We start from the raw sequence: 57,671 nt of genomic DNA, 5'->3' as shown, positions 1-57,671 counted from the left end.
CAACCAAAGCAGCGAACAGTTCGCCATCATCGGTATCGATGATGAGCATAGCGCCGCTGTCTTTAATGAGGCAGAGCTTACAAAAGCAAAACGCATTGCCATTTCAGCAACTGGTCCGGTTGATGACGGTATTTTCAGCGATGAAGATGTCTTAATTGATGAAGCTTTTTGTGAAGATGGGGAACAGGTCATGGACCTTTCTTCTGTTCGCACCCTGCAAGGGCGTCATAACCAGCAAAATGCCGCAACTGCTTATGCAGCCTGCGTTGGCGTTGGGGCTGCCCCTGAATGGATCGTGCGCGGTATTGCCAGTTTCCCCGGTCTTGAACATCGCCAAGAAATCGTCACAACTGTGAACGGTGTCTTGTTCATCAATGACAGCAAAGCCACCAATGCGGACGCTACATCCAAAGCCTTGGGCGCATATGAAGATATTTACTGGATTGCAGGCGGTCAGGCCAAAGAAGGCGGGATTGAGCAGCTTTTAAGTGAGCTTGGCGGTATTAAAAAAGCCTATCTCATTGGTGAAGCAGAAAAAGATTTTGCCAAAACCTTAGAAGGCCAGCTTAAGTATCAAACATGCCAGACATTGGACGTGGCAACAAAAGCGGCTTTCGCAGATGCCAAAGAAAACGGTGGTGTGATTTTACTCTCACCAGCCTGTGCCTCTTGGGACCAGTTTAAAAGTTTTGAAGCGCGCGGCGATGCCTTTAAAGAAATCGTTGCCCAAATTCAAGAAGGGGAGGCTGCGTAAATGGTCATCTTCTCTCGTGTAGATACAAGTATTATGAGCCGCTGGTGGTGGACGGTCGATCGCTGGTTGCTGACTTCTATTTTATTGATTGTAGCCTGTGGTGCGATTTTAACATTGGCCGCCAGCCCGCCTGTGGCTGCACGCCTTGATCTGGGCACCTATCACTTTGCCATTCGTCAGTTTGCTTACTTGCCTTTGGCCTTGCTCACCATGATTGTGGTTTCCCTTATGGAACCCGTCATGATCAGGCGTTTAGCAACATTAGCCTTTATCTGCTTTATCGCCTTAACCATCAGCACTCATTTCCTCGGGGCTGAGATCAAAGGGGCCTCGCGTTGGATATCTTTTGCAGGCTTTACCATTCAGCCTTCTGAATTTTTAAAACCGACTTTTGCAGTTGTGGCTGCATGGATGTTTTCTGAATGGCGAAAAGACAATAACTTCCCCGGTCATTATATCTGCGTTGCCCTGTTTGTGATGGTTGCCGCCCTACTTGTTACCCAACCCGATTTCGGCATGACAGCAGTGATCTCAGCGGTTTGGGGCATGCAATTCTTCTTGGCAGGCTTACCTGTCTTCTTTGTCGTGCTGGTTGCCTTTGTCTTCATGTCGGGCTCCATGATCGCATATCTGACAGTCGATCACGTTAAAAGCCGGGTTGATCGTTTTCTTGATCCTGCCAGTGGTGATAATTATCAAATCACCCGCTCCCTTGAAGCTTTTCAAAATGGCGGGCTGTTTGGTACAGGCCCGGGTGAAGGCGATATCAAACATGTGCTTCCCGATGCCCATACGGATTTCATCTTTGCCGTGGCTGGTGAAGAGTTCGGCCTGATCGCTTGCCTGTTTATCATTGGCCTGTTTGCAACTGTTGTCTTGCGCGGTTTTTCACGCATGTTTCGCGAAGACAACCTGTTTGTCCTGCTTGCTGTTGGCGGGCTGGTTACCCAGTTTGGCTTGCAAGCGGTGATTAATATGGCCTCGACCACACATTTGATGCCCACCAAGGGCATGACATTGCCGTTTATCTCTTATGGCGGCTCGTCCCTTTTATCCTTGGCCCTTGGCATGGGCATGCTGCTTTCTTTAACACGACGTCGCGCCGGAGGTGACTTATGAGCGATACCAAGCCACTTGTAATTTTAGCCGCAGGCGGTACAGGCGGGCATGTTTTCCCGGCTGAAAGTCTGGCAAGCGAGCTGCAAAAACGCGGCTATCGTCTGGCTTTATTTACAGATAAGCGCGGTGGTAACTACAGCGGCGTTCTTGGCGGGCTGGAAACAAAACACATTTCCGCAGGGGGTGTGGCTGGTCGTGGTTTCTTTGGCAAGGTTCGCTCTGCCCTGTCACTGGCTTATGGTACGTTTCAAGCCAAACGCTTGCTCGGTAAAATGGGGCCAAGTGTGGTTGTTGGCTTTGGCGGCTATGCCTCTGTTCCGACCATGATTGCCGCTTCCATTGGTGGTTTTGCCTCCATGATCCATGAACAAAATGCGGTACTTGGTCGTGCCAATCGATTGCTCGCACCAAAGGTGAAACGTATTTGCACCTCATTTGAACATGTCGATCATATTGGTGAAGTTGGTGCTGATAAGGTCACGTTCACAGGTATGCCTGTTCGTGAGAACATCCTTGCGCTACGTTCCACGGCCTATACAAGCCTTGATGAAAGCTCCCCCATTGAAGTGCTCATTCTTGGTGGATCCCAAGGCGCGCAGGTCTTTAGTGATGTGTTGCCAGAAAGTTTTGCCAAACTGCCGCCAAATATGCGCGAGCGTTTGCACATTACCCAGCAATGTCGCCCAGAACTTTTAGATGATACCCGCAAAGCTTATAAGCGCAATGGCATGAAAGCCACGCTTGAAAGCTTCTTTGATGATGTGCCTGAACGTTTGGCAAAAACCCATTTGCTGATTGCGCGCTCAGGTGCCTCCACCTGCGCTGAAGTCACAGCGGTGGGTCGCCCGTCTATTTTGGTGCCCTACCCTTATGCGATTGATGATCATCAGTCACGCAATGCTCATGCCATTGATGAAGCAGGCGCAGGCTGGCTCATGCCCCAAGAAGCCTTTGATGCAGACATTCTGGCTGATCGCTTGGAAGCCCTATTTAGCGAACCCCAAACACTTAACAACACCGCAGCAGCAAGCCTGAACGCCGGTCGCCCAGATGCGGCATCACGTTTGGCAGATGCTGTTGAAGAATTAATCGAGGTTTAAAGAGAAAACTTATGAAATCACTCCCTCTTTCCATTGGCACCCTACATTTTGTCGGTATCGGCGGTATCGGTATGAGCGGCATTGCCGAAATTCTCCATAACCTCGGCTATAGCGTTCAAGGTAGTGACCTTAATGATAACGCCAATGTCCAGCGCTTGCGCGAACTTGGCATCAAGGTCTTTGTCGGTCATGCTGAAGAAAATGCCAAAGACGCCCAAGTCGTTGTTATCTCATCAGCGGTTAAGGCAGATAACCCAGAAGTGGTTCATGCCCGTCATAACCTCATCCCAGTTGTGCGCCGTGCTGAAATGCTGGCTGAACTCATGCGTCTTAAAGCCTCCATCGCGGTGGGCGGCACCCATGGTAAAACCACTACAACCACCATTATCGCCACCTTGCTTGATGCCGCAGAAATGGACCCGACGGTCATTAATGGCGGGATCATCAATGCCTATGGCACCAACGCACGTTTGGGTGAAGGTGATTGGTTGGTAGCTGAAGCCGATGAGTCTGATGGTACCTTTATTAAACTGCCTGCAGCATGTGCCGTTGTCACCAACATCGATCCTGAGCATCTTGATCACTATGGTGATTTTGATACCTTGCGCGCAGCGTTTGATACCTTTGTTCAAAATATCCCGTTTTACGGTTTTGCCGCCCTATGTATTGATCATGCTGAAGTTCAAGCCATGATCCCACGGGTGTCTGATCGCAAAATCATCACCTATGGCTTTTCTCCCCAAGCAGATGTGCGCGCAACCAACGTGGATATGGGCGCAGATGGCGTGCGTTTTGATGTGACCATCACCCCACGTGGTGAGGGTGAAGCCCGCACCATTGAGGGGCTGCACTTCCCAATGCTGGGGGAACATAACGTTCAAAACAGTTTGGCTGCTGTTTGTGTCGGGCTTGAGCTGGGCATGAGTGATGCGACCATTCGCAAAGGCCTTTCAGATTTTAGCGGTGTAAAACGTCGTTTCACAAAGACTGGTGAAATTGATGGCATCACGGTAATTGATGATTATGCCCATCACCCTGTTGAAATTTCCTCTGTCTTAAAAGCGGCGCGCGGCGCAGGGCGTGGCAAGGTGCATGCTGTTGTGCAGCCTCACCGCTACACACGTCTGCGTGATCTTTTTGAAGAATTTTCCACCTGCTTTAACGATGCCGACACTGTGATTGTGGCTGATGTGTTCCCCGCAGGTGAACAACCCCTTGAAGGTATTGATAAAAACAGCCTGTCTGAAAGCCTGATTTCCCATGGTCATCGCCATGTAATTGCCCTTGAAAGCCAAGACGCCCTTGCAGGTGTGATCAACGACATCGCAGGCCCGGGTGATTATGTGGTTTGCTGTGGTGCAGGCAATATTTCAGCATGGGCTTATGCGCTTCCTGATCAACTTACAAAAGTAAAAGAGGGTTAATTTCGTGACTTCTGTCGTTTCATTCAAAGAAGGTTTATTGGATAGGCTCCCGCCCGTGCGTGGTCGCCTTAGTGCCAATGCGCCTTTGAATAAGGTGACATGGTTTCGCGTGGGCGGGCCAGCAGAAGTTATGTTTAGACCCCAAGATGCCCAAGACCTTGCTGATTTCATCAAGAACAAACCCCTTGATGTGGATGTAACCTTTATCGGGGTAGGTTCCAACCTTCTCATTCGTGATGGTGGCATTCCCGGTGTTGTGGTGCGTTTGGGGCGCAATTTTGCCAATATCAGTGTTGATGGTGACTGTATAAGTGCAGGTGCAGGCGCCCTTGATGGCAATGTGGCAAAAGTCGCACTTGAAAATTCTTTAGGTGGTTTAGAATTTCTTAGTGGTATTCCCGGCACAATAGGTGGTGCCTTGCGAATGAACGCGGGAGCCTATGGTCGGGAGATGAAAGACGTGCTGGTTGAAGCCCAAGCAATTTCACCACAAGGTGAGCTTAAAACATTAAACCTCAATGAGATGGGCTATTCCTATCGCCATTGTGATCTTGGTGATGCAGGCTGGACCTTTGTTTCCACCCGCATGAAAGCCACCCCGTCCCCAAAAGAAACCATCGCAGCAGAAATGCAACGCATTCAAGATGCACGCGGTGAAAGCCAGCCGATCCGTTCCAGAACGGGTGGGTCGACCTTTGCCAACCCAGAAGGCCATAAAGCATGGCAGTTGGTTGATGAAGCAGGCTGTCGCGGCCTAAAGCGAGGTGGTGCGCAAGTATCACAACAACATTGTAATTTCTTGATTAACACTGGTGAAGCCACAGCGGCTGATCTTGAAGGTCTTGGCGAAGAAGTCCGCACGCGCGTTAAAGAAACCAGCGGCGTTGAGCTTCGTTGGGAAATTAAACGTATCGGCATTGAAAAGGGAGAAGACGCATGAGCACACATGTTGCAGTCCTCATGGGCGGATGGTCCTCTGAACGTGAAGTATCCTTGGTAAGCGGGGCAGCTTGTGCCAAAGGCTTACAAGAAGCGGGCTATAGTGTCACAACAGTTGATATCCAGCGCGATATGGGCTCTCTACTAACCCGTCTTTATCCCAAACCTGATGTGATTTTCAATGCGCTGCACGGCCCTTATGGTGAAGACGGCTGCATTCAGGGCTTTCTTAACATTATTAATGTGCCTTACACCCATTCCGGTGTGCTGGCTTCCAGCATCGCCATGGATAAGCCCATGGCAAAACGCCTGTTTGAAGAAGCGGGTATTCCTTGTGCCAAACATGTCATTGCCAAACGCGATGAGGTTTTGGCAGGTGATGTGATGGAACGCCCCTATGTGATCAAGCCTGCCAATGAAGGCTCAAGCGTCGGGGTCAAGGTCGTCTTTGAAGGCGATGAACCTCCCTTTAGCCATGATGACTGGCCTTATGGCGAAACGGTTATGGTTGAACAATTCATTGCTGGTCGCGAACTCACTGTTGCGGTGATGGGTGATCAAGGCGCTCTAGGCGTGACCGAGATTGGCACAGATCATAAATTTTATGACTATGATGCGAAATACGCCGATGGCGGGTCTTGGCATGAAGTACCTGCGAAAATTCCAGCCGATATTGAAGAGCGTGTCAAAAAACTCTCTGAGATTGCCCACAATACATTGGGCTGTCGCGGGGTATCGCGCGCTGATTTTCGCTATGACGAAGAAAAAGGTGAGCTTTACATCCTTGAAATTAACACCCAGCCCGGCATGACACCCACCTCACTGGTGCCAGAACAAGCCGCTGCTGCTGATATTTCTTTTCCAAAATTGGTGGCCTGGATGGTTGAGGAGGCACAATGCGACAGCTAAACACAAATGCAAAGCCTAATGTGAACCGCAAACGCGCCACAGCTTTGTGGAAAAAACCAGCCTTTCGCCCGCTTGCTTTTGCCTCACTCATGGGGGTGGTCGCAGCCTTGATGACCTATGCAGTAAAAACAGGACTGGCTGATCTTGCCACCTTGCGCGTGGAAACAGCAGCGATTGATGCCACGGCTGGTTCGGGTTTTATCTTAAAGGATGTTTTGGTCGAAGGTCGTGAAAACACACCGGCTAAAGACTTGCGCGCAGTGGTAAACCTTTCCCTTGATCAACCGATTTTAAATATTGATCCAAACAAACTGCGCACGCGTATTGAAGCTCTGCCTTGGGTGGCAACGGCTTCAGTTGAGCGTCAATTGCCTGATATCATCCATATCAAGCTCAATGAACATCGCCCAACCGCCATGTGGCAGCATGATGGAACTTTCTCTCTTATTAATAAAGAGGGTGAAGTCATCTTAACAGGCGGGGACGATATCAAGGTATTTTCTCACCTTCCCCTCGTTGTAGGTAAAGGCGCGCCCGCCCATGCTGATAAGGTTTTGGCGATTTTACGTTCTGAACCAGACTTAGGTAAAAAAGTAAAAGCTGCCGTGCGTGTCTCTGAGCGTCGTTGGGATATCGCGATGGAAAACGGCATGTTTATTCGCCTGCCTGAAGACCATCCGGAAAAAGCATGGTCGCGTCTGGCGATCTACAACAAAGAACATGAACTCTTTAAAAAGAAGCTGGAAAGTGTAGATATGCGTCTTCCAGACAGAATTTTAGTAAAAACTGAAGGTTTGGAAACGATTCGTAAACCACTTGTGGGGCAAGATACATAAAGCGAGCCTTTAAAAGCTCAATTTATTTTGAAAAATGGAATGCAAAACGTGACGAAGAAAACCAGAAATGGCCTTATTGCCGCCCTGGATATTGGCACTACAAAAGTGTCCTGCTTCGTTGCGCGCGCCACCAAGGATCAGGATTTGGAAATCATCGGCCTTTCCCATCAAATTGCGAACGGCCTGCGCCGTGGTGTAATTGTGGATATGGAAGCCGCTGAAAAATCGATCCGTAGCGCCGTCCATGTGGCTGAAGAAATGGCTGATGATACGATTGAGCGCGTGATCGTCTCTTTGTCAGGCGGCCATCCTGCAGCCAACCTGCATAATGTTGAAACCAACGTTCACACCGCCAAGATCGAAGACCCGGACGTGATGCGTCTGTTTAATCAGGCCCGCGCCCAAGGTCAGTTACCAGAAGACCATATTCTACTTCACACCCTTCCAACTGAATTTGTCATCAATGGCGAAAGCGGTGTGCGCGACCCACGCGGTATGGCAGGCGATCGCCTTGGTGTACGTATGAATTTGGTCTCAGCCAATTCCAGCACCGTGCAAAACCTCAAGACTTGTCTTGAGCGTTGCCATCTTGATGTTGAAGAAGAAGTCGTTGGCGCTTATGCCAGTGGCCTTGGTTGCTTGGTTGAAGATGAAATGAACTTGGGCTGCTGCGTTGTGGATATGGGCGGTGGCACAACGGATCTTGCTGTCTTTATTGATGGCTCATTAGTGCATGTGGATAGCATTCCGGTTGGTGGCTCCCAAGTCACAAACGATATTTCGCGCGGGCTTAACACCCCTGTTGCCCATGCAGAGCGCATGAAAACAAAATTTGGCAGCTGCTTACCAGCACCAAGCGATGATCATGAAATTTTGCGCGTACCTGTTTTGGGTGAAGAAGATGATGCAGAAGGGACCACTGAGTCCCGCTCCACATTAGTCAGCATCATTCAGCCGCGCCTTGAAGAAACATTTGAACTGGTGCGCGAGCGCCTTGAACATTCCGGCTTTGATAAAGCCATCGGTCGCCAAGTGGTGTTAACTGGTGGTGCCTCTCAGCTGCGCGGTGTACAAGAGCTGGCCGCGCGCATCCTTTCTAAAAGAATTCGTCTCGCCCGCCCCCAGCATTTGCAAGGGTTGGCAGACGCAACAAGCGGACCGGAGTTTTCTACATGCATCGGTCTCTTGAAATATGCACACGAAAAACAAGGCGTGTGGCCCACAGGCCCCGCCCAAACAGGGCCAGACCCAAATAGCCTTTTTGGTAAATTAGGTGTCTGGTTTAAACAAAATTTTTAGATTTAACGAGTAAACTACAAAAATAAGGCCATAACCGACATAAAAAAAGTTGGGATGGTTAGAGCGATAACAAGGCAAGTCACAAGTTGTTTAGTCGAAAGGGCAGATAAAATGGCTATTAATTTTCAAGCACCGGAACATCAGCCGGTACCTGTGCAAACAGGGCCACGCATCAGCGTAATTGGTGTTGGTGGTGCAGGCGGTAACGCCGTTAACAACATGATCCAATCTTCACTTGAAGGTGTGGAATTCGTTGTTGCAAACACAGATGCGCAAGCATTGACACAATCCAAATCAGACCACCGTATTCAACTGGGCGCACAGTTGACATCCGGTTTGGGTGCGGGTTCTAAACCAGATGTGGGTCGTGATGCGGCATTAGAATCAATTGACGACATCATGCAACAGATCACAGGATCAAACATGGTCTTTATCACTGCCGGTATGGGCGGTGGTACAGGCACAGGTGCAGCCCCTGTTATTGCACATGCTGCACGTGAAGCTGGTATCCTGACTGTGGGTGTTGTAACCAAACCGTTCCAGTTTGAAGGTGTGCACCGTATGCGCCTTGCTGAAGCGGGCATTGAAGAAATGCAAAAATACGTGGACACATTGATTGTGATCCCAAACCAGAATTTATTCCGCATCGCTACTGAAAACACAACATTTGCAGAAGCCTTCCAAATGGCTGATGAAGTGCTGCATTCTGGCGTGCGCGGTGTGACCGACTTGATGGTCCGCCCGGGTATGATCAACCTTGATTTCTCTGACATTAAGACTGTCATGATGGAAATGGGTAAAGCCATGATGGGTACAGGCGAGGCCGAAGGCGAACGCCGTGCAACAGAGGCCGCAGAAGCAGCGATCTCTAACCCACTACTTGATGACAGCACAATGAAGGGTGCCAAAGGCGTTCTTATCAACATCACAGGCGGTATGGATATCTCCCTCTTTGAAGTTGATGAAGCTGCAAACCGTATCCGTGAAGAAGTTGACGCAGATGCCAACATCATCTTCGGTACGACACTGGATGAAACTCTTGAAGGTAAAATGCGCGTTTCTGTTGTTTCAACAGGTATTGACGCCATGGAAGCCAAACAGCCAACACCACGTGTTCTTGATGCCGCACCAGAAATTACAAAACCGCAAATGGCACCACAGCCAACACCTGCACCTGCGGCTGAACAAGCCCCAACAATGGCGCAAAATGTTGCTTCGCGCGTTTTGTCCATGCAGTCTGTTGCACAACCTCAACAACCTGTTGCCCAAGCTGAGCCAGTAGCACAAGCTGCCCAAGCCGTTCAGGAAAACCCGGCAACAAGTGCTGAACAAGTTGCAAAACGTATTCAGAACTCCCTGCGTGAACCTCAAGAAGTACAGGCGGTGCAACAAGAACGTGCCCCTTTTATCCCACCGGCGGCCACACAGGTCAGCCAGCCTGAGGAACCCGTAACAGCACCAAACCCTTTTGCCCAAAAGCTTGAGGAAGTTGTGGAAGAAACAGTAGTTGAAGAAGAACCAGCTGCAACCCCTTCCCTGTTTGGTCGCATCACGGGCCGCGTAGCCCGCGCAGCCAAAGCCAAAGAAACAGCAGAGATCCATGAAATGTCACAGCCAAGCCTTGATATTTCACCGGCCGATCGTCCGGTAACGTCTCAACATGCTGGTGAAGACGACTTGCTTGACATTCCCGCATTCCTGCGCCGTCAAGCAAACTAAGGTCTGATTCTTGCCTTATCAGACCAAGTAGCTGCCCTGCTACTTAAACAACGTGACTTGAAAGCCGGTCTCATTGGTTGCAACACACAATGCAACCCGTGAGATCGGCTTTTATTTCAAGCGCTTACACATATGCTGCATTGTAACAAAACGTAACAAAGGTTGATTTGAATTCTGTGCAACAAGAGCGTAATAATTCAACCTAGGAAATATGAACTAGGGGATCACCCCTAAGTAAAATGGGTAATAGAGGCGTTATGACAAATATTAAAAACCAGAAAGCAACAAAAGCTCTTCGTCAAAAAACCTTGAAGACGACAATCAACTGCTCCGGCATTGCGCTGCATTCTGGCGAAAAAGTCTCCATCACCCTCAAGCCAGCCCAAGCCGATACAGGCATCATTTTCAAACGTGTGGATATTGCAGGTAAAGGCGCTGAGATCAAAGCGACTTATGACAATGTTGTTGAAACCACACTTTGTACAAAAATTGGCAATAAAGACGGTGTAACCGTTGCCACAATCGAACATATCATGGCCGCCATTGCAGGCAGCGCAATTGACAACCTGTTGGTTGAAATCAACGGACCGGAAATGCCGGTTATGGATGGCAGCTCTGCCCCGTTTGTTTTCCTTATTGAATGTGCAGGCATTGTTGAACAAGACGCACCGCGCAAAGCCATCCGCATTGAAAAGCCTGTCAGTGTTGAAGATACAGAGCGTTTTGCAGGTTTCCAACCTTGCGAAGGCAGCATTTACGATTTCACCATTGATTTTGACAACCCTGCAGTTGCCCGCCAAGAACACACTGTTCACATGGGTCGTGGTGTCTTTAAAGACGAGCTGTCGCGCGCACGTACCTTCGGCTTCCTCCATGAAGTTGAATATATGCGCGCCAATGGTTTAGCTCGTGGTGGCTCCCTTGATAACGCCGTTGTGGTCAGTGCTGATGGCGTGATGAACGAAGAAGGCCTTCGTTTCCAAAATGAATTTGTGCGCCATAAAATCCTTGATGCGGTTGGTGACATTTCTTTAGCAGGCCTGCCAATCATCGGTCGCTACACAGGTATTTGTTCTGGTCACTACCTGAACAACCAGCTTTTACACGCACTAATGGCTAATCAGGATGCATGGTCAATTGTCCCTATGACAGCTGATGACCTTGATGCAGCTTATACAGAACAGCGCAAAGCCGCTAAATCTGCTTAAGCACTCTTATCTAATCCATAAAAGTCAAATCCAAGACTTTGCGAACCCCGTATTTTAGGAATGCGGGGTTTTCTTTTTTAGGCACATCAGACCATAATTTTACGCCAACCTTTTCTCAATGAGATCAATCCAGAGTTATGAACAGGCTCTTCGAAAAAAAATCTGAGAATTGCATAGAGACAAAAGCCCCATTCTTGGTATAGTCTGCGCTATACGCGTTCATATTGAGACTGACAGAACTTCTATGAAACAGATTAAGAAAAAAACCATCCTTCGCCTTGCTGCACCCCTCATGATGTTTGCAGCGCTTAGTGCCTGTTCAGGTACAGATCAGGCTGAAGATTATCAGGAAAGTCCTGTTGAGCAGCTCTATAATGATGCTCATAACAACATGCTTGCCGGTGAATATGAAGAAGCGGCGAAAAAATTCGATGAAGTTGAACGCCAGCATCCCTATTCCATCTGGGCAACAAAATCTCAATTAATGGCCGCTTATGCCAATTACGAGAATGAAGAATATGACGAGGCCGTCATCGCCCTTGATCGTTTCATCCAGCTTCACCCTTCCAATAAAGATGTGCCTTATGCGACTTACCTAAAAGGTCTGTCCTATTATGAGCAAATCTCTGATGTGGGCCGTGACCAGATGATGACTGATCTGGCGCAAAAGACATTTCGTGAGCTGATCAAACGCTACCCGACCAGTAAATATTCCCGCGATGCCCGCCTTAAACTTGACCTGACCTTTGACCATTTGGCAGGTAAAGAAATGGAAATTGGGCGTTATTATACGTCTCGTAACCAATGTATTGCCGCCCTATCACGTTTTAAAACCGTTGTGCAAAAATATGATACAACGACCCACGTACCAGAAGCGCTGCACCGTATGATCGAATGTTACTTACAGCTGGGTCTGGATGATGAAGCGCGCCGCACCGCTGCGATTTTAGGCCATAACTTCCCCGGTTCAGATTGGTATATCGATTCTTATCAGATTGTTGAGCGCAAACGCGTCAAAGATAAAGAAGCACCAAGCTGGTACTGGCCTTTTGAAGAAAAAGACGCCCTTGAAGTCTTGGAAGAACAAGACGGCCTAAAAGCTGAAGATGCGCGTCCTGATGAAGAAGCGCTCGAGCCCGCAAAAGAAGATAAATCTTGGTATAATTTCTGGGATTAACAGGCCGACACAATGCTTCACCGACTTAGCATTCGCGATATTGTCCTCATTGACAAGCTCAATGTGGATTTCAAAAATGGGCTCTGTGTTCTCACGGGTGAAACAGGCGCGGGTAAATCCATTTTGCTCGATAGTCTTGGCCTTGCCCTTGGCGCACGTGCTGATAGCGCCCTTGTGCGCCATGGCAGTGATAAAGGCTCTGTGAGTGCTGAATTTGACCTGCCTCATGACCATCCTTTCTGGGACCTGCTCGTTGAAGCTGATATTTCGCGCGAAGACAGCTTGGTCTTGCGCCGTGTGGTTAATGCCGATGGACGCTCGCGCGCTTATATTAACGACCAGCCTGTAAGCGTCTCCCTGCTCAAACAAGCAGGTGCTGCCTTGGTGGAAATCCATGGACAGTTTGATACCCAAGGCCTGTTAAACCCGATCACCCATCGCGGCCTGCTTGATGCTTTTGGTAACCTCACCTCCATGGCTTCTAGTACAAAAGTCCTTTTCCATAACTGGAAACAGCTGGAAAAAGAACGTCTTAACGCCGAACAAGCCTTAGAAAAAGCCCGCGCAGATGAAGAATATTTGCGCCATATGGTCGAAGAGCTTACAGCCCTTGCCCCCCAAGAAGGGGAAGAAGAAGACCTTGCCTCCCAACGCCAAATGATGATGCATGGTGAAAAGTTACTTGAAGGGCTCAAACAAGCCCATGGCGAGCTTTCTTCCCACAAGGGCGTGGAAATCATGATGCGCAATGCACTGCGCCATCTAGAGCGCATCGCTGAAAAAGCCGAAGGTCGCCTTGATGGGGTGATTGAGACATTAGATAAAGCCTCAGAATATACTGCCCAAGGCATCCAGCTTCTTGAGCGCGCAAGCAATGATGTTGACCTTGACCCGCGCCAGCTTGAAGCTATTGAAGAGCGCCTCTTTGCCCTTCGTGCAGCCGCGCGCAAACATGATGTGCCGGTCACGGAATTGCCAAGCTTAAAAGATAAATTCGAAGCCCAGCTTAATGCGGTTGAGGCAGGTGATAGCGCCTTGCAGGCTTTGCGTGAAAAAGAAGAAAAAGCCCGCAATAGCTATATTGAATTTGCAGAAAAGCTTGGTGATAAACGCCGCAAAACGGCCAAAGGCATGGACCGCGCCGTGAATGATGAGCTCGGCCCGCTTAAGCTTGGTGGCGCAACATTTGGCACCTCCTTTCATAAGCTGGAACAGGCCGATTGGAATGAAACGGGCTGTGATAAAATCGCTTTTGAAATTTCCACCAACCCCGGTGCCCCGCTTGGCCCCATTGCCAAAGTGGCCTCAGGGGGTGAACTTTCGCGTTTCATGCTCGCCCTAAAAGTAGTTCTGGCCCAAGCCGACCCCATCCCCACCCTTGTTTTTGATGAGGTCGATGCCGGGATTGGCGGGGCAACGGCAGCCGCTGTTGGCGAACGTTTGGGCAATCTGGCACAAGAAGTTCAAGTACTTGTGGTCACACACTCCCCACAGGTTGGGGCACGTGGTAATCATCATTTGCGGGTTTCAAAGGCTGAAAATGGCGGTAAAGTCATCTCCACCATCCGCCCCCTTGATGATAACGAGCGCACCGAAGAAATCGCCCGCATGATCTCAGGTGAGCAAGTCACGACCGAGGCCCGCGCAGCGGCTGATACATTACTTAATGCGGTTTAATTCTCTTGTCATACTGGCAAAACCCAGTATCCAAAACATAGACTCTGGCCCTGCCCAGAGTGACGACCAAGGTTTTTAAAAATGGCAATTCAAACTCTACGTACACTAGCTGTTGATGATCTCACAGAATTTGATGCTTATGCAGAACTCAAAGCATTGGCACAAGAAATTGCCGCTCATGACAAAGCTTATTATCAAGAGGATGAGCCCAGCATTTCTGATGCGGATTATGACGCCTTGCGCCAACGCAACATTGCCATTGAAGAAAAATTCCCCCATTTAAAACGCAAAGATAGCCCCACTGATAAAGTCGGTGCACCTGTGCAATCGGCCTTTTCCAAGATCACCCATGCCGTGCCCATGCTGTCACTGGGTAATGCCTTTAATGATGAAGATGTGCAGGATTTTATTGATCGTATTCGCCGCTTCCTTGGCCTTGATGAAGCTGAGGCCGTTGAGATCGTGGCAGAGCCTAAAATCGATGGGCTGTCCATTTCCCTTCGCTATGAAAAAGGCCGATTTAAACATGCGGTCACCCGTGGGGATGGGGCTGTGGGTGAAGATGTCACCCAAAATGTCCTCACTATGAAAGAAATCCCGCTTAACCTGCCAGAGGGCGTGCCTGATATTGTGGAAATCCGCGGTGAAATTTACATGGCAAAGGATGAGTTTGATGAGCTCAACCGCCAACAAGAAGCCGCAGGGGCCAAAGTTTTTGCCAACCCGCGCAATGCTGCTGCAGGTTCATTGCGCCAGCTTGATACCTCCATTACTGCAAAACGCCCGTTGCGCATCTTTGCCTATGCATGGGGCGAGCTCAGCGCACCTGTATCACACACCCAAATGGGCGTGATTGAAAAATTCAAAGACTGGGGTTTTCCGGTCAATCCGCTGACCAAGACATGCCAAAATCTTGAAGAGGTCATCGCGCTTTATACCCACATCAATGAAAACCGCGCTGATCTTGCCTATGACATTGACGGGGTGGTTTATAAGGTCAATCGTCTTGATTGGCAGGACCGTCTTGGCATGGTCACGCGCTCACCACGTTGGGCCATTGCCCATAAATTCCCTGCTGAAAAAGCCCAAACGGTCTTAGAAGCCATTGATATTCAGGTTGGGCGCACAGGCAAGCTCACCCCGGTTGCACGCCTTAAGCCCGTGACCGTTGGCGGCGTGGTTGTCTCCAACGCCACCTTGCATAATGCCGATGAGATCAAGCGCAAGGATGTGCGCGTGGGCGATACGGTCATCATTCAACGCGCAGGCGATGTTATCCCCCAAGTGGTTGAGGTGGTTATTGCTAAGCGCAAAGATGACAGTAGTGCGTATGTGTTTGAAGAAAAATGCCCCATCTGTGAAAGCCATGCGGTGCGCGAAGAAGGTGAAGTCGATTATCGCTGCACTGGCGGTCTAATCTGTGCGGCCCAAGCGGTTGAAAGGCTCAAACATTTTGTCTCGCGCAATGCCTTTGACATGGATGGGGTCGGCGCCAAAAACGTTGAAAAATTCTGGCAGGAAGGTCTGGTTAAAACACCAGCTGATATTTTCCGCCTTGGGGACCATGTTGAGACCATTGCCAAATGGGAAGGCTGGAAAGAAAAATCCATCGCCAACTTGCAAAAATCCATTGAAGAAAAACGCACCATTGGCCTTGATCGTTTCATCTATGCCTTGGGTATTCGCCAAGTGGGCCAAGCCACGGCCAAAACGCTAGCTAAAAACTATTTAAGCTTCACCACATGGCAAGAGGCCATGATTGCAGCCCAAGATAAAGAAAGCACGGCCTATAACGACCTTGTCGCCATTGATGGCATTGGTGAGCTCATGGCCCAAGATATCATCGACTTTTTTGAAGAAGATCATAACCGTGATGTGATGATTGATCTTAATGAGCAGCTCAATATTGCAGATTTTGTACCGCCTAAAACAGATGGCTCGGTTGTTGCGGGTAAAACCGTTGTCTTTACCGGCACCCTTGTCACCATGACCCGATCTGAAGCCAAGGCAAAGGCCGAAAGCATGGGGGCGAAAGTGTCCGGTTCAGTTTCTAAAAAGACCGATTATGTGGTCGCTGGTGAAAGTGCCGGATCAAAACTTAAGAAAGCCCAAGAGCTTGAATTAAACGTATTAAGTGAAGAAGACTGGCACAATTTGACATCTTGACGTTAATCCTCACCCATATGGGTGAGGCTTTATGACGAAATCTTCATTATCCTTTCCTATAAGACCTAATTTCCAATGGTATAATAGGGAATAGATAGATGTGTGCGACACGGCTCACATTCACAGATGAAATCGATATGGATGACCCGCGCGTTATTGCAACTCAATTATATGAGATGCAAGGTTACCTACGCGCGCTTGATACTGTTGCAGGCTATATCAGCGCAGCTAAAAATGAGCAGATGCGCAATGAATGGCAACTGATTGGCAGTGAAATCAGCAAAATGGGCCAGACTGATATCAAACAGGTGCAAGCGGGACTGCGCTAACGCACTAAAAAGTAATCCCGCCTGTAGATTTTGGTCTTTGCCAGAATGACTAAGGCCAATGGCTAAAAATAACGTAGCTTAATCGAGCTCAATCACTTCAAAATCGTGCGTGATTTCGGCTGTTTCGCCCAACATGATTGAGGCTGAACAATATTTCTCCGCTGACATTTCAACAGCCTGTTTGACTTTATTTTCTTTTAAGCCGCGTCCTGTCACCTTAAAATGAGCATGGATTTTGGTATAGACCTTTGGGTCCTCATCTGCGCGCGTTGCATCAATTTCAACTTCGCAATCTTCTACATTTTCGCGCATACGACCCAAGATATGCACCACATCAAACGTCGTGCACCCGCCCATGCCGAGCAGTAACATTTCCATGGGACTCGGGCCCACACTTCCTTCACCGGGGCCTTTGGCTTCCATGACAACACCGTGCCCACTACCACTTGTTCCCACAAAAATGCGGTCTTCTACCCATTTAACACGTGTTGTCATCGCTTCATCCTTGACTTGAAATCAAACTCGTTTCTACATAACATAAAGAAAAAAAAAGGAAAGCTGTATGATTGATTGGGCAAAAGTCGATAGCGCCGTGGCCCCGCCAACACTGGGCCAAGAAATTTATCACGTCCGTATTTCGGAGATTTGCCCCAATGGGCTGTTCTCCATCTGCTCGATGGCTGAATATTTACAAGAAAGCGCCTTTCGCAATTCATCCCTGCTGAATTTAGGTATGGAAGCCTTAAACGGGACATCCCTTGCTTGGGTGCTTGCACGCCTTGCCATTTTCGTGCGCCACTATCCCCATAAAGGCGACGCGGTGGCGGTTGAGACATGGTATGCCGGAATAAATGGCAAATTTGGCAACCGTTTTTATCGTTTTCGCGATGAAAATAACATGGTGATTGCAACCGCCCTGTCCACCTTTGCCCTGTTTGATTTAAATGAGCGAAAAATTGCTGAATGGCCGGAATTTGTGCAAGCCCGCATGCCAGAAGCTGGCCCAAAGCCACTTGATTTTCAACGCCGCACCATTGAAAAACCGCTTTTAGGCATTCCACGAGAACCCTTTAAGCCCCGCCTTGGCGATATTGATCTTTATAATCACGTTAATAACACCAAGCTGATTGAATGGGCCTTAAGCGCAGCCACAGAAAATGTGCGTCACCCTTTCCAACCCAGTGCGCTTGATATCGTCTTTAGAAATGAATGTACCCTAGATGATTCCGTTCAGGCCGAGGTTGAACAGCTTAGCGAACATGACAGTTGCGTTTTACTGTCTTCCTATGGGCAAAAAGAACTCATCCGCGCCCATATCACCCGATAAATAATAAATATAAGAAAGTTCCCCTTTTCATGAAAACCGACCAACCCCAATCCATTCGTTTGGAAGACTACCGCGCGCCTGATTATCTGGTGGATAATGTGGATTTGGTCTTTGATCTGGAACCAGAAAGCACGCGCGTTTTATGTGCGACAACCTATTATGCGGCTAATGATGAGGGCGCGCCCTTGGTGCTCGATGGTGAGGACCTCACGCTGTTAAACATCGCCCTTGATGGGCGCACGTTAGGTGAGACTGAATACAGCATTGAAAATAACCAACTGACCTTAACAGACCTGCCAGAACGTTTTGAGCTGGTGATTGAGACCGAGATTAACCCCAAGGGCAACACCCAGCTTAGCGGGCTTTATCAATCTAGTGGCAACTATTGCACCCAATGTGAGGCCCAAGGTTTTCGCCGCATCACTTATTTTCAGGACCGCCCTGATGTGATGGCGAGATATAACGTCACCATCATTGCCGATAAAACAGCCTGCCCTGTGATGCTGTCTAACGGCAACCTGATTGATCAAAGCGATCTTGATGAAACCCAACATGCAGCTGTATGGGAAGACCCGTTTCCAAAACCAAGCTACCTCTTTGCGCTCGTTGCTGGTGACCTCGCCATGGTTGAAGATACCTATAAAACCTCATCCGGGCGTGATGTTGATTTGCGCATTTTTGTTGAACATGGCAATGAAGACCGTTGTTCGTGGGCGATGGAAAGCCTTAAAGCCTCCATGAAGTGGGATGAAGAGCGTTTTGGTCTGGAATATGACCTTGATCTATACAATATCGTTGCGGTTTCAGACTTCAACATGGGTGCCATGGAAAATAAATCGCTCAATGTGTTTAACACCAAATATGTATTGGCAAAATCCGATACGGCAACTGATCAGGATTATGCCGGGATTGAAGCGGTTATCGCCCATGAATATTTCCATAACTGGACAGGCAACCGGGTCACATGCCGTGACTGGTTCCAGCTTTCCCTAAAAGAAGGGCTCACCGTTTTTCGCGATCAGGAATTTTCATCAGACATGCGCTCGCGTGCTTGTGAGCGCATTTCAAACGTAAAAGTCTTACGCGCAGGCCAGTTCCCTGAAGATGGCGGCCCACTGGCCCACCCCGTGCGCCCAGAAAGCTACATCGCCATTGATAACTTCTATACAGCCACCGTCTATAACAAAGGCTCTGAAGTGATCCGCATGATGCACACCCTGTTGGGTGAAGAAAATTTTCGCAAAGGCATGGACCTTTATTTTGAGCGCCATGATGGGGAAGCGGTTACATGCGATGATTTCGCCGCTGCCATGCAAGATGCCTCAAACATTGATCTTACCCAATTTAAGCTCTGGTATTCACAAGCTGGCACCCCAGATGTGAGCGCAAGCTGGGCTTATGATGAAGCTGCCAAACAGTTTGATCTCACCCTTAGCCAACATCTTGGCGCAACACCGGGCCAAGAGACAAAAGAGACCATGCATATGCCGATCTCCATCGGGCTCATTGGTCCTGACGGTGAAGATATGGTGAGCGATGTACTTTCGCTTACTCAGGCTGAGCAGACTTTCACGTTTAAAGAAATCGCCTCAAAACCTGTTGTGTCCCTCAACCGTGGTTTTTCTGCACCGATTAAATTTAAAGCGGACTATAGCCGTGAAGAGCTTGCCTTTTTAATGGCCCATGACAGCGATGATTTTGCCCGTTGGGAAGCGGCGCAATCTTATGGCACCCTTTTATTGCTTGATATGATCAAGGCCCATCAAGAAGGTCGTGCTTTTGAAAAAGATGCCCCCTTCATTGAAGCCTTGCGCAAGACCTTACATAACGAAAATCTTGATGCTGAATTCATCGCCCTTTGCCTCCAGCTGCCTGTTGAAAGCTATCTGGCTGAACAGATGGACGTCATTGATGTTGAGGCTATCCATGCAGCGCGCGAAGCCTTGCGTGGTTTTATCGCAACTGACCTGCAAGATGACCTTCTTGAAACCTTTAGGAATCTTCGCAGTGATGCGCCTTATTCCCCCGATGCTAAATCCGCCGGTTTGCGTTCTTTGAAAAACATCTGTCTGGCCTATCTTTCTGAGCTGGATGATCCGGCCTGTATGGGGCTCATCACCGCGCAATATCACAACGGCGATAATATGACAGATCGCATGGCTGCCCTTGGCATTCTATCCAACAAAGATGTAAGCGCGCGCGAAGAAGCCTTAAGCGATTTCTACAGCCGTTATAAAAATGATCCGCTGGTGGTGGATAAATGGTTGGCTGTGCAAGCCATGTCGTCCCTACCCACCACATTGGATACGGTAAAGTCTTTGATGGAACATGACGCTTTTTCCATCAAAAACCCAAATAAGGTGCGCTCCCTCATCGGTGTGTTTGCCCATGCCAACCAGCTGAATTTTCACCGTGCAGATGGATCAGGTTATGAGTTTCATACCAGCCGCATTTTGGAACTGGATAAAATCAACCCGCAGATTGCTGCGCGCATGGTTGCCCCACTGGGTAAATGGCGCCGCTTTGACACCATGCGCCAAGACCTCATGAAAGCCCAACTGCAACGCATTATTGACACCGATGGTCTGTCAAATGATACGTTTGAAATGGCGAGCAAATCACTCAATTAACTGCTGTTAAGAATTAGATTCGTTTAAGTTTTTAACATAAAATTCTAATGTTCATGCAATAATTAACCTCCGATTGATTATACCCCACACCAACCTGCCAATTGGATAATAATCAACAGCAAACTTGATGTTAATTCATATAAACTGCTTGTGAAGGTAATCTATCCTCTATAGAGACGAGTCTAGTTAAAAATCCTTTTGGGCCAGCTCTATTCGCAGAAATTAGACTGAAATAGCCTAAAATAAACTGGCAATTCTAGGTGGGGTAGACCATGTCCAACATGAAAATTGGAGTCCGATTATTTTCAGGCTTTGCGATTATTCTTTTGCTGACTCTAATTTTAGGAGTTGTGTCTGTTAACAGCCTCAACACCCTTAGCGGTCTGACAGAAAAACTTTATAAACACCCCTTTGCGGTAAGTACAAAAGTCCTGCAAGTGAAAGCCGGGATCATCGCAATGCACCGTGGCATGAAAGATGTTGCCTTAGCAAAAAATGACGAAGGCATCACAGCAGCATCTAAAAAAGTCGACCTGCTTGAAGAAGAAGTTCTTGGGTATTTTAACATCATTAATGAGCGTTTCCTTGGCGATAAAGCAAAAGTAAATGAACTAAAACAAGCTGTAATCGACTGGAAAGTTGTTCGCGATGAGGTCATTGCCTTAATGCGTGAAGGCCGTCGCCTTGAGGCTGCTGAAATCACAAAAGGAAAAGGTGCAAAGGTTGTTAAAAAAATCAACAACAGCATTGATTACTTAACCAACTTTGCCTTCAACAAAGCCGATGGTTTTATGAAAAAAGCGGGTGAGACACGTGACACAATCAAGATGCAGGCCATTGTCCTTATCGTAGCCTCAATTGCCATCGGGATCATTATTGCATGGTTAATCACAGCCAGCATCAAAAAGCCGATTCAAGCTTTGAGCCAACGTATGCTCAGTTTGAAAGAAGGCGAAAAACAAAGCCCTATTCCCGGCCTTGAGCGCAAGGATGAAATCGGTGCGATGGCCCATAACGTGGAAGATTTCCGCAAAAGCCTTGTTGATGCTGACACAATGGCACAAGAAGACGTTAAACGTCAGGAAGAACAGCAAAAACGTGCCACAACGATTGAAAATGTGGCAAATGATTTTGACCTTTCTGTCACACAGATTCTGGAGTCTGTGGGCTCCGCAGCGGTGCAGATGGATGGCAACGCCCAGAGCATGACCTCAACAGCAAGCCGCACAAGTGAACGTGCAGAAACCGTCAATAGTGCGGCTATTCAAGCCTCATCAAACGTTCAAACTGTTGCTGCAGCCTCAGAAGAATTGACAGGTTCCATCAACGAAATTGCCTCGCAAGTCACATTATCAACAGACGTGGCAAATAAGGCCGTCGCAGAAGCTGATGAGGCCGCAACCGAAATTGATCGTTTAACCCAAAGCTCCCAACGCATTGGTGAAGTGATTAAGCTGATCAATGATATTGCGGACCAAACCAACCTGCTGGCCTTAAACGCCACAATCGAAGCTGCGCGCGCAGGTGATGCAGGTAAAGGTTTTGCCGTTGTTGCCAGTGAGGTGAAAAACCTTGCCAATCAAACGGCAAAGGCAACAGATGAAATCGGTATGCAGATCAGAGATGTGCAATCAGCAACGCAACAGGCAGCGTCCTCTATGGATGGGGTTATTAATATCATCCGTGAAATTCAACAAATCTCAGCTACAATCGCTTCTGCTGTAGAAGAACAAAGTAGTGCAACACTGGAAATTGCCAGAAACATTGATGAGGCATCTCAAGGCACAACAGCTGTAACGAGCAATATCTCAGATGTCAGCAATGCGGCAAATGAAACGGGTAATGCCTCACAAGAAGTTTTACAAGCCGCACGTACTTTAGGGGTGCATTCTGATCAGCTGAAAAATGAAATTGAACAGTTCATTTCTAAAGTAAAAGCAGCTTAAGCATACTTCCTTTTCGCCGTTGTTACCTTGTGCAAATAATGCTGGCTTTCCGTTGGCATTTTTGCGCGAAGGCGGTTGTATACCGCATTGGGGGAGGAACGGTTAATCATGGCAAAGGCAGTGTCGCGGTTTGAATGAAAACTGCGCAGCACATTACCTGCCCCCCCATTATAGGCCGCAATGATGCAATATTCGCGCGTGGTCGGGTTGCTGACTTTTGCCAGATAACGGGTTTGCAAAATATGTAAGTAAGCACAGCCCATGCGGATATTATTTTCCACATTAAAAAGATAATCCCGACTGGGTGTACCGGGGCGTCCATGGACGACCTCAAAAGCATCGCGCCCTGCGGTTTTTGGCACGATTTGCATGAGCCCATAAGCTGGCACCCAGCTCACTGCATAAGGATTAAAGTTGCTCTCTGTCTGGATGATGGCATAGACAAGGGCGCGCTCTAATCGGTATTTCGCCGCATAGCGATTAACCAGATCACCATATTTATTAGAGCGCGTTGCCGTGTGATTGCGCACCAAGGCAAACTCAACAAAGCTTTGAGTTTTACGCTCCCCACTATTGAGTGTGACTTCACGGCTCTGGCGTTTATGGGCAATCAGGTAATCGGCAAAACGGTTTGCCCGCCATTGCCATCGGATATCTTTGGCTTCATGGTCCACCACCTGTTTATATAAAAAGGGCTCACTCCCCAGTTTCACAGGTTTGGCAGAAAACAGATCAACCCCACGTGGGTCACTTGGCGATAAAACCGTGGTGACAATGGCCTGTTTTAAATGAGTGGGCACCAAGGTTTCCACACGCACGATGGAACGTTGAAAATCAATAATGCCACGGCTTTTATAGTCATCACTATATTTGACATAGACCTGTTCAGACGGGGCAGTGGCGTTATCTTTACCCCAAACATCCACAACATCATGGACGAAATCCTGTGCCACATCTTCAAAACGGCGAATATCACTTAAAAATGATTTCGGATTACTCGCCCAACTACGCGCCTTTGAAGTGGCAACCGAGCGCACCGCCCCACTTAAGGAACCACCCCTTGATGCAGCTTCAATGGTGCGCACAATCTCAGCTGAGGAACAGGCACATAGGGCAGCGGGTAAACATCCAGCAAGAAAAGTTCGACGTGAAATCATTGAAAAGCTCTTTGACTAACTTTTGGAAAGGTTATTCCCAATGTTATAGCGCGCAATCCCATAAAAATTGTTAACGCCGCCCATAACCCGTGATTATTATATGTTTGCATCATCCACAGGCTCAACGGGATATAAAAAACAAGGGAAACCACCATCATATTTCGCAATATTCTAGTTTGGGTCAGGCCAAAATAAATCCCGTCAAGTTGAAAACTCCAAACCGAGACCAACGGCAAAAGAGCAACCCAGAATATATAATCCTGCGCCATGACCAACACCTCTTCGATATCGGTGAAAAAGGCAATAAACTGGCTATCAAACAAAATGTAAATAAGTGAAAAACCAGCGGCAAAAACAAAGGCCAATTGAGTGGAGGCTTTTACATTTTTCTTAAACTCATCGCGCTTTTTTGCCCCAACGCTATGGGCACTTAATACCTCAACCGCATGGGCAAACCCATCCAGCGCATAAGACGTAAATTGCTGAAACTGGAGCAATATTGCATTTGCCGCCAAGACCACATCGCCAAGCTTGGCCCCTTGGGCCGTAAACCAAGCAAAAGCACTGAGCAGGCAGACAGTGCGAATAAACAGGTCCATATTCATGGATAAAAGTTGCTTGATTTTATCAAGCTGGAAAATGCGCGCACGCTCCCATTGCCCCTCATGGCGTGCCATATTTTTGCGCAAAACCAAAAGCCCAATGCCAAGGCCGCAATATTGGGCGATCACAGTTGCCACAGCCACCCCTTCAACGCCATAGCCCAGCCCCATCACAAACCATAAATCCAGCACCACATTAACCACATTGGTGATCACCTGCTGGATCAGCACGCCTTTTGTATCCTTACAAGCCAGTATCCAGCCCATAAGTGCATAATTCATCAAGGCCGCAGGTGCAGACCAAATGCGGATTTCAAAATAGGTTTGGGCCAGTACTTCCACTTCATCACTAGCCTCAATCACAAAGGCTGCGGCTTGAAAAATATAGCCCTGCACAAGCCATAAGACCATGGCCCCGACAAGGGCAATAAGCGTTGCACGCCCCATAACCGCACGCGCTGCTGCGCCATCCCCTGCCCCCATGGCTTGGGCGGCAAGCCCGGTTGTGCTGAGGCGTAAAAAACCAAAACCCCAGTAGATATAATCAAAGATCAAGCCGCCAATAGCCACCGCGCCTAAATAGGCCGCACTTTCCATATGGCCCATAACAGCCGCATCCACCGCACCCAACAAAGGGATGGTGATGTTGGAAAGAATGATGGGTAAGGCCAAGGCCCAGATGGAGGCCACGGGGGTTAATCTTCTTCAAGCTTTAGCGAGAGCGAATTAATGCAATAGCGCAAGCCTGTGGGTTCTGGCCCATCTTCAAACACATGGCCCAAGTGGGTGTCACATTTCGCACAATGAACTTCCACACGCACCATAGCGTGGGATGTATCGCGATTTTCTTCAACGCTAGCCTCATTTATGGGCTGATAAAAGCTCGGCCAGCCACTGCCTGAGTCATATTTTGTATCTGAGGCAAAGAGTGCTTCGCCACAGCCGTTACAATGATAGGTGCCGGATTTTTTTTCATCCCAATAGCGCCCTGTAAAAGCACGCTCGGTTCCTTGTTCACGGCACACCACATATTCTTCACGGCTGAGCTGGCTGCGCCATTCTTCATCTGTTTTGGTTATTTTATCACTCATGGCTTATCTCCTTTTACAAAGAAGGTAAGCATTTATCGGTCTCTTCGCAAGAAAACGAAATCCCCACCCACATCATGGCCTGCAAAACGGATGTTGGAATATTGCGGGGTCTGGCGCGCATTTAACAAAACCTGCTGGCGCACATTACCAAAAAGCTGCGTGCCATCAATCATGCCTTTGTTGCTTTGCAGGCTTTTCAAAAAGGCATAGGCAAAGACAGAATGTTTCCCCCCGCCTTGGTCACTCACAGGCTCTAATGCGCCAGAGGCCAGCACAGTGCGCGATTTGCGCCCAACCAAGGTTTCAAGGTAACCTGCGGGACGTTCTGTCAGTTTAAGCCCGCGCGTTTGCCCAAGCCCACCCTCGGCTGAACGGGTCAAAGTGCCTGCATAACAGCTATCAGCCACCACCATCACATGGCGCGCTTTTAAGGCTTTAAGCGTATCAGTAATATCGGCGTTTGACACCCAGCGCGCGCGGGTATCTTTAGCCGCATCCACAGGCAGCCAATAGCCGCGCTCACTTTCTTTATCCAGCCAGCCATGACCAGCATAATAAATCAGCAGGTTATCTTCTTTGCGCAAGACTTTGCGATATTCATCCAGCGAGGCAATAATTTGATCGCGCGTGGCATTAATCAGGGATGTGACAGAAAAGCCGTAAGACTGTTTCAGTACGCGCGCAACTTCCTTGGCATCACCCACAGCCGTTTTTAAATTATCCATATGAGGATATTTATTATTGCCAATAACCAATGCGTAATAGCGCCCAAACTTGACCCCTTTTGACTGGGCAAGCGAGGCATTTCTTTTAATCAACGGCGTGCTTACGCGTTGTGGTTTGGCAACTGGTTTGGGAACAGGGCGCGCCTGAACGGGTTTTACCACGCTAGGCAGTTTCTGTGCGGGCTGGGCTGCGGGTTTTAGACCTTTGGGCTGTTCCACACATCCTTTGCCCCCATATTCACACCAGAGGTCCATAAAACTGGTTTGGGCAAAAGCGGGGGGTGAGCCAAGGCACAGAAGGCCTGCCAATATAAGTGCGTATTTTACCATTCACCCAACAATTCAGATCGACGTTTTTCAAATTCTTTTGTGGGTAAACCATAAACCAAAATCAACTTGTTTTCACCTGCATTCACCAAGGCTGTGCCATAGGAAATCCCTTCGCGAAAACCATGGACTTTAAAAACGGCTGGCCCTTTGATACGCCCATCAAAACAATTGAGATAGGCATCGCCTTTAAAGGCAATGGTGCCAATATTATAATGCCCGTCACAGACTTTGCGCCCAGATGAGGTATGAAAATTCATCGCCTGATTTTTACCTGTGCGCCCGGTTGTAGAGGCATAGCCAAGAATTTCTTTTCTGCCTTTGGCGTCTTTCACCAATGCAATTGCAGGCACATTTACCCGAAAGGGCAATTCTTCTGGCTTCATCAAAATTGCATTATTGATTGCAGCATAACGACAGCCGCATTTCTTACCTGTAATTTCAGAAAAGACTTTCACCCGGTTTAAACATTGGTTCATGGACCTTTCCATGGCTTCAAAAAGATTACCATGGCGCCAGCGTCCGTTAAAGGTGGCGCAGTCTTTTGGGTGACCGATGGTAATGACTTTGTGATTGCGCTGTTTTAACCAGTTGCGCCCAAAACTATTGGCGGTGAAAAAATCATATTTTGAAAGATTCATCGGCGCGCCATGAGCTTTAGAATAACTTTCTGCGCGCATGGCCAAAGGACGAATTTGTTGGGGGTTTTCAGCAACAAGTGGCGGGGCATGAACCATGCGCAAAGTTTGCGGCTGACAGGCCGTCACGACAAAACCAACCATCATTAAAATGAAAAAACGCATCATCTACCCTTTTACAAAGTCCGTAAAAAAGCATCTTACAGAAACTTATGCAACTTTCAATAAGCTATCCTGTTGTTAGGGCATGTTTAGAGACTTTTTTCATGAGCGTGGGTAAAGCATGATCTTTTAAATCTTCTGGCAAAACCCACACACCATTTACAGGTGGGTTACCATTGACCCGCCCGCTTAAAACCGTGAGCTCCAGATGAAAATGCGTAAATGTATGGCGCACGCCCCCTTCAAGCTCTTTTAACAAGGCCGACGCCGGACTATGGCGAAGCGCTTCTTGTTTGGTGATATCGGCCTCACTCCATTCACTTGACGGAATTTCCATCATCCCGCCAAGCAGGCCTTTTTCAGGGCGACGGCGCAACAACACAGCGCCATCTTTGCGCGTGAGCCAAAAAACATACGCTTTGCGTGTGGGTTTTGGTTTTTTCGCTTCTTTCTTGGGATAATCGGTCGGTTCTGCCTTTAGGCGGGCCTCACAGCCTTCCATCCAAGGGCAAATGCCACAAGCTGCTTTTTTAGGGGAACAAACAGTTGCGCCCAAATCCATCATGGCTTGGGCAAAATCACCTGCGCGTTTTTCTGGTGTAAGCGTGCTTGCCAGTTCAGCCAATTGCTTTTTGGCCTTGGGCATTTTTTCTTCCACCTGAAACAGGCGCGAGACCACACGTTCCACATTGCCATCAACAGGCGTTGCTTTTGCCCCAAAGGCGATAGAGGCAATGGCTGCTGCGGTATAAGGCCCAATGCCGGGGAGCTCTAAAAGACGTTTTTCTTCTTCAGGGAAACGCCCGTTATATTCGCGCGTTACCACAGATGCACATTTATGCAGGTTTCTTGCGCGCGCATAATAGCCAAGACCCTGCCATGCATGGAGCACTTCATCCAGATCAGCCCCAGCTAAATCCTGCACAGTAGGCCATTTTTGCAAGAAATCCCTATAATAGGATTTCACCGTTGCCACAGTGGTTTGTTGCAACATGATCTCACTCATCCAGACCTTATAGGGATCGGCCTTTTTGCCCGGTGCCATCCGCCAGGGAAGATCGCGTCTTTCACGATCATACCAGTCCAGAAGTTGCTGTGCGCGTGTGCTCATAAATACCTACTGTGATTTTCCTGCAGATAGGAGTATTCTCTGTTTAACAAAATGACAAGGGCCTTTCATGTCACCAAACCTAGAAGATTTCCTCACCCGCGAAGAAAGACGGCGCAATCGCAGCCTGTCTAAGCGTTTTCGCGCATGGCTCTCTTCTGAAAAAGCCCAAAACCAAATTGAAAAACTTGAACGCGCCTTGGCAAAATCAGGCGGGGAAAGCACAGCTGTCCAGCTCTTAAAAAAAGCAGAAGAAGCCTATAAGGCCGATGATGCCTATAAGCGCCAAGATGCCAAACGCAAAAAATCACTTAAACAATTTAAACAGGCCTTTGAAGATTGGCTCAGCTCAGATAGAGGCCAGCCTTATCAAAAAGCCATTCTGATCGGGCAAACTGATGAGGCCAAAGAAATGGCCCGCCTTGATGCGGAAAAAGCCTTTGCACGTGCCAACCCTCACCTGTTGCCCGATGATTATAGGGATGCCTCAAAAACCCGTATTCGCCCGGTGCGCCACGCCTTTGCCAAAGGGGTGGAAGAACTCACCTTTGATGTGATTGAACCGGGCTTAAACCAGCTTGGCCTTGTGGGCGCCAATATCTTGCGCAATTGGGATAAGATTGTCGGCAGTGCCCTTGCCCAAAACACACGGCCTGAGCGGGTGACGTTCCCCCCAAAAGGGCGCACAAACGGCACACTGTTTATTAAAGCACGTCAAGGTTTTAACACCATCATTCAACATAACAGCAACCAGATCGTTTTTCGCATCAACAGCCATTTTGGTTTTAAAGCCATTACAGAGGTGCGCATTTCAAAACGCTATTATGATGAAAGTTCAACAACAGGTGAAAAAATCGCCCATAACGTCTTGGCCGCGCGCATCCAGCCTGCCAATGAGCTAAATCCCCAAACCGCAAAGCTGGTTAATCAGATCAAAGACAAAGAAATGAAAAAAGCCTTTGAAGAATTAGGCAAACTGATTAAGGCGCGAAACGGGTAATTACGTCATACTAGGCAAGTCTAAATTATATTTTTTCAAGAGAGTATCCTTTTTTTGCCACAATCGCTCTCTAGCCTCTGCATTAACAAAATATACCTTTCTTATTGTGGAGCTTTCCCGTGAAAAAAATTGCCCGTTTTATTGCCCTAACTGTTGCACTTGCCACTGCAAGCTTCACTGCCAAGGCTGAGGTTCAATATACTGAACAGGTGATTGGTGATCCAAACGCCCCTGTCACCATGATTGAATATGCCTCTTACACCTGCTCACATTGTGCAGACTTCCACAGCAAAACCCTGCCTCAGATCAAAAAAGACTTTATTGAAACAGGTAAAGTAAAAGTCATTTTCCGCGACTTCCCGTTTGAGCGTGTAGGTGCAACAGCCGCCATGTTGTCGCGCTGTGTGGACCCGCAACGTTTTGCAGGATTTAGCGACCTTTTGATGAAGCAACAGCAACAATGGGTCAGCCAAACCAACCCGCTGGCAGGCCTTTTCAAATTGGCAAAACTGGCTGGTATGTCTCAAGACAAGATCGATTCGTGTCTCGCAAATGAAAAATTGCTCGATAAAATCATCGCTGTGCGCAAAGAAGCCATGGATGTTCACGGTTTCAATTCTACACCCAGCTTCCTGATTAATGGCGAAAAAGTCGTTGGTGGCGGTGAATATACCAAGTTCAAGAACATCATTGAAAGCAAGCTCAAGTAAGCTTCTTCTCAGTTTAAAATTGCCTTTAGAAAAACGCACCTCTAATATCCGGTGCGTTTTTTTATTTCTAGGGTAGTTACACGCCTTGATTCAATTCAAGAAACTCCGCCTGACGGGGTTTAAATCTTTTGTGGATCATTCTGAGCTCCTGATCAATTCCGGTTTGACCGGTGTGGTCGGGCCGAACGGCTGTGGCAAATCCAATCTGGTTGAAGCGCTACGCTGGGTCATGGGGGAAACCTCTGCCAAACAGATGCGCGGTGGCGAGATGGATGACGTCATCTTTGCTGGCAGTGGCAACCGCCCGGCGCGCAATGTGGCAGAAGTCGGCCTTGTGCTGGATAATTCTGATCGAACAGCCCCAGCGCTTTTTAACAATGAGGCTGAGCTTCAAGTCACACGACGTATTGAACGTCAAAAAGGTTCTAACTACAAAGTAAACGGCAATGATGTGCGCGCACGCGATGTGCAGCTTCTTTTTGCCGATGCCGCCACAGGTGCGCGTTCCACCGCCATGGTGAGCCAAGGTAAAATTGGCGCGATTATCAGTGCCAAACCCCAACAACGCCGCATGATCTTGGAAGAAGCCGCCGGGATCACAGGGCTACATTCACGCCGACATGAGGCGGAATTACGTCTGCGCGGGGCTGAAACCAACCTTGGTCGCCTTGATGATGTATTGATCACACTGGAAACCCAGCAGAAAAACCTCCAAAAACAAGCCCGCCAAGCCAGCCGTTATCGCACCATTTCTGATCGTATCCGCAAGGCTGAAAGCCTGCTTTTTCACATGCGTTGGGGCGATGCGCTTGATGAAATGGATAAAGCGCGCAAATCTTATAAAGAGGCAGAGACCCGCGTTAATGAGCTAACGTCGCGTGCAGCTGAGGCCTCAAAAGTTCAGGCCGAAGCCTCAACCCACTTACCTGCCTTGCGCGAAGCAGAAGCCGCAGCCGGGGCTGAGCTCCATCGCCTGTCGATTGCACGCGAACAGCTTGATGGCGATGAAAAGCGCCTTTCTGAAGTAAAACTTGAACTGCAACGCCGCCTTCATCAAGCCGAGCAGGACCTTGAGCGCGAAACGGATTTTTCCAAAGATGCCCAAGCCGCCCATACCCGTCTTGAAAATGAACGTGAAAACATCCTCGTTCAAGGTGAAGATGATGACATGCTGCGCGAAGAGGCCCTAGAGCGCCTTGAGATCATCAAGGAAGAAGTGGCAAACCGCGAAGAGCGCATCAATGAGCTCACCGAAGAAGTTGCCCAAAGTGAGGCCAAGCGCAACAGCCTGAAAAACCGCCTTAATGAGCTTGCCAGCCAACTTTCAAAGCTTCAAGTGCGCAAGGATGATTTGCAACGTCAAAAAAACGAGCTTGAAGCCACGCGCATTTCACAAGATGATTTGATGCAAGCTGAAGCGCGCATGGAAGAAAGCCGTGAGCGCCAAGCCTTACAAGAAGAAGCCATTGAACAGGCTGAGCAAAAACGCGTTGAGGCCCGCCAAGCGGTACAAACAGCGCTTGAACATTTACGTGAATGCGAAGCCGTCCTTGCCAAACTAGAAGCCGAAGAAGATGCACTGGCTGAGCTGCTTGACCCACAAAGCGAAGAGGCCGGTAAACCCATCTTGGATGATGTGAGTGTGGAGCCCGGCTATGAAGCAGCGCTTGGTTCAGCCCTTGGTGATGATCTTTCTGCATCGCGCGATAAAGAAGCAACCCTTCATTGGGAAGAATTACCTGCGCTAAAATCTCCCATCTTGCTCCCTTCTGGTATGGCCTTTCTTTCAGAATTTGCCAAAGGTCCAAGCGAGCTTAAACGCCGCCTTGCCCAAATCGGTGTGGTTGATACCGCAAATGAGGCTCATGCCTTACAAGCCAGCCTGCAACAAGGCCAGCGCATTGTCTCAAAAGAAGGGGGGATGTGGCGTTGGGATGGATTTATCAGCTTGCCCGGTGCACCAAGCGCAGCAGCCATTCGCCTAAAACAGAAAAACCGCTTAGCTGAAATTCGCAGCCAATGGGAAGATGCGCGCATCAAAGGCGATGTTGCCCAAGAACGTCTAGAGCTTGCCAAAGAGAGCGAAGCACAAAGCAACGAGGCTGAAAAACAGCTGCGCGAAGAATTGCGCCAGACCAACTCTCAGGTGAAAGATGCACAAAACCAGCTAAGCACCTTGCAAAATAAGCTGGCCAGTTTTGAAGCCAAGCTTGAAAATATCAATGAAAGCCTTGAGCGCTGCCTTCAAGAGGGCGAAGAAGTTCAAGAAGCCTATGAAGAAACCAGCGAGCAGTTAGAAGAGCTGCCCGTTGGTGATGAGGGCCGTGAGCAGCTTGCCTTATTGCGCGAAGAACTGGCTGAAAAACGCAATCTGTTGCTGGATCATCAAAGCGCTTTTGAGCGTATCGCACGTGATGCAGAAAACCGCAAACGCCGCCTAAGTGAAATTGGTGACGAAATTGAGTCTTGGAAAAAACGCTCTGAGCGGGCCGTGCGCCATATTGAAGATTTGGTTTTGCGCAAAGAAACTCTGATTGAAGAATTAGAAACCCTTGCTGAGCGCCCCCAAGAGATTGAAGAAAAACGCCAAGCCTTGTTTGAAGGCATTGAACGCTCAGAAGAAAAACGCAAATTCTGCGCCGATAAACTGGCTGAGGCGGAAGGCCACCTGCGCGATGTGGATAGCCATGCGCGCCAAGCCGAAACCGAGCTGGCAAAATGCCGTGAAGAACGTGTGCGTTTTGAATCCCACGTAGAACAAGGCAAACAACTGTGCCAATCCCTTGCTGAGCGTATCCGCGAGCGCCTTGATTGCAAGCCTGAAGAACTTTCTGACATTGCTGAGATTGATGAAGGCTCAGAACTGCCCGATGTGGAAACAGCTGAAAAACGCGTAGACCGCCTCCATCGCGAGCGCGACACCATGGGGCCTGTAAATTTGCGCGCTGAAACAGAACTGGAAGAGCTGACCGAGCAAGTCCAGACCATGAATTCAGAGCGCGATGACCTGCTTAAAGCCATTGATAAATTGCGCCAAGGCATTAATGAGCTTAACCGTGAGGGACGTGATCGCCTGCTAACCTCCTTTAACGAGGTCAACCAGCATTTCCAAGACCTGTTTACCCGCCTGTTTGGCGGTGGTCAGGCCCATCTGGAGCTGATTGAAGATGAAGACCCGCTTCAAGCTGGCCTTGAAATTATGGCCTCGCCACCGGGTAAACGCATGCAAATCCTCTCCCTGCTTTCAGGGGGCGAACAGGCCCTTACCGCCCTTGCTTTGCTGTTTGGGGTTTTCTTGACCAATCCGGCCCCCATTTGCGTCCTTGATGAGGTCGATGCCCCGCTTGATGATGCCAATGTGGATCGTTTTTGTACCATGTTGGAAGAAATGGCCCAAAGCGGTCACACCCGCTTTCTCATCATCACCCACCACCGCATGACCATGGCGCGCATGCACCGCTTATTCGGTGTGACCATGACAGAGCGTGGGGTGTCTCAACTGGTCTCAGTCGATTTGCAAAAAGCAGAAGAAATGGTCGATAGCTAAAGCTAGCCCTCCATGCGCAGGTCGTATTTCTCTTCAAAAGAAGAACTCTGATTTTGTTGAAAATCAGCAAGCTCTGCCTGACAGAGCTCATGTAAATCACTCACCCCCGCACCACTTAGTGTCTCAGCAGTTAAATAGCCCAACTGGTCAATCCCCCAGCTCTCATCATATGCAGGGCTGCTGGCAAGAAAGGCGGTGAGATAACGCCCCAAGATATCCATAAAGCGCTTTGCCCGTTCCGTCTGGTTCACATAAGAAAGTGATAAATGCATGATCTCAAGCGGATTGATGGTCTTTGTCACTTTAAAAAGGGCAAGGTCACTCTTGCTCATATCCGCATTTTTAACCTGATCACTGAGCACCACATCAATATCAGAAATCCACACAGGCAAGCCGTAATGATCCATCAAAGCTCCTGCCAGTTGGAAACGTCGACAGGCATAGATGGTCGCATTATGTTCCACCACTTCCGTGGTGATGCGCAAATTTGGATAGGTTTTTGAAAGCTGCTCAACACGATCTTCAAAATCACTTTCAGGATTAAGCAAGTGAATATGGCACGGTGTTTCACCCCCAAGTGAGCTTAAAAAGCCCTCACCAAATCGCTTGAAATAAATATCATTACATGACGCCAGAACAAAATAATCATGGTCTGAAAACTTCGAAGTGGTGATTTCAAATTCAAAGGCTTGATGGTCTTGTGCTTTAAAAGCAAGATCAATCATACGGCCTTGGCGCAGGAACTTTTTGACATAGACCTGAAGATCATAGGTCAGGGCATTTTCATGAGTTTGATAAGCTCTTTCCAGTTCCTCAAACACAGCTTTTGCCTCAGCCAACTTGCCTTCAAGGGCGAGCTTTGCCGGACGGTATGTCAGATTAAGCACATAAAGCGGGCTGTTAGACCGGGTAATCTCATGGAGCTTATCAAGGCTCTCTTCATCCCCTTTTTTATAGAGGTAATCCAGACAAACAAGATATTCATTAGCCGTTTCCAAAGCACCAGAAGTTTGAGGATTAAGCGCGTTGATGAACTCCCCCAATCGGTTAAGTTCAATGGCTTTGTCCAAAAACTCAATGGCGTTCATCTCACAGGCCCTTAAAAGCTATAGTCACGATCATGTTGTAAAGAGGGTACTTTGGCGCGTGTGGCTTCAACCATAGTCATATCCAACTCAGCACTGAGCACGCATGGCTCATCCCCGCCTTCTGCCAACACAGTACCCCATGGGTCAATGATTAAGGAGTGACCATAGGTTTCACGCTCGCCTTTGTGAGAGCCACATTGCCCCGGTGCGATAATGAAACAACCATTTTCAATGGCACGCGCGCGCAATAAAACTTTCCAATGGGCTTCACCGGTTTGTTTGGTAAAGGCTGCTGGTACGGTCATGATGGCTGCGCCTTTTTGCCCATAGGCGCGATAAAGATGGGGAAAACGCACATCATAACAGATTGTCATGCCAAGCCCGCCCCATGGGGTCTCTGCCAAAACAGCTTTATCCCCGCCATCAAAAGTGTTGGACTCGCGATAACTTTCCCCACCGGCAAGATCCACATCAAACAGGTGGATTTTATCATACTGGCCTGTGATCTCACCTTGATCATTGAGCAAGAAAGAACGGTTAGCGACTTTGCCATTTTTAAGCTTGATGGCGAGTGAGCCGATAAGCAGCCATGCTTTTGTTTCAAGCGCTAAATCCCTAAACGCTTTCAAGGCAGGATGCTCACTTTGCACAAAGGATTTCGCGATGACATTTTGACCGCCGAATTCCATCATGGCGACATTTTCCGGCAGACAGATCAGGTTTGCCCCATCCTCGTGTGCTGCCTTGCGCACCATCTCACAAGCTGTGGCGATATTTTCATCCATGTCACTGCTGGCATTAACCTGTACACAGGCTGCTTTCATTTTTGTCATCTTAAAAATCCTTGGCCTTAAACAGCCAGCTTACCATCGAGTTGCCCGGCGCGTTCCAAGGCATAAAGGTCATCACAGCCGCCGATATGTTCTTCATTGATGAAAATTTGCGGCACGGTATAACCACCATTTGCGCGCTTCATCATTTCTTGGCGCAAGTCCGGCCCGGCATTTACATCAATTTCCTTAAACCCAACGCCTTTATCAGAAAGCAAGGCTTTTGCGCGCAGGCAATAAGGGCAGATGCGGGTGGTGTAAATCTCAATTTTAGGCATCGTCTCAAACTCTATCATCATTTCATCGTTGCTTATTCATATAGCATGAAAGAATGCTTTTACCAGCCTGCTATTCTTTATGAATAACCCGTGCCAAGGTCAAAACCCGCACATCGCGCGCGCCTGCCTGTAATAACACCTTGGTGCAATTCAGCACTGTTGCCCCTGTGGTCAGCACATCATCAATTAACAAAATGGATTTATCAGCCACCTCATGGCTTGCCACAAAAGCGCCTTGCAGGTTTTTTTGACGTGCCATTCTGGAAAGCAGGCCTTGGGGCGGGGTGTGGCGAACACGTTTAAGCAAATGGGGTTGGTGCTGAATCCCCTTCATTTTTGCGAGCTCCCCTGCCAAAAGCCCTGCTTGATTATATCGCCTTTTTCCAAGCCTGCGCCAATGAAGCGGCACTGGCACAATCACGTCACTTTGCTCAATTAAATCAGGGGCTGCGCGCTTCATCCATGCAGCAAAAACTGGCGCAAGATCTGTTCGATCGCCATGTTTAAAGGCCAAGACCAATTGTCGCGAAAAATCATCATAGGGAAAGACCGTGCGCGCGGCCTTAAAAGGCGGGCGGCGTTTTGCACAATGAAGACAAATCGCCCCCTCTGCCACCTCAATTTCAAAAGGCAGGCCGCAGCATTTGCAAAAAGGCGCTGTGATAAATTTCGCTTCTTCCCAACAGTCTAGACACAGGGTCTTATGTTCCACCACCATTTTCTGGCAGGAAACACAGCGCGGGGGTAATAAAAGGTCTAAAACTTTTGCAATCGGTACCATTTGGGTTTGACGTCCCTGTCTATGCTGCTTTATGTCTTTCATTCTTCTATGAATGGATGAGGCTGATTTTATGTCCGATATCGAAATCATGAATGTGTTTGACCGCAAGATGGTGCGCAAACACCGCGATCGCGCCGCTGAAAGCTGGCCTGATTTCGATTTTCTCCATAAAGAAGTGGCCGCGCGTTTGTGTGATCGCCTTGATGATGTGGTGCGTGATTTCCCCCTTGCCCTTGATATTGGCTGCCATGGCGGGGATGTTGCCAGCGTGCTGCGTGATTACCCCAAGGTGAAAAAACTCATCCAATGTGACCTATCAGAAAAAATGGTCAAACGCGCAAATGCCCAAAATGCGACAAGCCTTGTGGTAGATGAAGAATTCTTGCCCTTTGCGCCCAACAGTTTTGATCTGATCGTTTCCAACCTTAGCCTTCATTGGACGAATGATCTGCCCGGTGCCTTGCTGCAAATCAACCGTTGCCTAAAACCTGACGGGCTGTTTATCGGTACCATGTTTGGCACGGAAACTTTGCGCGAGCTGCGCCAATGCTTAAATGAGACGGAGATGGAAGTTGATGGCGGCATCAGCCCGCGCATCTCGCCTTTTGCAGATGTGCGCGATGCGGGCATGTTGTTACAACGCGCAGGTTTCAACCTGCCTGTGGTGGATGCCGATAGCATTGATGTGCGCTATGAAAACCCCATGAAGCTTTTAAAAGATTTAAAAGGCATGGGCGAAAATAATAAAGTGCTGGAGCGGCGCAAAAACTTCACCAAACGTGAATTGATCTTTAAGGCCATGCAGAAATATATGGAAGAATTTACCGGTGATGATGGGCGTGTGCCTGCCACCTTCCAAGTCATGTTCATGACCGCGTGGAAAGATGACCCCAGCCAGCAAAAACCGCTTAAACCCGGTGCAGGCATTACGGGAGATGCCAAAAAACTAGCCGATGCGTTGGGCGTGCCGGAACATATTTTGACAGGAAAAGATCAATGAAATTTGAAACCGAACTGATCAAAGGTAAACTGATCAAACGCTATAAACGTTTTCTCGCCGATGTTGAATTGGAAAACGGTGATGTGGTTACCGCCCATTGTGCCAATTCAGGCTCTATGCTGTCGGTAAAAGAAACAGGTGCAACCGTGTGGCTCTCACCATCAAATAACCCCAAGCGTAAACTGAAATTCACTTGGGAGATTATTGAGATTGAAGGCCATAATGTAGGTATCAACACAGGCCTTCCCAATAAGATTGTAGAAGAAGCCATCTTGGCTGGACAAATCAAAGAGCTTGAAGGTTATGGCTCGCTTCGTCGTGAAGTGAAATACGGTCAAAACTCACGCATTGATGTGCTGCTTGAAGATGATGAAAAGCCAAAATGTTATGTGGAAGTCAAAAATGTTACGCTTCGCCGTGGTGATAACGCCGATTTCCCTGACTCCGTGACATCTCGCGGGGCAAAACATTTGCGCGAACTTGGTGATATGGTTGAAGAGGGCCATCGCAGTGTCATGTTCTATCTGGTGCAGCGCCCTGACTGCAAAGTCATGGATATCGCACGCGATATTGACCCCACCTATGATGAAGAGTTGAAAAATGCCCTTAAGCGTGGGGTGGAGGTGATTTGTTATCAATGTGATGTTGGTATTGACGAGATTAAAGTCACCACCCCTGTTCCAGTTGCATTTTTGTAAGAATTGCTCTAACAAACCTTTGTTCCCTTATGAAAATAAGGAGCGAATAGAGGTTTTCTGTTTTTGCAGAACCCCATAGATAGAGGAAAACACATGGCCCGCGGACCGATTAAAATTCATAAACCTGAAGACTTCGAAGGTATGCGAAAGTCCGGTAAGCTGGCTGCGCAAACACTGGATTTCATCACCCCTTACGTGAAACCGGGTGTGACGACAGAAGAACTTGATAAGCTCTGTCATGAATTTATCGTTGATCATGGTGCCGTCTGCGCCCCGCTTAACTATCGCGGTTTTCCAAAATCGATTTGCACCTCCATCAACCATGTGGTCTGTCATGGCATTCCCGGTGATAAAAAACTGGTTGAAGGCGACATTGTAAATATTGATGTCACCACCATCCTTGATGGTTGGTATGGCGATACATCGCGCATGTTTCCGGTGGGTAAAACCAAGGTCAAAGCCAATAAGCTGGTTGATGTGACCTATGAAGCCCTCATGCTGGGCATTAAAGAAGTCAAACCCGGTGTACCGCTGAACCGTATCGGTCATGCCATCCAGACCTATGCCGAATCGTTTCGCTATTCAGTTGTGCGCGATTTTTGCGGTCATGGTCTGGGTAAAGTCTTTCATGATGCGCCAAATGTGCTGCATTATGCCGATGGTCAACCCAATGAAGGCCCCATCTTGGAAGAAGGCATGTTCTTCACCATTGAGCCGATGATCAATGCCGGAAAGCTAGATATCAAAATCCTGTCTGATGGCTGGACAGCGGTGACGCGTGATCGCTCCCTTTCTGCCCAGTTTGAACATTCCATCGGCGTGACCAAAGACGGTTGTGAGATTTTCACCCTGTCTGAAAAAAGCTGGGATAAACCACCTTATCAATAGGTTCTACCTTTAAACTGTTGCCCTACCTCTGATTGTTCTATATGAACAGATGCTCTTATAAAGGGTTTCTAGGGGTAGGACATGTCTGAAGAAAATACAAAGCCGGATCAAGAACAAAATGTTAGACCAATCAAAAATAAAACGGATTTATCAGCTGAAATAGATAAGCTAATTTTCATTACACGTGAAGCATCACAAGATAACATTTCTTCTAAAAAAACTCGTAAGCTCCAAAAGGAGCTAATCCTACTTAAAAAAGAGCTTCACAATCAAAAAGATGATACCTCTGATTTTTGGAAGACATATGATAAGTTCTTAGAAATAGAACATACTATGAAGTCTCCGATGGAAGTTTGGAAACAAACAATAATGGGATTATTTTTTCTTTATGTAATTATCATTTTCGCTTCAATGTTTGTTGATACCGACCTCTTTGGCCTGAAAAGCGAAGAAAAAACGAAACTAATCATATTTAGTGTTTTAGGAGCCTTTGCTCTACTTATCACAAAAACTTACGAAGACATTCTAAAAAAGAAAAAAAACCTTCTCGTAGAACTCCTTAGCTTTGGAATTCACTTTCTATTAGCTGTGATTGTTTCTTTTGTAGTAATTTCTCTATTTTTCAATGAAGGGGCTGATCAAAAACAAAACCAAGAAATAGCCTTTGCCACACCTGAACTCTTGGCCTTTATCTTTGGTTACAGCACCAAAATCGTTGTACTCGCCCTTAATAAAATGGTGGAAAAAGCTTCCAAAATGATCAAAGCGATCTAAAATCGCTCACGCCTTTTCATAACCTCAGCTTAGAGATAATCTTATGAGGTTCATGTGAGTGAGAAGCCCCATTATATTGGTCATCGCAAGCGCCTGCGCGAACGGTTTTTAAAATCGGACTGCAGCGCCTTGCATGATTATGAACTGCTGGAACTTTTACTGTTTGGCGCGATCCCACGTGGAGATGTGAAACCACTGGCCAAGCGCTTGATTGAGACATTTGGCAGTTTTGCCGATGTCATCTCAGCCGACGCCACGACCCTTTTATTAGAGGATGGTTTGGGGGAAGCTGCGGTTTGTTCGTTAAAAACGGCTCAGGCCAGTGGCATTCGCCTTGCCCAAGAACAGGTTTTGAACAAGCCTGTTCTGTCTTCCTGGCAAATGCTGCTGGATTATTGCCGGGCCTCCATGGCCTATCATGGGGTTGAACAATTTCGCGTGCTTTATCTTAATCGCAAAAATGTGTTAATTGCAGATGAGCTTCAACAACGCGGCACCATTGATCACACCCCGGTTTATCCGCGCGAAGTCATCAAGCGGGCGTTAGAGTTAGAATCGTCCGCCCTCATCATGGTGCATAATCACCCAAGTGGGGATACAACACCCTCAAGCGCCGATATAGACATGACAAAACGCATTAAAAATATCGCACGCCCCTTATCCATTGAGCTGCATGATCATGTGATTGTCAGTCGCAAAGGCTATTACAGTTTTAAAAGCCATGCGCTTTTGTAGTTGAAATTCATCTCAAAACCTTCCATAGCCATGCCAACGAATGATGAAAGGAAATCCCATGGAAAATTATTTCGGTAAACTTGGCACTTCACAAGAAGAAGCCCTCACACGCGTCACCCCCATTGTCGATTCTATCCTCAAAGCACAGGATGAAGGCGATTACGAAGGTTTCTGCGCGAGTTTTGAAGCCGCCCTTAAAAATAATATCACCAAAGACGATTTCCTGCGCAACCAACAAAACATTGTAAAAACAATGGGTACGCTGGCTAAAAAAGAATTCCTGACCACCATTCACCGCGATGGTCAGATCGGCTTTATCTATAAGGCGCGTTTTAGCGTAAGCGAAAATGATTTCATCATCACCATTACCTTTAATGATGAAGACAAGCCCAAAGCCTGTGGCATTTGGATCAGCTAAGCCTAAATACGACTGATCACATTGATATAAAAGGGGAAGTGGCTTTAAGCGCCTTTCCCTTTTTTTCTTGCCTGCGAAATATTATTTCAAAAGAGCTTCGTTACTGAAAATATATCACTTTAAAGACAGGAATCTACACGCTTAAAACAGCCTGTTTTACCGATTCCCACCCGATGGTGTGAAAAAGCAACTGGTAATCCCACTTTTTCATTTTTAAAAACAAAGACTTACAAGTCGTTTTTCCGGCCTTGACACGGGGGGTGTCCCTATATATGTTGCGACGCACTTCGGCTAATGGGCCGAGAAGTGGGGGGGACCACCTATCTCTTGCGCATTTTATCCCCGTAATTTTGGGGACAAAAAAATGAGCAAAGACGATAAAGATTCTCCTGAACTGGACGAGTTCGACACCCGTCTGAAGCAGGCGCAGGAACATTCTGTTGCGCCTCGCGGTTTGAAGGCAGCGACCAACGAACCGCCGAAAGGGTTAGGACTTGCCTTGCGCTGTGGCGCGGACCTTATTTCTGGTCTCGTCGTTGGCGTTGCAATTGGCTACGCGTTGGACCATTATGTGTTCGACACTAAACCGTGGCTGATGGTCCTGTTTTTCTTCTTGGGCGCTGCTGCTGGAATGATGAACGTTTTTCGAACGGTTCAAGGGCTCGGAATGGCTGCTGGCTATAAAGAGACTTTTGAAACGGACGGAAAAGACGATAATTTAAAGGATTAGGCCCGCTTGTTCGGGCAAAGATGAGGGCACCGTGGCTTCACCACTCGCGCAATTTGACATTAAAACTATCGGCCCTGAAATTAACATCGCCGGTATCGATGCGTCTTTCACAAACGCTGGCTTTATGATGGTTGCAACCGTCGCCGTCGTTTCTATCTTCCTGATCATGGGTATGGGCAAACGCTCATTGGTACCGGGTCGTTGGCAGTCTATGGCAGAACTCTGCTACAGCTTTGTCGCTGACATGGTTCGAGATAACGTTGGGAACGAAGGTCGTAAGTACTTCCCGATTATCTTTACTCTCTTCATGTTCATCCTGTTCGGGAACTTCCTTGGCCTGCTGCCTTACAGCTTCACATTTACAAGCCACATTGCCGTGACATTCACATTGGCAATGGCTGTGTTTATTGGTGTTACGCTGATCGGTATCGCACGTCACGGCATGCACTTCTTTACATTCTTCGTACCAGGGGGCGTTCCGAAGGTTATGCTTCCGCTTCTGGTACCGATTGAAATTATTTCTTACCTGTCTCGCCCTGTTTCACTTTCAATTCGTTTGTTTGCCAATATGACTGCTGGTCACACAATGATGAAAGTATTCGCGGGCTTTATTATTCCGCTCGGTTTCATCGGCGGTTGGGCACCGTTTGCTATTGACGTTGCTTTGACAGGCTTTGAGTTTTTGGTGGCGTTCTTGCAGGCTTACGTATTTGCTGTATTGACTTGCATCTACTTGAACGACTCCATTCACCTACACTAAGCCTAAGCAACTTAGTATAGGACTTCACGGACTTTTAAGGGTTTCGTTGACTTCAGGTAATGACGAAGCTCGAGACCCTAAAAGTCATAATTTTTACTTTTCTTATAGGACTTAGATCTATGGAACTCGCTGCTGCTAAAATGATCGGTGCTGGTCTGGCTGTAATCGGCCTTTCAGGCGTTGGTGCTGGTATTGGTAACATCTTCTCTTCACTTATCGGCTCTGTTGCTCGCAACCCTGCTGCTCGTTCACAAGTTTTCGGCCTTGCTATGCTCGGCTTCGCACTTGTTGAGGCGGTTGCTCTTTACGCACTGCTTATCTCTTTCCTTATCCTCTTCACCTAAGAAGTAGATAATCTAAGTTTCTAAGGGTCACTGATCCTTATTTCAGTGACCTTTGAAGACTTTTTTAAGGAAGGAGCGCAATATGCCACAGTTAGATGTGACCTTATTTGCCCCGCAAATCGTATGGCTCATCATCACCTTTTTAGCTATGTATTTTCTCATGGCTAAGGTGGCGCTGCCGAACATTGCCGAGGTTCTCGAAGAGCGTCAAACACGCATCGACGATAACCTTGAAAAGGCTGCCGCTCTGAAAAAAGAAGCGGAAGATGCTGCTGCTGCTTATGAAAGCTCGCTTGCTGAAGCACGTTCTAAAGCTCAAGACGAGGTTAAAGTCGTTCTTGATGCTGCAAACGCTGCCCAAGCAAAAGCTCAAGATGAGCTGGCTGCGAAGCTTGAAACTAAGCTTACAGAAGCTGAAGCCCGCATCGCGGAAGCAAAAGACAAGGCGCTCGCGAACATCAATGAAGTTTCAGGTGACGTTGCCAAGGCAACTGTTGAGAAACTAACTGGTGTTTCTGTAGACGATGCAGCGGTTAACGCCGCTGTTGCTAAAGCAATGGAGACTAACTGATGATTAGTGTCGCACACGCCGCTTCTGGCGCAGGCGCTGATGGCGGTATGCTTCATGACCCGACTTTCTGGGTTGCCTTAGCATTCATCGTTTTGATGGTCTTAATTGCTAAACCAGTATCTCGTATGCTGGCTACAGCACTGGATGATCGCGCCGATACGATTAAAGCACAGCTAGACGAAGCTGAAAAACTTCGCGAAGAAGCTCAAGAACTCTTGGCTTCTTACAAACGCAAGCAGCAAGAAGCGGAAGAAGAAGCCGCTAAAATCTTGCAGCGTGCGAAAGAAGAAGCAGCTCGCCTAGAAGCTAAGTCGAAAACCGATCTGGAAAACGCTCTTAAGCGTCGTGAAGCTGCTGCTGAAGCTCGTATTGCACAAGCTGAAGCCACTGCGATCGCTGAAGTGCAGGCCCTTGCAACAAATGTTGCTGTATCTGCTGCTGAAAAGCTTATGGCTGACAGCATCGATGCAACACAGGCTAACGCTATGATCGATGACGCAATTGCCCAACTCTCAGGTCAACTGAGCAACTAAGCAATCGTCACTTCGACAATCGCATCTTAAAAAAGAGTCTCCTATTTGGGGGCTCTTTTTTTTATGGCTTAATTTTCCATATCAGATTGATCTTTCACAATGTTCTAAACAGGCGTATTGCATATCAAGGGGCTAAGAGATACCATTCAATTGTTCTAAGTAATCAGGCGAGTGACACATATGTCAGAAGAGAAACAACAAACAAGCCAACTGCAATATTTCCCCATCCCCATGTTTGCCACAACAATGGGGCTTTCTGGCCTGAGCATCATTTCACAAAAGCTGGAATGGGTCATTGGCGGGGACGGTCTTGTCTTTACAAGCCTGGCCTATCTAACACTTGCCATCTATATTGCGATCCTCGCCACCTATACGCTGAAATCTTTAAAATATCCCGCAGCGGTTCTGGCAGATTGGAATCATCCCATCAAAATCAGTTTCTTTCCTGCTGCCAGCATCAGCCTGCTTTTATTGGGCAGTGCCTTTTTCCCGATTAATGAGCGGCTATCATTCTTTTTATGGTCCACAGGCTGTTTCTTTCAGTTTTTCCTCTCCATGGCAATTATCAACAGTTGGATTACCCATACCCGCTATGAAATCGTCCATAGTACACCGGCTTGGTTTATCCCGGCTGTGGGGAACATCATCGTGCCTGTCATTGGCGTGCAACATGCCCCTGTTGAACTTTCGTGGTTCTTCTTTGCATGGGGGCTGTTGTTCTGGGTCATCCTGCTTATCTTGATTATGAACCGACTTGTTTTTCATAACGCCATGCCCGATAAACTCTTGCCAACCCTCTTTATCCTGCTGGCACCGCCTTCGGTTGGCTTTTTGGCTTATATCCAGCTGGTGGGTGATCTCGATACTTTTGGGCGCTTGATCTATTACTGGGCCGCTTTCTTCTTTTTGCTGCTGGTTTTCCAAACCCATCGCATGGTGCGCATTAAGTTTGCCATGTCCTGGTGGGCCTATACATTCCCGCTTGCTGCCTTTACAGGGGCAACAAACTTGATGGGCGAGCTGACCGGACAGGTGTTTTTCCTCCATGGCGCTGCCACGTTATATGTCATCACCTTTATCGTTATCGCCGCCTTGGTGGTGCGCACCCTGCTCGCCCTCATAAAATGTGAAGTCTGCGTAGCAGATTAAATAAAAAAGGATGCTTTCATGACGACTTGTTCTTGGGCGACAAAAACACCGCGTGATTTAGACTATCATGATCATGAATGGGGTGTTCCGGTCTTTGAAGACCATAAACATTTTGAGATGCTCACGCTGGAAAGCGCTCAATCGGGCTTAAGCTGGAGCACAATCCTTGCCAAGCGTGAAGGTTACCTTGAAGCCTTTCATCAATTTGATATTGAGAAAGTCGCCAAAATGGGCGAGGCCGATGTTGAACGGCTGGTTCAATTTACAGGTATCGTGCGCCATCGCCAAAAAATCGCCTCAACGATTAATAATGCAAGCGCCATTCAGACTATTCAAAAAGAGTTTGGCAGCTTTAGCCATTATATCTGGTCGTTTGTGGACTACAGCCCCCTCGCCCATGAGCGTGCAAGCCTGAAAGACGTCCCCGGCAAAACCGATCTTTCAAACACCATTGCCAAAGATTTGAAAAAACGTGGTTTCAAATTCCTTGGCACCACCACGGTTTATGCTTACTTACAAGCCATTGGTATGGTGAATGACCATGTGGTGAGCTGCCCGCAACATACCAAGACAGCTCGCCTACAAGGTGAAGTGAAAAAACATAAGCCTTAAGACGCGTTCTTTTCACGCAAGACGTGGGTATGGTCCACATCATAAAGCTTACTATCAGTGAAATCCTCACTGCCTAACACATGACCGACAAGCACAAGGGCCGTGCGCGTAATGCCGCTTTCTTTAACCTTGGCACGAATATCTCTAAGTGTGCCATGGATAAAGGCCTCATCCGGCCAAGACACACGATAAGCCACCACAACCGGGCAATCTGCCCCGTAATGTGGGGTAAGCGTATCCACCACATGTTTGAGATTATTTACCGAAAGATGGATTGCCAAGGTTGCACCTGACTTGCCAAATGTTTCCAAATCTTCATTATTTGGCATTTTTGAAGACCGCACGGCTGTGCGCGTCAAAATGATGGATTGTGAGACATCCGGTAACGTAAGCTCTTTTTTCAAGGCTGCTGAGGCCGCTGCATAAGCAGAAACACCCGGCACCACTTCATAATCAATATCCAATGTATCAAGGCGGCGCATCTGCTCAGCAATTGCGCCGTAAAGACATGGGTCGCCACTATGCACGCGCGCCACATCATGGCCTGCTTTATGGGCGATCTCAATCTCAGCAATGATCTCATCCAAATGCATGGGGGCTGTATCTTTAACCACCTCGGCCTGATCAGCCTGATTAACAATGCCTTCAGGCACAAGTGATCCTGCATAAAGTACAACAGGGGCTTGCTTGATAATATTAAGACCACGCACTGTAATTAAGTCCGCAGCGCCCGGTCCTGCACCGATAAAATAAACCGTCATGAGGCCACCTTCATTTTCTTTTCATAACCACGTGGGGTATAGACCCATTTTTTCACACCGCGCTCAATCACACGGCTTTGGCTGGAACCGACCAGAACCATGGTCAACATATCAGCATGGTCTGAGCTTAGCTCGCCAAGGGTGATGACTTCCATGCTTTCTGTTGCGCGGCCTAAATTGCGCCCCAACACAACAGGTGTGGAAGCCGGACGGCCTGTAAGCAAAATATCACGGGCTTTTTCAATCTGTGTCACGCGGCGTTTTGAACGTGGGTTATAAAATGCCACCACAAAATCACCATCCGCTGCTGCCTTAAGGCGGCGTTGAATATCATCCCATGGGGTCAGCAAATCTGATAAAGAGATTGTGCAAAAATCATGATTAATCGGTGCGCCAATGCGCGCAGCACAAGCCTGCAAAGCAGAAATACCCGGTGCCACATCAATTTTAAGACGGTTCCATTCAGGCTTATCTTCTTTATCAAGCAATTCAAAGGCCAGTGTCGCCAAGGCATAAATCCCCGCATCACCAGAACAAACCAGACAAACCCGTTTGCCTTCAGCAGCAAGGTCAAGCGCAATGCGCGCACGGCGCTCTTCATTGGCAAGGCCGCTTTCATGGCGCTCTTTACCAACGATTAAATCTTCAACCAAATCAAGGTAAAGGCCATAGCCCACCACATCGGTTGCTTCGCGCAATGCTTGGGTTGATTGTGGCGAACGCCATTCATCTGAGCCCGGCCCAATCCCAATCACAGAAAGATAGCCCTGCCCACGGCCCAAGGCTTCGGGCTGGATATCAACGGGTGAGCGTGCAATGGCGCATGTTGCTTTATCGGTTTTATGTTTTTCAACCAGCAACTCACCCAAACCGCCAACAGCAGCAAGCGCAGCGCCTTCTGCCACACCATGACAGCCAACTTCCTTATAAACCACATCAGAGGGGTTTTTCAGGCGCGGCTGTTGAGCATCCAATTCTTGCGGGGTAAAAAAACGCGCCGGCACACCCAGCATTTCAGCCAGTGCATGAACGCAGGCTTCATCGGTTTTTACATCTACAGAAACCACACAAGCCACAGACTCTTTTGAAAGGCCTGCACTCTCAAGTGTTTTAAGTGCATGATCAATCATATGTTCTGCTGGGCAATCGCGCTCACATCCCACACCCAAGGCCAAGACAGGCGGGTGATAGAGAAGCTCATTACCATCAGGTTGCACACTGCGGTCCGAAATACGAATGCGTGGGAAACCTTCATGTTCAAAAGAAAGACCTTTGTCTTTTAACCATGAACTTTCACCAGCTTCTTCTTCCAAAGCAACCGCATCGTTATTGAGCAAAGCTGCGGCAATATCTTTTGCCTGATCAGGATTGGCAATGCGCCAGCCCCGTGGGGGCTCATCCAAGGCAAGGCCGAAGCTGAGCTCACCTGCTGTTGTAATGGCAGCCGCACCTTCCAAGATATCGGCAATCCAGCGCGAAAGTTCATTGGCCCCATGATGACCACCTAAAAGAGGCACAGCACAAGAGGCATCTTCAGCCACAGCCACCACTGGAGGCTCCACCCATTTATCTGAGAGAAGCGGCGCAAGGGCGCGGATCAAAATACCGCTGGCACAAATCCCGATAATGGGGCGACTTTGGCGAAACAGGCTTTGCACATGGGCAATGGTGTTTTCAAAGGTGATCGCACACTCAGGTAGGCGTTTTTTCAGACCGTGGATTTCCACATCGTCCATGGCTGTTGCCAGCTCACCAGCTAATTGATAACCGCCTTGTGACAGGCAGAGAAGTACAGGTGTTTTATTTGTCATTTCCACGCCTCGCCGCGTTTGTGAACTATGATCATTGAGAAATACGGAGCCTTTTCAAATTGCGCCTCATCCAGAGGCATGATTTTCTGATTATCCATGGTGGCATGTTCAATATAAAAAGCGTTTTCGCTTAGGCCCAAAGTCCCCAGCACATCGCGCACCTTGGTAAAATGGCGCCCGACCTTCATGATGATGGCTGCATCACATTGTTGCAAACGGCTCATCAATTCTTCACTTGGAAGCGGGGCAGGTAAAACGCTAAGCACATCATCGCGTGATGTGATCGGCACGCCGATTTGACAACAGCTTGCCATGGCAGAAGAGACACCGGGGACCACCACGGTTTTAAAACGTTCTGAGAGGCGCGCATAAATATACATGAACGAGCCAAAGAAGAACGGATCACCCTCACAGAGAACAGCAACATCTTTGCCTAACTCTAATTCCTTGGCGATCTCTTCACTATATTGATCATAGACATCATTGGCGGGAAACTTGCCCGGCACCATGGGGGTATCAATTTTAATCTCAAGCTGATTGCCCGGTAAGTGAGTTTCCACGATAGAGCGCGCTAAACTCGGCTTTCCAACAGGTGCCGGATAGGCAATCACCGGGGCTGCCTGCATAATTTTCAGCGCCTTAAGCGTAATCAGATCAGGGTCGCCCGGACCAATGCCCAGACCATAGAGTGTTCCACTCATTTTCATTTATTCCTTAATCGCAAAAAGTTGCAGCACAGGGGCCATGGGCTTTAAGGCTGACAATCGTCCAACGCTTTCTTCTCGGGATATGGCAATGCGGGTCAGTCGCGCGCCAATTTTATCGGCAAAATGCAACATTTCGCGCTCTGCCTCAAGTGTTACTGTGTTGGCAACCAGCCTTCCCCCGCAAGGCAAGGCCGCCCAACAGGTTTCAAGCAGGCCTTTTTTCGAAATCCCACCACCAATGAAAATGGCATCCGGCGTGGGTAAACCTTCTAAACCTTCTGGTGCTTTTGCATCCACAATCTCAAGGTTTGGCACGCCTAGGGCCGCCCCGTTATGGGCAATCATAGAGCGGCGGTGATCATTTTGTTCAATGGCAATGGCGTGGCATTTTTCATGGGCGCGCATCCATTCAATGGCGATGGAGCCACAACCGGCCCCCACATCCCACAGCAGCTCGCCAGCTTGAGGCGCTAATGTGGATAAGGTCACCGCGCGCACTTCACGTTTTGTAAGTTGCCCATCATGTTCAAAAAGATCATCCTCAAGCCCGCAAGTCTGGGGCAGGCGGCGCGCATCATGGGCGCCAATACATTCAATGGCAATGGTGTTAAGATCAGCCGTTTTTGCCGTCCAGCCTGTAGCCGTGCCTTCAAGGCGTTTTTCAGCCTTCCCCCCCATATGTTCAAAAACCGTGATATGGGAGTCGCCATAGCCATATTTTGCCAGAAGGTCCGCGACCTCAATCGGGGATTTTCCATCGCGGCTGAGCACGAGAATTTTTGCCCCATTTGCCACATATCGGTTGAGATTTTCAAGCGGGCGACCATGAATGGTCATGGTCACACAATCTGCAATCGCCCAGCCCATGCGCCCGGCTACCAAGGAAAATGCCCCGCAGGTAGGATGAACCATAACTTCAGAAGGCTCAAAATGTTTAAGCAAAGTTGCCCCGATGCCAAACCACATGGGCTCCCCCGTTGCAAGGACCACAACGCCCTTTTCACGGTTGGCCTTGATCTCATCAATGCCTTTGGAAAGCCCCACACCCCATGAAATTTTGCGCGCCTCACTTTCTACAATTTCAAGGTGGCGCACCCCGCCGACCAAAATATCTGCGTTTGAGATAAGTTCTTTAAGGCTTGAAGAAAGGGCCTCAAGGCCGTCTTCACCAATACCGATGATATGGATCATTGGGTAATCCCCTTTTTTGCCAAGGCATTCAGCGCAGAGGCTGCAATGGCACTGCCACCGCGTCTGCCGCGTAGCGTAATATAAGGCACATCAATATCTTGGGCCAAGGCAATCAGTGTTTCTTTAGACTCCATCGCACCAACAAAACCAACCGGGCAAGCAATGATCAAGGCAGGTTTAGCATAATGCCCATCCAAAATGCCTTGCACCAAATGGAAAAGTGCCGTTGGTGCATTGCCGATCACCACAACAGCGCCTTCTAACCACTCCCCCCAAAATTCCACAGCCGCTGCTGAACGTGTCGTGCCGAGCTCTTCTGCTTTGGCGGGCGTGCGTGCATCATTTAGGGTGCAAACAACCGGATTGTGATGGGCTAATCGTTTGCGAATAATCCCGTGAGAGACCATTTCCACATCAACCAAAATGGGACAGCCGCCTTCAAGTGCTGCACGTCCTTTGGTCGCCGCGCCCTCACTATAGGCGATATCCACCCCCACATCCACATCACCACAGGCATGGATCATACGGATGGCCACATCGCGCATTTCCTCATCAAAGCCCGAGACATCAATATCCTGCTCGATCATTTCCTGGGATTTGCGATAGATATCATTAGGCAGGCGCAAATAACTATTGAGCCACTCTAAGGCTTGGTCTTTTTCATTTTTGCCCACACCCAGAACCCAGCCTTCTTCTTTTTCCACAAGCTGGCGTTCTTGCTCACTTAAATTCTCATCCCCTTTAAACAAATCGTTTAACTCACCGACTTGATCAAGCTCCCCATAATGGCGTGCCATGGTGCGCACCTGAACCCCGTCTTTGGGTAAATCCCCAAGCGAAGAGACTTTAATTTGCGAGGGGTATATTTCTGCCAAGGTGATCTCGCCAAGTGCTTCACATGAAAGTCCTGTTTCAAAAGGCCAGACCTTGATTTGGCCTTCCAGCCAAGGATGGCGGCGCAAACCTTCTAAATGGGCAATCCCCATCATGGTTTGGGAGCCCACACAACCTGTACCGAGCAATTGCCAAACAGGCTTTACCCCAGAAATTCGTTGTTCACACAAACGCATCTCATTGGTCAGCGGGTTCATATAAGGCTTTTTGCTTTCTAAAAACTGGGTCTGGCGTGCTTTTGGGCACCCCCAAAAAGGCCCGGTGGTGCCGGAAATTTTCTTGTTAAACTCAGCGGCAACTTCAAAACGGTTGTTGTGATTATCCGACCCGTCCTTAATGCACGCAAAAAGCTCTTTCCACACGCCTGCCCAGCTTTGATCTTTTAAGCCCAGGCTTGCGGCAAAATCTTTTGGATAACCAAAGGCAAAATCACAGCCCACCAACACCTTAAGCCCGCGCGCCGCCAGATCACTTAAATGATCTGCAAGGTCTTTCATGGCAGCTTCGCGGGTCGGTGGGTTGTTAAGGGCGACTTCAACCAGCTTGCCACCGCGGCGTTCAATCAGACAATACCAGATGCTGTCGGCCCCGGTTTTTGGGGTCGAGGCAGCAGACCAGTCAACCATAATGTAGCTGTCAAAAAGTGAGGTCATGGACCCATTCCATTTTGTCACCCCCGATGAAATCGAGGATGACATTTAACGAAGTTACTTTTCATCACCATGGTGGTGATGGTGATGCCCATGTCCGTGATCATGGTGATGATGACCATGATCACCATCTGTACCAATGCCCATCACATGGTGGTGGTGACCAACTTGGGCCGTGCCAACTTCACCTTCATAACCAATGATCTGCTCGCGATATTTACACAGCTGACAGTTCATATTGTTCTCACCACTGAGCATTTCTTCAATGCGGTCCACAAAGGTATCAATCACCAATGGATGGTCTTTCAGGTAGCCTGCTTTTACAAATTCAATATCAGGATTTTGGGCCGCAACTTCATCAGTCTGATCATAAATGCGTTGAACCAGAATACCTGTAAACAGGAAGTAAGGGATCGTGATGATGCGCTTGTAACCAAGCTTGGCAGCATGTTCCAGACCTTCTGGCACACGCGGGAAAGCAACGCCTGAATAACAGACTTCACCCCAGCCAAAGCCCATACCTTCCCACAACATGCGCATAACTTTATGCACGTTGGAATTGGCATCACTATCGTTTGTGCCGCGCCCGACAACCATCAACAAAGTGTCTTTACGATCAACCTCGCCTTCACAAGCCGCTTCAGCTTCTTCGATACGTTGCTGGCAGACTTCTAACAAACGGCGATCAATGGCAAGCTCGCGACCAAAGCGCACATCAAGTTCTTCATGTTCTGCAGCAAAATTATTAATTTCGCTGGGCAGATCGTTCTTTACATGGCCTGCAGCAAACAACATGCCCGGCACACAAAGGATCTGTTTTGCCCCGCGCTCAACCAGCTTATCAAGACCTGTGCGAATAATTGGTGTGGCGAATTCTAAAAAGCCGCTTTCCACATCGCGATCGGGAAACCGTTCGCGCAGGTTTTTTGCCAGCAGATTGAATTCTTCAACAGCACCATCATCACGGCTACCGTGACCACAGATCATAATTGCAGGAGTATCAGACATGTTTGTAAATCTCTTTATCAGTGGGTGTTTTGCCTTACAGCATCAAACAAAAGGGCTCTGCCTCTAAGCATCAAGCCGACTGTTGCTTTCGTTTAGCGCTTTCAAGGGGCAAGAGCAAGGATATTGTTTGAAAGGAGAACATTACAGCGTCATTCTTGCGAATTAATGTTCCCCCACCCGCGCCATTTCAAACCAGCGCCGTGTAAAGGACATAAGCCGCACAGCAGCGAGACGATTAATCGTGCCGATTGGATATTGACCATGTTCATCCAATTCACCGGCAGGAACGCCTGTGAGAATCTCAATGCCCTGATCGATATCTTTCACCGGATAGATATGGAAATCACCACGCTCGCAAGCTTCCACCACATCTTCGCGCAACATGAGATGTTTGACGTTATCTTGCGGGATCAAGACCCCTTGTTCACCATTAAGGCCACGCGCCATACAGACATCAAAGAAGCCTTCAATTTTCTCATTCACCCCGCCAATGGCCTGAACATGACCGTATTGATCCACTGACCCGGTCACCGCCAAAGACTGTTTAATCGGCACATCAGCAAGGGCTGAGAGCAGACTATAAAGCTCGGTTGATGAAGCGCTATCGCCATCAATATTGGAATAAGATTGTTCAAACACGATATTGGCAGTGAGAGATAACGGACGGTCCTTGGCAAAACGATGGGCCAAAAATGAGGTTAGGATCAACACCCCTTTGGAATGAAGCGGGCCGGATAAAGCCACTTCACGCTCAATATTCACGATCTCCCCCCGGCCCATACGCACCGTACATGAAATGCGCGACGGGCGGCCAAACATGAAATGATCCAGCTGCAATACAGCCAAGCCATTGATCTGGCCGACCACTTCCCCTTCCGTATCAATATGGATGGTGCCACGGTGGATTTCGTCTAAAATCCTTTCACGAATACGATCAGAACGATAGATTTTTGCATCAATCGCTTTTTCAATATGGCTTTTTGAAATCACCCATTGCTTATCTTCACGGCACCAATAATCAGCTTCGCGTACCAAATCCACAATACTTGCCATATGGGTGGTTAAACGCTCAGAATCCTCACACAGGCGTGAGCCATGTTCCACAATGCGCGCCACACCGGGTGGATCAAGCGCAAGTAAACCTTCTTGGCGCACAAAGGTCGCGATCAGGCGCGCATAAGTACACATGGTATCATTGCTGCGCTCCATACGATCATCAAAATCAGCCGCGACCTTAAACAGCTCATGAAAATCCGGATCAAGATGATTAAGCAGATAATAAAGCTGTGGGTCACCCAATAACACCACTTTAATATCTAGCGGAATGGGTTCAGGCTCCAACATCATGGTGGAGCCCACACCATAACTTTCAGCTGCGGATTCAATGCGAATGGATTTGGCATGCAAGATACGTTTTAATGCTTCCCACGCAAAAGGCTGCATGAGGATTTTATGGATATCAAGCATCAAATAGCCGCCATTGGCCTGATGTAAAGCACCAGCCTTAATCAAGGTAAAGTCTGTGACTTGCGTGCCATAGGTCGCAATACTTTCAATGCGCCCGACCACATTGGGCAATGTGGGATGGTCTTCTTCAACAATGGGCGCGCCTTTTGCCTTTTCATCATGATCCACAATCACATTGACCTGAAAACGGCTAAAGTCCGGTGGTTTGGCCCCGAGCATCGCCAAGCCTGCCACCTGATTATTTTGTTCTTGGGGGAGGAAATCATCTGCGGTTTCAATCACGTCTTCTTCCACATCATCCAAATAAGCCTCAACCAACTCATGGCCTTTATAGGCTTTGCGCAGCTCCATAATCTGGTGTTCCACCGCATATTGGGTGACTTCGCGGTTAAGTTCACGCACGCTAAGGCGATATTCCTTTTCCATGCGTGGCAAGTCTTCAACAATCTGGGTGAGTTCTTCTTGCAGCTCATCGATGGCTTCTTTGCGCGCATCTTGGTCTTTTTGGCTAAGCGACTGAAATTCTTCCGGCTTTAAGATCGCGCCGTCTTTTAAAGGCACAAGGGCAAAGCCTGTGGGCGTGCGCAACAGGCCGATATTTCTCTTTTCACCACGTTCTTGAAAATCCCCAAAGGCTTTTTCCTGAACATCCTTATATTTCTGCTCTAACGTATCGCGACGTTGGCGATATTCTTCTTTTTCAAAAGCTTGAGGAATGGTGGCTTTTAAGTCATCGACCAATTGATCCATGGCATCGGCAAAACCACGCGCTTTGCCCGGTTCAAACGAGATGGCTTTGGGTTTGTGGGGGAGGTCAAAATTATTTACATAGACCCAGTCTTTGGGAACGGGTTTGTCTTGTGCTTTGTCTTTTAACAGGCGCAACACAAGTGAGCTTTTACCCGTGCCCCGTGGCCCAAAGGCAAACAGGTTATAGCCATTACCCTGCATACCAATGGCAAATTTTGCAGCCTCCAGCGCACGGTCTTGCCCGACAAACTGATCAAGATCATCCAGTTCATCAGTCGTTGTGAACTCAAAAATCTTCGGATCACAGGCCCGATAAAGGTCTTTGCGTTTTAATGTCTTGAGAACACCCATCGCCCCCTCCTTTGATTTAAGACAAAGGTTTGTTTTTATGCAATTATTGTACTCTCTTTTTGAAAACTTTCAAAGCCTCCCTATATGAAAGATGGAGGTACATATCATGATCGACATATCCCACCTTACACATTGGAGTCGCCTTGAAGCGCGCGATGCCATGGTGCGCACATTTAAATTTAAAGATTTCAATCAGGCCTTTGCCTTCATGACCCAAGTCGCCCTCAAGGCTGAAAAAATGAACCATCACCCAGAATGGTTTAATGTCTATAACCGGGTTGAAGTCACGCTCACCACCCATGACACAGGCGGGATCAGCGAAAAAGATATCAAGCTGGCTGAATTTATGGATGCTCTTGTTTAAGGGCTTGACCCATAAGGTAAAAACCCTAGTTCCCATATGGGGATATTCAATTTTACATCACATGATAGAGTGCAAATGCTGAGTCTCTAGCGAAGTAAACTTGGAATAATAAAAATATGTACAATATTCTTTTCATTGATGATGAGAAAAAAATTCTCAATGGAATCCGTCGGGAGCTTTATGGAAGTAAGCTTGATTGGACTTTTCATTATCGCGATAAAGCAACCGATGCGATAACATTGCTTGAAGAAGATAGTGATATCGACCTTGTGGTTACAGATATCAAAATGCCTGATATGGATGGGCTCGCGCTCATTACCCATTTACAAAATCATTTTCCCGGGCTTAAAACCATCGTCCTCTCCGGTCATTGTCACCAAAAGGACCAAAAAAACATTGAAGAAATGGGCATCCCCTTTTTCAGCAAACCATTTCCACTTAATGATTTAATGAATACCATATCCCTATCACTGGGTATGGAACAAAACCTGTAGATATTTATTGCACTCCCACCTTTGAGAAACACCATGATGTACCGTTGCCTAAGTCTCATTATTTTATTCACAGCTCTGTTCTTTAATCAAAATTCTTATGCAGAGGCTGCCAAGGAAGTCAAAATTTACACCTATCATACCCATCCTCCTTTTATTATTTCCAATGAAACGGGGCTCACGCATGACTTGGCAAAATTCCTGACAAACAAATCAGACGGACAGTATAAATTTACAGTTTCACCCAGCTCTCGCCCTCGGGTAAATAAGGTCATCACAGGTAAAAAACTCGCCATTGTGCCTTGGGTCAACCCCGCTTGGTTTAAAGATAAGGCAGAGACAAAATACCTCTGGAGTGCTGAGACATTGCTAAATGATGGCAACTCCATTCTCTCAACCAAAGTAAAACCGGTGATGTATGATGGTGCAAAAAGCCTTGAGGGCATGATATTTGGCGGGTTACATGGCCATAACTATCCTGACATTGACCCTTATATCGAAAAAGGCGGAAACATCCGTCGTGTTAATTCAGACAACCATCTAGATAACCTTGAAAAACTCATCAATGGCGATATCGATTGTATGTTGATGCCCACATCCAGTGCCCATTTTGAAAAGTCACAAAATGCCCACTATAAAAACATCTTCATCGCACCTAAAAAACATTCATCCTATAAGCGCCGAATTTTGGTGATCAATCACCATAAAGAGCTGAAAGCATTTTTAGATCAGACACTTGCTAATCATCGCAATGAATGGAAAACACTTGTCAGTCCTTATCAATAAGCCTTTGATGTAATCTGTAATGACTGATCAAACATCCAAAATTTATAAGCTCAATTTTTATGATCGCTTGGAAGTAAAGTTCCTTAGCGTCTTTCTGCCCTTAGTCATTTTTTTTGCTGTTCTTTCCATCCTTCTTGTTGAGGGAATAGACTATCAAAAAACTAAAGTACAATATAAGAAAGCCCAACAGAGCATCACCGCTGACCTTCTTGCGCTGAGCGGTGAATATCTCTGGAATTTAGATAAACGGCGCCTTGGAAAGCTCATTGAAAGCCAGCTGGTGCATCCCGGTGTGACTGGCATTATTGTATGGGATGAAGACGCGCAAGTCTTTATCCAGCAAGGCCACCAAGAACAAGGCGAAAACGCAAACCTTATTGAAGAACCTATTTATTTTCAAACCGACAGCGCCCGAGAAGAAATCGGTAAAATTCAAATTTTCTTCACCGACAAATACATTTTTGAGGCCTTTATCACACGTGTGCTTCAAAACCTGCCTATCGTGTTGATCATTTGCATCTCCATTATTTTGGGCGCAATTTATATCAGCCAACAAATGATCAAAAAACCGTTGAAACGGATGGTCAAGGCCATTGAAGAAACCGAGCATGACAACTTCCCCACC

General features: G+C 47.9%; 55 protein-coding genes (2 of these 55 running past the window's edge). 37 read left to right on the top strand and 18 right to left on the bottom strand.

Annotated features, from left to right (window positions below):
* From murD to MTBPR1_RS12925, 14 genes are all read left to right on the top strand, one after another.
* On the top strand, window positions 1-754 hold the 3' portion of the coding sequence (murD, locus tag MTBPR1_RS12990) for a UDP-N-acetylmuramoyl-L-alanine--D-glutamate ligase (protein WP_069189442.1). Its footprint begins 602 nt before the window's first position; only the last 754 of its 1,356 coding nucleotides appear in the window; the start codon falls outside the window, past its left edge; it ends in the stop codon at window positions 752-754.
* Window positions 755-1,873: a putative lipid II flippase FtsW gene (gene ftsW / locus MTBPR1_RS12985; protein WP_069189441.1), complete on the top strand. Its 1,119-nt coding sequence runs from the start codon at window positions 755-757 to the stop codon at window positions 1,871-1,873. It begins immediately after the preceding gene.
* Entirely contained in the window at window positions 1,870-2,973 is a 1,104-nt protein-coding gene (murG, locus tag MTBPR1_RS12980) for an undecaprenyldiphospho-muramoylpentapeptide beta-N-acetylglucosaminyltransferase (RefSeq protein WP_069189440.1), read from the top strand. The genes ftsW and murG overlap by 4 nt, the downstream gene beginning before the upstream one ends.
* An 11-nt stretch (window positions 2,974-2,984) precedes the next feature.
* Window positions 2,985-4,397, top strand: coding sequence for a UDP-N-acetylmuramate--L-alanine ligase (gene murC / locus MTBPR1_RS12975; RefSeq protein WP_069189439.1), 1,413 nt, complete (start codon window positions 2,985-2,987; stop codon window positions 4,395-4,397).
* A gap of 4 nt (window positions 4,398-4,401) precedes the next feature.
* Entirely contained in the window at window positions 4,402-5,337 is a 936-nt protein-coding gene (gene murB, locus MTBPR1_RS12970) for a UDP-N-acetylmuramate dehydrogenase (RefSeq protein WP_069189438.1), read from the top strand.
* Entirely contained in the window at window positions 5,334-6,245 is a 912-nt protein-coding gene (locus MTBPR1_RS12965; protein WP_069189437.1) for a D-alanine--D-alanine ligase, read from the top strand. The genes murB and MTBPR1_RS12965 overlap by 4 nt, the downstream gene beginning before the upstream one ends.
* Window positions 6,233-7,081: a cell division protein FtsQ/DivIB gene (locus tag MTBPR1_RS12960; protein WP_069189436.1), complete on the top strand. Its 849-nt coding sequence runs from the start codon at window positions 6,233-6,235 to the stop codon at window positions 7,079-7,081. Before MTBPR1_RS12965 ends, MTBPR1_RS12960 begins: the two co-directional genes overlap by 13 nt.
* Window positions 7,082-7,120: 39 nt before the next feature.
* Complete coding sequence (gene ftsA, locus MTBPR1_RS12955) at window positions 7,121-8,380, top strand: cell division protein FtsA (RefSeq protein WP_069189435.1); 1,260 nt, start codon at window positions 7,121-7,123, stop codon at window positions 8,378-8,380.
* 111 nt (window positions 8,381-8,491) lie between these two features.
* Window positions 8,492-10,099 (top strand): cell division protein FtsZ, encoded by a 1,608-nt coding sequence (gene ftsZ / locus MTBPR1_RS12950; RefSeq protein WP_069189434.1) that lies wholly within the window; start codon window positions 8,492-8,494, stop codon window positions 10,097-10,099.
* 257 nt (window positions 10,100-10,356) lie between these two features.
* Window positions 10,357-11,307 carry a UDP-3-O-acyl-N-acetylglucosamine deacetylase gene (gene lpxC, locus MTBPR1_RS12945; RefSeq protein ID WP_069189433.1) on the top strand — a complete coding sequence of 317 codons (951 nt, stop codon included), beginning with the start codon at window positions 10,357-10,359 and terminating at the stop codon, window positions 11,305-11,307.
* Window positions 11,308-11,551: 244 nt separating this feature from the next.
* Window positions 11,552-12,484: an outer membrane protein assembly factor BamD gene (locus MTBPR1_RS12940; RefSeq protein ID WP_069189432.1), complete on the top strand. Its 933-nt coding sequence runs from the start codon at window positions 11,552-11,554 to the stop codon at window positions 12,482-12,484.
* A gap of 12 nt (window positions 12,485-12,496) precedes the next feature.
* Window positions 12,497-14,161, top strand: a complete 1,665-nt coding sequence (recN, locus tag MTBPR1_RS12935; protein WP_069189431.1) for a DNA repair protein RecN — start codon at window positions 12,497-12,499, stop codon at window positions 14,159-14,161.
* 81 nt (window positions 14,162-14,242) lie between these two features.
* Window positions 14,243-16,327 carry an NAD-dependent DNA ligase LigA gene (gene ligA / locus MTBPR1_RS12930; protein ID WP_069189430.1) on the top strand — a complete coding sequence of 695 codons (2,085 nt, stop codon included), beginning with the start codon at window positions 14,243-14,245 and terminating at the stop codon, window positions 16,325-16,327.
* A gap of 98 nt (window positions 16,328-16,425) precedes the next feature.
* Window positions 16,426-16,656 (top strand): hypothetical protein, encoded by a 231-nt coding sequence (locus MTBPR1_RS12925; RefSeq protein WP_069189429.1) that lies wholly within the window; start codon window positions 16,426-16,428, stop codon window positions 16,654-16,656.
* Between the two features lie 78 nt (window positions 16,657-16,734).
* On the opposite strand, the gene MTBPR1_RS12920 is transcribed toward MTBPR1_RS12925, so the two are convergent.
* A complete protein-coding gene (locus MTBPR1_RS12920; RefSeq protein ID WP_069189428.1) occupies window positions 16,735-17,151 on the bottom strand; it encodes an OsmC family protein in 417 nt (138 codons plus the stop codon).
* 67 nt (window positions 17,152-17,218) lie between these two features.
* Here MTBPR1_RS12920 and MTBPR1_RS12915 point away from each other — a divergent pair, with 67 nt between their 5' ends.
* The 3 genes from MTBPR1_RS12915 to MTBPR1_RS12905 all read left to right on the top strand — a co-directional run bounded on the left by MTBPR1_RS12915 (window position 17,219) and on the right by MTBPR1_RS12905 (window position 22,559).
* Complete coding sequence (locus MTBPR1_RS12915) at window positions 17,219-17,983, top strand: acyl-[acyl-carrier-protein] thioesterase (RefSeq protein WP_069189427.1); 765 nt, start codon at window positions 17,219-17,221, stop codon at window positions 17,981-17,983.
* Window positions 17,984-18,012: 29 nt separating this feature from the next.
* Window positions 18,013-20,613: an aminopeptidase N gene (gene pepN / locus MTBPR1_RS12910; protein ID WP_069189426.1), complete on the top strand. Its 2,601-nt coding sequence runs from the start codon at window positions 18,013-18,015 to the stop codon at window positions 20,611-20,613.
* Window positions 20,614-20,885: 272 nt separating this feature from the next.
* Window positions 20,886-22,559, top strand: a complete 1,674-nt coding sequence (locus MTBPR1_RS12905) for a methyl-accepting chemotaxis protein (protein ID WP_069189425.1) — start codon at window positions 20,886-20,888, stop codon at window positions 22,557-22,559.
* Here MTBPR1_RS12905 and MTBPR1_RS12900 read toward each other — a convergent pair.
* From MTBPR1_RS12900 to mutY, 6 genes are all read right to left on the bottom strand, one after another.
* Window positions 22,556-23,716 (bottom strand): murein transglycosylase domain-containing protein, encoded by a 1,161-nt coding sequence (locus tag MTBPR1_RS12900; protein ID WP_069189424.1) that lies wholly within the window; start codon window positions 23,714-23,716, stop codon window positions 22,556-22,558. The two genes, MTBPR1_RS12905 and MTBPR1_RS12900, sit on opposite strands and share 4 nt — an antisense overlap.
* Window positions 23,713-25,008 (bottom strand): MATE family efflux transporter, encoded by a 1,296-nt coding sequence (locus tag MTBPR1_RS12895; protein ID WP_069189423.1) that lies wholly within the window; start codon window positions 25,006-25,008, stop codon window positions 23,713-23,715. The genes MTBPR1_RS12900 and MTBPR1_RS12895 overlap by 4 nt, the downstream gene beginning before the upstream one ends.
* Before the next feature lie 5 nt (window positions 25,009-25,013).
* Window positions 25,014-25,409 carry a peptide-methionine (R)-S-oxide reductase MsrB gene (gene msrB / locus MTBPR1_RS12890; RefSeq protein WP_069189422.1) on the bottom strand — a complete coding sequence of 132 codons (396 nt, stop codon included), beginning with the start codon at window positions 25,407-25,409 and terminating at the stop codon, window positions 25,014-25,016.
* Between the two features lie 32 nt (window positions 25,410-25,441).
* Window positions 25,442-26,464 carry a caspase family protein gene (locus tag MTBPR1_RS12885; RefSeq protein ID WP_069189421.1) on the bottom strand — a complete coding sequence of 341 codons (1,023 nt, stop codon included), beginning with the start codon at window positions 26,462-26,464 and terminating at the stop codon, window positions 25,442-25,444.
* Window positions 26,458-27,267 carry a hypothetical protein gene (locus tag MTBPR1_RS12880; protein ID WP_126465233.1) on the bottom strand — a complete coding sequence of 270 codons (810 nt, stop codon included), beginning with the start codon at window positions 27,265-27,267 and terminating at the stop codon, window positions 26,458-26,460. The genes MTBPR1_RS12885 and MTBPR1_RS12880 overlap by 7 nt, the downstream gene beginning before the upstream one ends.
* Before the next feature lie 61 nt (window positions 27,268-27,328).
* Window positions 27,329-28,372 (bottom strand): A/G-specific adenine glycosylase, encoded by a 1,044-nt coding sequence (gene mutY / locus MTBPR1_RS12875; protein ID WP_069189419.1) that lies wholly within the window; start codon window positions 28,370-28,372, stop codon window positions 27,329-27,331.
* Window positions 28,373-28,439: 67 nt separating this feature from the next.
* On the opposite strand from mutY, the gene MTBPR1_RS12870 reads away from it, so the two are divergent.
* The 3 genes from MTBPR1_RS12870 (at window position 28,440) to smc (ending at window position 33,626) form a co-directional block, all read left to right on the top strand.
* The gene (locus MTBPR1_RS12870; protein ID WP_069189418.1) at window positions 28,440-29,369 is read left to right on the top strand and encodes a DciA family protein; all 930 of its coding nucleotides are present in this window, start codon (window positions 28,440-28,442) and stop codon (window positions 29,367-29,369) included.
* Window positions 29,370-29,488: 119 nt separating this feature from the next.
* Window positions 29,489-30,079 (top strand): DsbA family protein, encoded by a 591-nt coding sequence (locus MTBPR1_RS12865; protein ID WP_069189417.1) that lies wholly within the window; start codon window positions 29,489-29,491, stop codon window positions 30,077-30,079.
* Between the two features lie 85 nt (window positions 30,080-30,164).
* Window positions 30,165-33,626 (top strand): chromosome segregation protein SMC, encoded by a 3,462-nt coding sequence (smc, locus tag MTBPR1_RS12860; RefSeq protein WP_083223081.1) that lies wholly within the window; start codon window positions 30,165-30,167, stop codon window positions 33,624-33,626.
* A gap of 2 nt (window positions 33,627-33,628) precedes the next feature.
* Here the strand turns inward: smc and MTBPR1_RS12855 are convergent, their stop codons facing one another.
* The 4 genes from MTBPR1_RS12855 to MTBPR1_RS12840 form a co-directional block, all read right to left on the bottom strand.
* The gene (locus MTBPR1_RS12855; protein ID WP_069189416.1) at window positions 33,629-34,714 is read right to left on the bottom strand and encodes a hypothetical protein; all 1,086 of its coding nucleotides are present in this window, start codon (window positions 34,712-34,714) and stop codon (window positions 33,629-33,631) included.
* 11 nt (window positions 34,715-34,725) lie between these two features.
* A complete protein-coding gene (locus MTBPR1_RS12850; RefSeq protein ID WP_069189415.1) occupies window positions 34,726-35,547 on the bottom strand; it encodes a carbon-nitrogen hydrolase family protein in 822 nt (273 codons plus the stop codon).
* Between the two features lie 17 nt (window positions 35,548-35,564).
* On the bottom strand, window positions 35,565-35,822 hold the full coding sequence (gene grxC, locus MTBPR1_RS12845) for a glutaredoxin 3 (RefSeq protein ID WP_069189519.1): 258 nt from the start codon (window positions 35,820-35,822) through the stop codon (window positions 35,565-35,567).
* Window positions 35,823-35,892: 70 nt separating this feature from the next.
* Complete coding sequence (locus MTBPR1_RS12840) at window positions 35,893-36,603, bottom strand: ComF family protein (RefSeq protein WP_069189414.1); 711 nt, start codon at window positions 36,601-36,603, stop codon at window positions 35,893-35,895.
* 70 nt (window positions 36,604-36,673) lie between these two features.
* On the opposite strand from MTBPR1_RS12840, the gene MTBPR1_RS12835 reads away from it, so the two are divergent.
* The 13 genes from MTBPR1_RS12835 (at window position 36,674) to MTBPR1_RS12775 (ending at window position 45,815) form a co-directional block, all read left to right on the top strand.
* Entirely contained in the window at window positions 36,674-37,603 is a 930-nt protein-coding gene (locus MTBPR1_RS12835; RefSeq protein ID WP_069189413.1) for a methyltransferase domain-containing protein, read from the top strand.
* Entirely contained in the window at window positions 37,600-38,301 is a 702-nt protein-coding gene (sfsA, locus tag MTBPR1_RS12830; protein WP_069189412.1) for a DNA/RNA nuclease SfsA, read from the top strand. The genes MTBPR1_RS12835 and sfsA overlap by 4 nt, the downstream gene beginning before the upstream one ends.
* A 93-nt stretch (window positions 38,302-38,394) precedes the next feature.
* Window positions 38,395-39,189, top strand: a complete 795-nt coding sequence (gene map, locus MTBPR1_RS12825; protein ID WP_069189411.1) for a type I methionyl aminopeptidase — start codon at window positions 38,395-38,397, stop codon at window positions 39,187-39,189.
* A gap of 81 nt (window positions 39,190-39,270) precedes the next feature.
* On the top strand, window positions 39,271-39,963 hold the full coding sequence (locus MTBPR1_RS12820; protein ID WP_069189410.1) for a hypothetical protein: 693 nt from the start codon (window positions 39,271-39,273) through the stop codon (window positions 39,961-39,963).
* Between the two features lie 54 nt (window positions 39,964-40,017).
* A complete protein-coding gene (radC, locus tag MTBPR1_RS12815) occupies window positions 40,018-40,698 on the top strand; it encodes a RadC family protein (RefSeq protein WP_069189409.1) in 681 nt (226 codons plus the stop codon).
* A 58-nt stretch (window positions 40,699-40,756) separates the two neighbouring features.
* On the top strand, window positions 40,757-41,116 hold the full coding sequence (locus MTBPR1_RS12810; protein WP_069189408.1) for a DUF3887 domain-containing protein: 360 nt from the start codon (window positions 40,757-40,759) through the stop codon (window positions 41,114-41,116).
* Between the two features lie 364 nt (window positions 41,117-41,480).
* A complete protein-coding gene (locus tag MTBPR1_RS12805; protein WP_069189407.1) occupies window positions 41,481-41,846 on the top strand; it encodes an AtpZ/AtpI family protein in 366 nt (121 codons plus the stop codon).
* Window positions 41,847-41,877: 31 nt separating this feature from the next.
* Complete coding sequence (locus MTBPR1_RS12800) at window positions 41,878-42,606, top strand: F0F1 ATP synthase subunit A (protein WP_069189406.1); 729 nt, start codon at window positions 41,878-41,880, stop codon at window positions 42,604-42,606.
* A 119-nt stretch (window positions 42,607-42,725) separates the two neighbouring features.
* On the top strand, window positions 42,726-42,950 hold the full coding sequence (locus MTBPR1_RS12795) for an ATP synthase subunit C family protein (protein ID WP_069189405.1): 225 nt from the start codon (window positions 42,726-42,728) through the stop codon (window positions 42,948-42,950).
* A gap of 82 nt (window positions 42,951-43,032) precedes the next feature.
* Window positions 43,033-43,521, top strand: coding sequence for a F0F1 ATP synthase subunit B family protein (locus MTBPR1_RS12790; RefSeq protein WP_069189404.1), 489 nt, complete (start codon window positions 43,033-43,035; stop codon window positions 43,519-43,521).
* Window positions 43,521-44,054, top strand: coding sequence for a F0F1 ATP synthase subunit B family protein (locus MTBPR1_RS12785; RefSeq protein WP_069189403.1), 534 nt, complete (start codon window positions 43,521-43,523; stop codon window positions 44,052-44,054). Before MTBPR1_RS12790 ends, MTBPR1_RS12785 begins: the two co-directional genes overlap by 1 nt.
* 180 nt (window positions 44,055-44,234) lie before the next feature.
* Window positions 44,235-45,203, top strand: coding sequence for an SLAC1 anion channel family protein (locus tag MTBPR1_RS12780; RefSeq protein ID WP_069189402.1), 969 nt, complete (start codon window positions 44,235-44,237; stop codon window positions 45,201-45,203).
* An 18-nt stretch (window positions 45,204-45,221) separates the two neighbouring features.
* Complete coding sequence (locus tag MTBPR1_RS12775; protein ID WP_069189401.1) at window positions 45,222-45,815, top strand: DNA-3-methyladenine glycosylase I; 594 nt, start codon at window positions 45,222-45,224, stop codon at window positions 45,813-45,815.
* Here MTBPR1_RS12775 and cobM read toward each other — a convergent pair.
* The 7 genes from cobM to MTBPR1_RS12740 all read right to left on the bottom strand — a co-directional run bounded on the left by cobM (window position 45,812) and on the right by MTBPR1_RS12740 (window position 55,405).
* The gene (gene cobM, locus MTBPR1_RS12770; RefSeq protein ID WP_069189400.1) at window positions 45,812-46,576 is read right to left on the bottom strand and encodes a precorrin-4 C(11)-methyltransferase; all 765 of its coding nucleotides are present in this window, start codon (window positions 46,574-46,576) and stop codon (window positions 45,812-45,814) included. The two genes, MTBPR1_RS12775 and cobM, sit on opposite strands and share 4 nt — an antisense overlap.
* The gene (gene cobJ, locus MTBPR1_RS12765; RefSeq protein WP_069189399.1) at window positions 46,573-48,387 is read right to left on the bottom strand and encodes a precorrin-3B C(17)-methyltransferase; all 1,815 of its coding nucleotides are present in this window, start codon (window positions 48,385-48,387) and stop codon (window positions 46,573-46,575) included. Before cobJ ends, cobM begins: the two co-directional genes overlap by 4 nt.
* Window positions 48,384-49,088, bottom strand: coding sequence for a precorrin-2 C(20)-methyltransferase (locus MTBPR1_RS12760; RefSeq protein ID WP_240492900.1), 705 nt, complete (start codon window positions 49,086-49,088; stop codon window positions 48,384-48,386). Before MTBPR1_RS12760 ends, cobJ begins: the two co-directional genes overlap by 4 nt.
* 6 nt (window positions 49,089-49,094) lie before the next feature.
* Window positions 49,095-50,285, bottom strand: a complete 1,191-nt coding sequence (locus MTBPR1_RS12755; RefSeq protein ID WP_069189397.1) for a bifunctional cobalt-precorrin-7 (C(5))-methyltransferase/cobalt-precorrin-6B (C(15))-methyltransferase — start codon at window positions 50,283-50,285, stop codon at window positions 49,095-49,097.
* Window positions 50,282-51,832: a precorrin-8X methylmutase gene (locus MTBPR1_RS18495; protein ID WP_240492899.1), complete on the bottom strand. Its 1,551-nt coding sequence runs from the start codon at window positions 51,830-51,832 to the stop codon at window positions 50,282-50,284. The genes MTBPR1_RS12755 and MTBPR1_RS18495 overlap by 4 nt, the downstream gene beginning before the upstream one ends.
* 54 nt (window positions 51,833-51,886) lie before the next feature.
* Complete coding sequence (locus MTBPR1_RS12745; protein ID WP_069189396.1) at window positions 51,887-52,837, bottom strand: sirohydrochlorin chelatase; 951 nt, start codon at window positions 52,835-52,837, stop codon at window positions 51,887-51,889.
* A gap of 162 nt (window positions 52,838-52,999) precedes the next feature.
* A complete protein-coding gene (locus tag MTBPR1_RS12740) occupies window positions 53,000-55,405 on the bottom strand; it encodes a Lon protease family protein (RefSeq protein WP_069189395.1) in 2,406 nt (801 codons plus the stop codon).
* 106 nt (window positions 55,406-55,511) lie between these two features.
* On the opposite strand from MTBPR1_RS12740, the gene MTBPR1_RS12735 reads away from it, so the two are divergent.
* The 4 genes from MTBPR1_RS12735 to MTBPR1_RS12720 all read left to right on the top strand — a co-directional run.
* Window positions 55,512-55,769 (top strand): 4a-hydroxytetrahydrobiopterin dehydratase, encoded by a 258-nt coding sequence (locus MTBPR1_RS12735; protein ID WP_240492898.1) that lies wholly within the window; start codon window positions 55,512-55,514, stop codon window positions 55,767-55,769.
* A 116-nt stretch (window positions 55,770-55,885) separates the two neighbouring features.
* Entirely contained in the window at window positions 55,886-56,263 is a 378-nt protein-coding gene (locus MTBPR1_RS12730) for a response regulator (RefSeq protein ID WP_069189393.1), read from the top strand.
* A gap of 33 nt (window positions 56,264-56,296) precedes the next feature.
* Window positions 56,297-57,046 carry a hypothetical protein gene (locus MTBPR1_RS12725; protein ID WP_126465229.1) on the top strand — a complete coding sequence of 250 codons (750 nt, stop codon included), beginning with the start codon at window positions 56,297-56,299 and terminating at the stop codon, window positions 57,044-57,046.
* A gap of 19 nt (window positions 57,047-57,065) precedes the next feature.
* Window positions 57,066-57,671 carry the beginning of a sensor histidine kinase gene (locus tag MTBPR1_RS12720; protein WP_069189391.1) on the top strand. Its footprint extends 921 nt past the window's final position, so 606 of the gene's 1,527 nt are visible here — the first part of the coding sequence; the start codon lies at window positions 57,066-57,068; its stop codon lies beyond the right edge, outside the window.

This window comes from Candidatus Terasakiella magnetica (assembly GCF_900093605.1).
GTDB lineage: Bacteria > Pseudomonadota > Alphaproteobacteria > Rhodospirillales > Terasakiellaceae > Terasakiella > Terasakiella magnetica.
The sequence above is the reverse complement of the archived record's forward strand: the minus strand, read 5'-3'. Positions and strand labels throughout refer to the sequence as shown.

What these genes read in the sequence shown, in the direction of transcription:
- MTBPR1_RS12915 (WP_069189427.1), top strand. Translation starts at nt 17,219, where the DNA reads ATGATTGATTGGGCAAAAGTCGATAGCGCCGTGGCCCCGCCAACACTG.
- MTBPR1_RS12735 (WP_240492898.1), top strand. Translation starts at nt 55,512, where the DNA reads ATGATCGACATATCCCACCTTACACATTGGAGTCGCCTTGAAGCGCGC.
- MTBPR1_RS12920 (WP_069189428.1), bottom strand. Translation starts at nt 17,151, where the DNA reads ATGACAACACGTGTTAAATGGGTAGAAGACCGCATTTTTGTGGGAACA.
- MTBPR1_RS12940 (WP_069189432.1), top strand. Translation starts at nt 11,552, where the DNA reads ATGAAACAGATTAAGAAAAAAACCATCCTTCGCCTTGCTGCACCCCTC.
- ftsZ (WP_069189434.1), top strand. Translation starts at nt 8,492, where the DNA reads ATGGCTATTAATTTTCAAGCACCGGAACATCAGCCGGTACCTGTGCAA.
- MTBPR1_RS12775 (WP_069189401.1), top strand. Translation starts at nt 45,222, where the DNA reads ATGACGACTTGTTCTTGGGCGACAAAAACACCGCGTGATTTAGACTAT.
- MTBPR1_RS12870 (WP_069189418.1), top strand. Translation starts at nt 28,440, where the DNA reads ATGTCACCAAACCTAGAAGATTTCCTCACCCGCGAAGAAAGACGGCGC.
- MTBPR1_RS12905 (WP_069189425.1), top strand. Translation starts at nt 20,886, where the DNA reads ATGTCCAACATGAAAATTGGAGTCCGATTATTTTCAGGCTTTGCGATT.
- lpxC (WP_069189433.1), top strand. Translation starts at nt 10,357, where the DNA reads ATGACAAATATTAAAAACCAGAAAGCAACAAAAGCTCTTCGTCAAAAA.
- MTBPR1_RS12820 (WP_069189410.1), top strand. Translation starts at nt 39,271, where the DNA reads ATGTCTGAAGAAAATACAAAGCCGGATCAAGAACAAAATGTTAGACCA.
- MTBPR1_RS12960 (WP_069189436.1), top strand. Translation starts at nt 6,233, where the DNA reads ATGCGACAGCTAAACACAAATGCAAAGCCTAATGTGAACCGCAAACGC.
- MTBPR1_RS12790 (WP_069189404.1), top strand. Translation starts at nt 43,033, where the DNA reads ATGCCACAGTTAGATGTGACCTTATTTGCCCCGCAAATCGTATGGCTC.
- MTBPR1_RS12785 (WP_069189403.1), top strand. Translation starts at nt 43,521, where the DNA reads ATGATTAGTGTCGCACACGCCGCTTCTGGCGCAGGCGCTGATGGCGGT.
- cobM (WP_069189400.1), bottom strand. Translation starts at nt 46,576, where the DNA reads ATGACGGTTTATTTTATCGGTGCAGGACCGGGCGCTGCGGACTTAATT.
- MTBPR1_RS12850 (WP_069189415.1), bottom strand. Translation starts at nt 35,547, where the DNA reads ATGACAAAAATGAAAGCAGCCTGTGTACAGGTTAATGCCAGCAGTGAC.
- murC (WP_069189439.1), top strand. Translation starts at nt 2,985, where the DNA reads ATGAAATCACTCCCTCTTTCCATTGGCACCCTACATTTTGTCGGTATC.
- MTBPR1_RS12835 (WP_069189413.1), top strand. Translation starts at nt 36,674, where the DNA reads ATGTCCGATATCGAAATCATGAATGTGTTTGACCGCAAGATGGTGCGC.
- MTBPR1_RS12780 (WP_069189402.1), top strand. Translation starts at nt 44,235, where the DNA reads ATGTCAGAAGAGAAACAACAAACAAGCCAACTGCAATATTTCCCCATC.
- MTBPR1_RS18495 (WP_240492899.1), bottom strand. Translation starts at nt 51,832, where the DNA reads ATGACCTCACTTTTTGACAGCTACATTATGGTTGACTGGTCTGCTGCC.
- MTBPR1_RS12965 (WP_069189437.1), top strand. Translation starts at nt 5,334, where the DNA reads ATGAGCACACATGTTGCAGTCCTCATGGGCGGATGGTCCTCTGAACGT.
- murG (WP_069189440.1), top strand. Translation starts at nt 1,870, where the DNA reads ATGAGCGATACCAAGCCACTTGTAATTTTAGCCGCAGGCGGTACAGGC.
- sfsA (WP_069189412.1), top strand. Translation starts at nt 37,600, where the DNA reads ATGAAATTTGAAACCGAACTGATCAAAGGTAAACTGATCAAACGCTAT.
- MTBPR1_RS12900 (WP_069189424.1), bottom strand. Translation starts at nt 23,716, where the DNA reads ATGATTTCACGTCGAACTTTTCTTGCTGGATGTTTACCCGCTGCCCTA.
- MTBPR1_RS12795 (WP_069189405.1), top strand. Translation starts at nt 42,726, where the DNA reads ATGGAACTCGCTGCTGCTAAAATGATCGGTGCTGGTCTGGCTGTAATC.
- MTBPR1_RS12805 (WP_069189407.1), top strand. Translation starts at nt 41,481, where the DNA reads ATGAGCAAAGACGATAAAGATTCTCCTGAACTGGACGAGTTCGACACC.
- recN (WP_069189431.1), top strand. Translation starts at nt 12,497, where the DNA reads ATGCTTCACCGACTTAGCATTCGCGATATTGTCCTCATTGACAAGCTC.
- MTBPR1_RS12855 (WP_069189416.1), bottom strand. Translation starts at nt 34,714, where the DNA reads ATGAACGCCATTGAGTTTTTGGACAAAGCCATTGAACTTAACCGATTG.
- MTBPR1_RS12885 (WP_069189421.1), bottom strand. Translation starts at nt 26,464, where the DNA reads ATGGTAAAATACGCACTTATATTGGCAGGCCTTCTGTGCCTTGGCTCA.
- cobJ (WP_069189399.1), bottom strand. Translation starts at nt 48,387, where the DNA reads ATGACAAATAAAACACCTGTACTTCTCTGCCTGTCACAAGGCGGTTAT.
- pepN (WP_069189426.1), top strand. Translation starts at nt 18,013, where the DNA reads ATGAAAACCGACCAACCCCAATCCATTCGTTTGGAAGACTACCGCGCG.
- MTBPR1_RS12755 (WP_069189397.1), bottom strand. Translation starts at nt 50,285, where the DNA reads ATGATCCATATCATCGGTATTGGTGAAGACGGCCTTGAGGCCCTTTCT.
- MTBPR1_RS12840 (WP_069189414.1), bottom strand. Translation starts at nt 36,603, where the DNA reads ATGGTACCGATTGCAAAAGTTTTAGACCTTTTATTACCCCCGCGCTGT.
- MTBPR1_RS12810 (WP_069189408.1), top strand. Translation starts at nt 40,757, where the DNA reads ATGGAAAATTATTTCGGTAAACTTGGCACTTCACAAGAAGAAGCCCTC.
- ftsA (WP_069189435.1), top strand. Translation starts at nt 7,121, where the DNA reads ATGCAAAACGTGACGAAGAAAACCAGAAATGGCCTTATTGCCGCCCTG.
- ftsW (WP_069189441.1), top strand. Translation starts at nt 755, where the DNA reads ATGGTCATCTTCTCTCGTGTAGATACAAGTATTATGAGCCGCTGGTGG.
- MTBPR1_RS12740 (WP_069189395.1), bottom strand. Translation starts at nt 55,405, where the DNA reads ATGGGTGTTCTCAAGACATTAAAACGCAAAGACCTTTATCGGGCCTGT.
- MTBPR1_RS12745 (WP_069189396.1), bottom strand. Translation starts at nt 52,837, where the DNA reads ATGTCTGATACTCCTGCAATTATGATCTGTGGTCACGGTAGCCGTGAT.
- map (WP_069189411.1), top strand. Translation starts at nt 38,395, where the DNA reads ATGGCCCGCGGACCGATTAAAATTCATAAACCTGAAGACTTCGAAGGT.
- MTBPR1_RS12730 (WP_069189393.1), top strand. Translation starts at nt 55,886, where the DNA reads ATGTACAATATTCTTTTCATTGATGATGAGAAAAAAATTCTCAATGGA.
- grxC (WP_069189519.1), bottom strand. Translation starts at nt 35,822, where the DNA reads ATGCCTAAAATTGAGATTTACACCACCCGCATCTGCCCTTATTGCCTG.
- mutY (WP_069189419.1), bottom strand. Translation starts at nt 28,372, where the DNA reads ATGAGCACACGCGCACAGCAACTTCTGGACTGGTATGATCGTGAAAGA.
- MTBPR1_RS12880 (WP_126465233.1), bottom strand. Translation starts at nt 27,267, where the DNA reads ATGATGCGTTTTTTCATTTTAATGATGGTTGGTTTTGTCGTGACGGCC.
- MTBPR1_RS12925 (WP_069189429.1), top strand. Translation starts at nt 16,426, where the DNA reads ATGTGTGCGACACGGCTCACATTCACAGATGAAATCGATATGGATGAC.
- msrB (WP_069189422.1), bottom strand. Translation starts at nt 25,409, where the DNA reads ATGAGTGATAAAATAACCAAAACAGATGAAGAATGGCGCAGCCAGCTC.
- MTBPR1_RS12725 (WP_126465229.1), top strand. Translation starts at nt 56,297, where the DNA reads ATGATGTACCGTTGCCTAAGTCTCATTATTTTATTCACAGCTCTGTTC.
- ligA (WP_069189430.1), top strand. Translation starts at nt 14,243, where the DNA reads ATGGCAATTCAAACTCTACGTACACTAGCTGTTGATGATCTCACAGAA.
- MTBPR1_RS12760 (WP_240492900.1), bottom strand. Translation starts at nt 49,088, where the DNA reads ATGAGTGGAACACTCTATGGTCTGGGCATTGGTCCGGGCGACCCTGAT.